We start from the raw sequence: 57671 nt of genomic DNA on the forward strand, positions 1-57671 counted from the left end.
GATCCTCGACCAATACCTACCCTTGAGCGACCTGGAGGACAGGCTCGACAAGGCGGAGGGTATGCTGCTCGAGCTGCTGGATGCCAAAGCCGGCTTGCCCGACGACCCCTCCGGAGCGAAGGTTGATTATCCTTGGGCCTGGGCGCGGCTGGGCGACGTATACCGGCAGCGGGGTAACCTGCCCTCGCTGGCCGTCACCCCGAGCAAGTTGTACGGCGTCCAGGCCGGGGCCAAGAGTCCAGGGGTCTGGCTCACTGCCCTTAACAACCTCGCCGATTACAAGAACGCCGAGAGGTGCTTCGAGATCGCGCTGTATCAGCGCCCCAACTACCCGTGGGGCCATGCTCATTACGCTGCTCTCCTGGTCAATCGCCGTCGTTACGCCAGCGTCGGTCTGGGTCGCGATCGTGACGCAGGCACCAAGTGTGACGAAGACATCGACAAGGCGCGGAAGCAGATCAATAAGGCCCTCGAAGAATACGCTTATTTCTATCCTTGGGCGCTCTTCTACCGGGGATGCGTCCACTTCTACTCCTGCCTCAACACCTTGGCGAAGCATATGTACGGCAACGCGCCCGGTGATGAGAAAACGGAGTTTCTCTTCATGGCGTACTCCATCATCCTCGCGCTGCTCCAGGACCAGCCGGCCATGTACCGGCATCCCATACAGCCGGGCGCGATCGGTCGCGACGAATACCTGTCGATGGCTTACGATCTCTTCGACTTCCTCCCGCAACTGGCCTTGTGCGGTGTCCCCCCAAACGACGCCAACCTAAACGACGCCAACAGCAGGCTAAAGTTCATCGAGTACATCGAGGACGCCGTAAAAGCCGGCAAGCCGGTCCTGGCGGTCGACGACAAGCTCCCTGGCTCGGAGCGCGTCCGTTTCCTGTACGCGGAGCTGTGCCTGGTCTACTACAAGACACGGATCCCCGGGGCCTTCCCCGATCCAATAGAGCGGGAGAAGCTGATATCCGAGACGGTCGAGCGCGCACGCGACGAGCTCGATAGCGCCCGCCTCCAGCTCCGTGGGAAGGCACTCTGGACTGCGCCGGCCAGCGGCTCGCAGCTCATCCTCCTCCGTGCCTTCGACGTCCTGATGATCCTGCTCAAGATCGGCGTCATACTGAAGACGTTCCAGCAGGAAGTCCACGGCGAGGCCAAAAACATCGTCGTAGAGGAGCTGAAGAAAGTCCTCGACGATGCGCGCTCAATCAACGCGCCCCTTGGCGTGCTCAAGGCACTGGGACAGAAGGCACTGGGACAGGATGAGGAGGTGGACGTCAAACTCACGCTGGAGAAGATCGCCAACCTCCTCCTCGCCTCCTCGAAGGACAACGAGTGGTTGTTGGCGCCGCTCTGGCCTCTGACCCCCGACAGGGTGGAGGTCCTCAAGGAGTTCCTCGTGTTCGAAGCTAAGTATGAGCGCGCGGCGGAAGTGCTGCTCTCAGCCCGGCGCCGACCCACTCAACCGTGAGGAGAAAAACCATGTGGACGAATGACGATCCCTCGAAATGGCCATCATCGGACAATCTGTCGCCGGCAGAACTCGCGCGGAGCATCGGCGCTGCCGCGTTTCTTGATCCGGGCGAGGACGAGACGTCGGATCCGGATGATTTTCCCTGGAAGGAACCGGGGAAGGAACCGGAGCGCCCCGGAGACGGCGACGAGCCTCAGCAATGACGGCCCTACTCGAGGTCACCGCCCACCTCGCCGGCTGCGCAAGGCCGCTGCCAGGAGTCACCCATGTTCTTCGCCGCAGGTTATGAGACGCGGAGCCAGCTCCACGAGAGCGAGCAATCGCTAGTATTCCGCGCCGTCCGCGAGGCCGACGGGCTCCTGGTGATCCTCAAGGTGCTCAAGGACGTCCGGCCCACGCCGGAGCGCATTGCGCGGTTCAAGCGCGAGTACCAGATAGTCAAGGGGTTGAATCTCCCCGGCGTCGTCAAGGCGCACGACTTCGTACACTCCGGTCGCCACTGGCTCTTCGTCCAGGAAGACTTCGGCGGCGAGTCGCTCGCGCAGTTGGGGCTCGCCGGCCGCATCGAGGTCGGCGAGTTCCTAGCTGTCGCGGGCTCGATCGCGGGGCATGTGGCCGACGTCCACCAAGAGGCCGTCATCCACAAGGATCTCAACCCTGCCAACATCGTGTTCGATCGCGGCTCGGGCGCGGTCAAGCTCATCGACTTTGGCATCGCCACGCGGCTCTCGCGCGAGACGGTCGCGTTCGACCACCCGAGTCAACTCGAGGGCACGCCAGCGTATCTGTCGCCCGAGCAGACGGGCAGGATCAACCAGCCGCTGGATCACCGCGCCGATCTCTACTCGCTGGGCTGCACCTTCTACGAGCTGCTCACGGGCCGGCCGCCGTACGAGGCCGCGGATCTCGTCGAGCTGCTCCACTATCACCTGGCGCGTGCCCCGGAGCCCCTGCGCGCGCGGCGCCCCGACGTCCCACCCATCCTGTCCGCGATCATCGAGAAGTTGATGGCCAAGAACGCCTCCGGTCGGTACCAGTCGGCCCGCGGGCTGCAATCCGATCTGGACCGGTGCCGGCGCGCGTGGCGCGCGGAGGGCCACGTCCCTTCGATCACGCTGGGGTCGCACGACGTCGCCCAGCGCCTCTCTCCACCGACGCGCCTGTACGGCCGCAGCGCCGAGGTCGACCTGCTGCTCTCGGCGTTCGAGCGGGCCGCGGCAGGGGCGACCGAGCTCGTCATGGTGTCGGGCCATCCGGGCGTTGGCAAGTCGGCGTTGGTCAAGGAGCTGTACCGTCCGGTGACCCAGAGGCGCGGCTTCTTCGTTGCCGGCAAATTCGACCAGATTCAGCGCGACACACCGTATGGTCCGATTGTCTCCGCGCTGGACGGCCTTATCGGCTACGTGCTGATGGAGCCCCCCGCGCCAATGGCCGCGTGGGCCGCTGCCATCCACGCTGCCTCCGCCGGTATATTGCCCGCGCTCACGGGGCTCCTCCCGCGCCTCGAGCTGCTCCATGGCCGGCTGCCCGCCGGCCCTACGCCGGCCGCCGAGGCTGGACGATATTTCATCGAGGCGCTCGCCGGCCTCGTCCGGGTCTTCGCCGGCCCCGAGCATCCGTTGGTGCTGTTCATCGATGATCTGCAATGGGCCGACGGCGCCTCGCTCGACCTCATCAAACGCCTGATGACGGGCACGCCCATCCCTCATTTGCTCATCGTCGGCGCGTACCGGCACAACGAGGCGCCGGCGGCCCACCCCCTGCGCGCCATGCTCGCGGACGTCCGAGCCGCCGGCGTCTCGATGCGCGAACTCCACCTCGAGCCGCTCGACGCCGAGGACAGCGCCGCGCTCCTCGCGGACACGCTGCACCGCGAGATCGAGGACGTTCGCGAGCCGGCCCAGCTGATCCACCAGAAGACCGGGGGCAATCCTCTGTTCGTCCAGACCTTCCTCGACACGCTAGTGGCTCGCGGCGTGGTCACGCTCGATCACGCAGCGGGCGTCTGGCGATGGGACGCGGAGGGCCTCCGGCTGCTCGACCTCAGCGAGAATGTTGTCGAGATCCTGATCGAGAGCTTGCAGGAGCTGCCGTCCCCCACGCGCGACCTGCTCGCACAGGCAGCGTACATCGGCAACCACTTCGAGCTGGGGCTCCTCGCGGCTGTCGCGGGCCGCGCGGCGGAAGAGGTGGCCCAGGCGCTCATGCCGGCGCTCGCCAGGCAATACCTCATTCCCACGACGGGAGACTACCGCCTCTTCGATGCCGGCATCGAGGGCTTGTCCGAGCGTATCGACGTCGCCTACAAGTTCGGGCACGATCGCATCCAGCAGGCCGCGTACGGTCTCCGCGCAGCCGGGGAGCACGCCGCGATCCATCTGCGCATCGGCCGCGCCATGCGCGCATACTACACCGGCAAGTCGGCCGATGCCCACCTGCTCGCGATCGTCAATCAGCTCAACCAAGCCCGCCGCCTCATCGAGGACGAGGACGAGCGGCGCGATGTCGCCACCCTCGACCTCAAGGCCGGGAGGAGGGCGCGGGCAGCCGTCGCCAACGCCGCGGCGCTCGCGTACTTCGAGCACGGCCTTTTGTTGCTCGGCGCCCCTCCGGACGGAGAGTCGGAGCCGTCCGGCGTGTCACCCGCCGTCCATGAACGCGCGTTCCGCGCAGGCTACGCGCTGGCCCTGGCGCTGACCGAAGGCGCCGCGGACGCCGCCTATCTCGTCCCCGATTTCGCAACCATGGAGCGGCACCTCGACGCGCTCTTGCGCCATGCGAGCCAGTTCATGGAGCGTGTGAACGTGCTTCAGATCCGGATCGACGCGCACGTCGCTCGGTATCAGTTTCCCGCGGCCATCGCCACGGCACGCGAGATCCTCGAGCCGCTCGGCGTCGCGCTGCCCGTCGAGCCGGCCGAGGCGGACGTCGAGGCCGCGTTCCTGGAGGTCGAGCGTGAGATGGGTCCACGGAGGCCCCGCGACCTCCTGGACCTCGCCGACATCGATGACGCCGAGCCGAAGGCCGCGCTCCACATCCTGAGCAGCCTCCGCGCGCCCACGTACCTGACGCAGCCGCTCCTGGCGCCGCTCGTCGCTGCAGAGATGGTGCTCCTGTCCCTGCGCCACGGGCTCTCCGACGACTCGATCAACGGTTTCATCTTCTACGGGATGGCGCTGTGCGGCCGCGATCGCCTCGACCTTGGCTATGAGTTCGGCTGCTTGGCCGAGTCGCTGGTGGAGAAGCGCCGGAGCAAGGCCCTGGTGCCCGACGTAGCGGTGCTGGGGAACGCGTACATCTTTCACTGGCAGAGGCCGATGCGCGACGTGGTCCCCAAGATGCGAGACGGGTACCGCGCGGGCCTGGAGACCGGCAACATCGCGGCCGCCGCCAACTGCCTCCAGGGCAGTTCGGCGATGGGGTTCCTCTCCGGGAGCAATCTCGCGCAGCTCGACGAACAGTACGCCGAGAGCGCCGTGGCCCTGGAGAGGCACAAGCAGGGCCCGTTCCTCATGTATCTGCGGCTGTATCACCAAGCGGTCCGCAATCTCCGCGGCCTCAGCCGCGAGCCCACACGCTTGCAGGGAGACACGTACGACGAGGCTACGGAGTTGCCCGTCCACGAGCGGACGGGCGATATGAGCGCGATCTTCAGCCTGCACTTTCTCAGGACGATCCTCTGCTACCATTTTCACGACTACAAAGAGGCGCTCCGGCTCGTCCGCGTGGTCGAGAAGGGCAATCAGCCCGGCTCGTTGTTCATTCCTATCGCGTTCTTGTACCAATGTCTGTCTCTGCTCGCGACGCATGGTGATGCCCCGCTGGAGGAACAACCCGCGATCCTTCGAGAGGCCAGCGCCCTGGTCGAGCGCATGAAATGGTGGGGCGCGGAGTGTCCGGTCAACTATGCCCACAAGTATCACCTGATGGCGGCCGAGCTCGCCCGCGTCGCCGGCCGCATCTCCGAGGCGCGCGATCATTACGACAGAGCGATCGACCTCGCGCACGAGCACGAATACACCCACGAAGAGGGGTTGGCCCTCGAGCGCGCCGCGCTGTTCTTCCTCGATCGCGGCGACACTCGCCTCGCGGGTCATTACATGCGCGACGCTCATTACACCTACGGCGTGTGGGGCGGGGCCGCGAAGCGTGATTTCCTGCGCCGCCGCTACGGCTATCTCCTCCAGCGCGAGGGCACCGGGCGCGTGCGCGCTGCGGGGCAGCCCCGGGCCGAAGCGAAGGCTTCCACGACCACGACCAGCGAGTTCGGGGATCTGGACCTCGGGACGCTGCTCGCGGCCACGCGCGCCGTCGCCCGCGAGACCGATTTGCGCCGGCTCCTCGAGACGGTCATGCAGGTGTCGCTCGTGAACGCCGGCGCGGAGCGCGGCTTCCTCATCCTCGCGCGCGCCGAGCAGCTCATCGTCAAGGCGCGCGGCGAGGTGAGCGACGAGGCGCGGTTCGAATCGCTGTCGCTGGCGCTCCACGATCAGGACGGCATCGCCCGCTCGGTCGTGCAGTACGTCGCGCGCACGGCGCAGCCGGTGCTGCTCGCCGACGCCGCCGCGGAGGGGATGTTCATCAACGACCCCCACGTCCGCGCGAGCGGCTGCCGATCGCTCCTCTGCGTGCCCATCCTGTACCAGGGCCGCCTGGTCGCCGTCTCCTACCTCGAGAACAACCGGGCCGCGTCGGTATTCAACGAGGACCGGCTCGACGTCCTCACGCTCTTGATGGGTCAGGCCGCGGTGTCGATCGAGAACGCGCTGCTCAAGGAGTCCGACGAGCTCCGCGACCTCCACTTCCGTGTCGGAGGCAGCCTCCCCGCCGACTCGCCCGCGTACGTGCGCCGCGAGGCCGACGCGCTGCTCGCCGACAACATCCGCCGGGGAGAGCTCTCGTACGTGTTCAACACCCGGCAGATGGGCAAGTCGAGCCTGCGCGTCCGCGCCGTCGATCGGCTCGGCAAGGCCGGCGTCGCCTGCGTCTCGATCGACCTCACGTCGATCGGCTCGCGCGAGGTCACCGCCGAGCAGTGGTACGCCGGCGTCGCGCGCATGCTGGTGTCCGGCCTCGGCCTGCAGCGGGATCTCGATCTCCGCCGGTGGTGGCGCGACAGGGCCGACTTCTCGCCCGTGCAGCGGCTGGACGCGCTGATCGACGAGGAGATCCTCGCCCGCGTCGACAGGCCGATCGCCGTCTTCGTCGACGAGGTCGACGCGGTCCTCGGGCTCGACTTCTCGCCCGACGACTTCTTCGCGCTGGTGCGGCTGTTCTACAACCGCCGCGCCTCCGATCCGCGGTACGCGCGCCTCACCTTCATCCTCCTCGGCGTGGCCGCGCCGACCGATCTCGTCCGCGACAAGCTCCGCACGCCGTTCAACATTGGACGCGCCGTGCCGCTCGCCGGCTTCCGCTACGACGAGGCGCTGAGCCTCACGCCCGGCCTCTCGCGCGCCGGCGACGGCGAGCAGATCCTCCGCGCGGTGCTCGACTGGTCGGGGGGCCAGCCCTTCCTCACGCAGAAGCTCTGCCGGCTCGTCGTGGAGGACGAGTCCCGCCCGCCCCCCGGCAAGGAGCGCGAGTGGGTGGCCAACCTGGTGCGATCGAGGGTGATCGACAAGTGGCGCCATCGCGACGAGCCCGAGCACCTCAAGACGATCGAGGCCCGCATCCTGCGCGCCCCCGGCGACGTCGCGGCGCTCCTCGCGTTGTACCGGCGGATCCGCGAACAGGGCGAGGTGGACGCCGGCGAGTCGCCCCTCGAAGGGACGCTCCTCCTCTCGGGCCTCGTGACTCAGGCGTTCGATAAGCTGCGCGTCGGCAACCCGATCTACGCCGCGGTCTTCGACGATGACTGGATCGACGCCGGGCTCTCCGCGCGCGGCTAGAACAGCGCGGGCTCGTACCGCAGGCTCGGCGCGAGCACCTTGACCACCGAGAGCCCCGGCGCGGGGCAGCGCAGGTCGACCCGGTACACGCGATCGTGCCCTGCCTCCCGCAGCATCGAGAGCACCGCCCCGAGCGCCGCGTCGAGCCCCCCCTCATACGTGCCCACCTCCGCGCGCGCCTCCGGCGCGAGCGCGTCGAAGAAATGGAACGCGCGGCTCTCGCCGGCGTTCTCCGCGCCCTCCACCTGGGCGACGTACACGGGCTTTCCGACGATGTCGTCGCGCGAGCCGTGGATCATCGTCAGGCGCGACTGCACGGCCTCCGTGAGCGCGCGCGAGAGCGCCACGGCCGCGTCGAGGTGCGCTCCGTAGCCCACGTTCAGCGTCGACACCCCGGCGAACGGCTCCCGGTTGAGGAGCACGGCCCAGTAAGTGGGGATCGGCAGGCCGGAGAGCACCTTGAGGAGCACCACCTTGGTGCTCGAGCGCTCGATCCTCGCGACCACCGCGGCGAGATCGGGGTCGGTCACCGTGGCGGGATCGAGCACGCGGCAGGACCCGCGCACGTCGAGCCGATCGTCGCGGACGAGGCGCGCCACCGCGTCGCGCTCGACGACCTCGTAGAGCCCGTGCAGGGTCGCCTCGACGAGATCGTTGCCCGAGGCGAGCCCGTTGGTGTTGGTGCGGCACGGCGTCGGCTCGCAGAAATAGGCGGCGCCGGCGGGCACCCACACGGAGCCGCCGCGGACCAAGTCCTCGGCCTCGACCCAGTCGACGCGGAAGCGATCGCCGAAGAACCGCCCTGCCCGGGCCACCCATTCGGGAAGCGCGTCGACGCGGCACCCCGCGGCGGTGAGCTCCGCGGAGCTCGCGCGGCGGAGGAGCGCAGGATCGGGGCGCTCCGCGACGTCGAGCTCCACGGACTCCATCAGCGCCGAGACCTTGGCGGCGTCACGCGTCAGGCCCTTGCCCGCCGAGCTCTGGAGCACCCGCCCGCGAGGCCGGATCGCCACATACACTGGCACCCCGAGGTCGGCGTCGAGCCCGGTGACCTCGGCGCAGCGGGTGATGCCGAAGTCGAGGAGGTGCGGCGCGAGCCGCGCCAGCGTCTCCTCCGGCGAGACCAGGCGATGGGTGCCGCGGCGAAACGCAGGAGAGGACGCGCTCACGCCGTGCTCTCCTCCCAGCTCGCGGCGAGCGCGGCGACCGAGCCCGTGATCTGCAGCGCAGCGAGCAGCTCGGCGGAGAGCGACCAGGTCGTGTACCCGAAGTGGACCGGCCCCTTCTCCAAGGCCCAGATGGCCTGGAAGAGAGGTTCGCGCAGCGAGGCGTCGACGGCGCGGAGCGCGTCGCGCCAGCGGTCGGTCAGCGCCTGCGCGGCCTTCGGCCCCGGGGCGGCGCCTGCGAGCCGGCACCACGCGGCGACGTAGGGCAGCGCGCAGAGGAGGCCGGACCGATCGCAGAGGGGCCGCAGGGCCTCGATGTCGGGCTCGGGAGGCCACGGGCCTTCGTCTCCCGGCGCCGGCAGAGACGGGATGCCGAAGCGCTCCGGGGGCTGCGTGAGGAGCCACGTCCAGACGAGGTGCCGCGCCAGGAGGTCGCGTTGCTCGGCCTCGGTGAGCCCGTTAGCGCGAAGCCACGTGGTGCGGGAAGGGATTGCGGCGCGGGCGTGGATGACCGCCTCCAGGGCGGCGATCTCGTCCGCCGGAACCACTACCCCGCGCTCCCGCGCCCACGCGAGGGCGAAGAACCGCGCTCCGAGCGACCACGAGAGCGCCCGGCGACGGCCCGGGGACGAGAGCAGGCGATCGACCAGCGCCCGTCCCTCCAGCCGCTCTCCGCGGGCGCGGGGAAAGGCGCGCTTCATGAGCCGCTGATGATCGTGATACGAGCGCGCGTACAAGGGACCGGCCATAAAGGCCGCGTGTGCTGCGCGCGCGCCCGCCACGGAGTCCGGCGCGCCCAGGTGCAGAGCCGCGCTCTCGAGCGCCTCGATCGCGTCCCGCCGCTTGAGGTCGAGCGCGGGGTCGAGGAGGAGCGCGTCGAGCCGCGCGCGGCGGGGCTCGTCGATCGCCCGGGTGGCCTCGGAGAGCGCCTCCCTCGTCCGCTGCCAGAAGGGCATCGACTTCATCGCCGCGCTCAGCGACGCGGCCTCGCCGGGCTCCAGGATACCCGCGGAAACCGCCTTCTCCAGCCGGAAGCGGACGTTCACGAGCGGCTCGGAGAGCGGGCGGTAGCCGTGCTCGGCGCCGGCGTACAGCAGCGCGACCTCATCGTCGCCGTCGATCGCGCCGGAGGCGTACCACCGGTACGCCGTCCCGACGCCGATCATCCCGTAGGCGCAGAGCTCCGCGGCGCGCAGGGCGCCCATGCTCGCTGCGCCATAGACGCGGATCCCGCTCTCCATCGCGTCGAGGATCTCGCGATGCCACACCGGCGCGCGGCCGTGGAAGACCCCGTCGACGAGCACGACGGTGCGCACGTCGCCGCCGATGAGGCGGTAAACGTCGCCGAACCCGGCCGGAGGCAGGTACTGGGCGTCGAGGATCTCGAGCGCGCGCGACGCCGGCAGGGTCGGCCCCAGGAACACGACCACGTCGCTGCGGCGGGCCGTTTCCACGATCACCGCGGGGCCGCGCGGCGGCAGACGGAGAGGCGCATCCCCATGCTGCACGTGAGCAGGCCGTCCTCGCCGGCGAGGGGCGTCCAGGCGCCGAGGAGCCTCTGCTCGAGCGCGGCCTTCTGCGGCGCAGGCAGCCGGAAGACGTCGTACACCAGCGCGAGTATCGACGCGAACCGCTCAGGCGTCGCCTGCGCTCGGACGACGAAGTCCCGGAGGTGGACGCGCTCGGGGTCGAACGGCCCGGCACGGAGGAGATCGCGCAACCCCTCGGCCGCGTACACCCGGGAGTCGCCCAGCCGGAGGCGGAGCATGCCCGCCTCGGCCGTGACGCGACCGACCTCCCGCCGATGGATCGCGAACACGGGATCGCGGAGAGGCCGGTTGACGACGGAGATGAAGAGCCCTCCCGGCGCGAGGACGCGGCCGACCTCGGCGAGGATCGGCTCGATCGGAGCCATGAGCATGAGGGCCATGTGACAGACGACGATGTCGACCGAGCCCTCGGGCAGCGAGAGCGCGAACGCGTCCTCGCAGCGGAGGTCGGCGCCCGCGCCGAGGCGCGCGCGGGCTGCGGCCAGCTCCTCGGCGCTCCGGTCCACGCCGGCGAGATCGCCGAAGCCCCGCTGCGCGAGCAATGCCAGGAGGTAGCCGTCTCCGCAGGCCAGATCCAGGACACGCGCGTCCCGCGGGAGAGCGTCCGTCTCCTCCGCGAGCACCTCGTAGGAGGAACGCCCCTCGGCGTCCCGAAAGCCCTCAAGCATGGAGTGAGTCTTGCCCGGCTGTGCGTGATAGCGATGGATCAGCGTCTGGTCGTCCATGGGGACCTTTGCTCGCGCGCGCTGCGGTAGTGTACGTGTTCCTGAAGGCATGTGGCGAGCAATCGGCCTGCCCCGAGGCTTCGTGGATCGCTGGGCAGCCTGCGTTCGACGACGGCGCGGGTCGCCGTCAGTAAGGAGGCTCATGGCGTACCGAGGTACGACATGAAAAAAAGAGATGCTCTGCTGTCGCGCGGCGGGGCACGGCGCGCGATGCGTGGCGCGCGAGACGGGCGCGACCGGCGAGCCGCCGCATCCGCCGGCGTTCATGTGCATGGTCACGCTGCGCCAAGGCTACGTCGGCGTATCGGATGCCGAGGCGGTGGAGCTGGCCGTCGTTGACCTGCGCTGGCATATGGGTTCGAGACCAGGACCTGGCGACAGCCGAGGACGGGACCGTTCGCGTCCGGCAAGGCGTTGCGCCTGACCGCGCTGTCGCCATCGAAGACGCCGAGATGCGCCACTGCTGTTCGAAGTGGAAGAAGACGCGCGCCGGTTGATGGCTGTGCTACCGAAGAGATTCGCAGGTACGGGCTGAGCCTGCACCCGGACAAGACGCGCCTGCTGCCGTTCCAGCGGCCGCCGAAGAGACCCCCGCCGAGCGGCGTGGCGTCGCCGACGTGGCCGTCGACGTTCGATCTGCTCGGCTTCACGCATTACTAGGGCAGGTCGCGGCAAGGCAACTGGCGAACAAACGCAGGTCCGCCAAGGACCGCTTCAGCCGCGCGTTGCGGCGCTCGTAGCGAACCTGTGTCCCGAAGAGCCGGAGGCGGGGATTCCGCACGTCCGGATCTGTGGGGGGCCGGGGGGTAGTCGACCCCGGCCTACCCGACTAGCAACAAGAGGGCCGCTTCAGCCCCAGCACCTTCATGCGGTACGACAAGGTCCGAACGGGCATCCCGAGCCGCCGCGCGGCCTCGGCCCGGCTCCAGCCCGCGGCTTCGAGCGTATCGTAGAGGAGCTTGGCCTCGTACTGCTGGACTTTCCCGCGAGCCGGGCTCCCCGCTTCCGCCCGGTTCTCCTCCGGCGCAGGCGGCGCCGCAGAGCGTGCGCCCGAGTCGGGCAAGGCGGAGATGCGGCCCGGGTCCGACGCCCGCCCCGGGTCCGACGCCCGCCCCGGGTCCGACGCCCGCCCCGGGTCCGACGCCCGCCCCGGGTCTGCCGCACGCTCCGCCGCGCGCACCCGCGGCGGCAGGTCCTCCGCCTCGATGATCGCCCCGCGCGCCACCACGACCGCGCGCTCGATCACGTTGCGCAACTCGCGCACGTTGCCAGGCCACGCATACGCTCCGAGCAGCGCGAGCGCCTCCGGGGTGATGTCCTCGACACGTCGACCGTTGGCCGCGCTGGCCACGCGCAAGAACTGCCGTGTCAGCGGCTCGATCTCGTCCCTCCGGTCACGCAGCGGCGGGATCTCGATCACGACGCCGCCCAGCCGATAATACAAATCAGCCCGGAACGCGCCCGACGCGGCCATCGCCTCCAGATCCCGGTGCGTCGCCGCGACCACGCGCACGTCCACCTCGACCTCGCGGCTCGATCCGACGCGGCTGAACGCCCCCACCTCGAGCACGCGGAGCAAGGCAGCCTGCGCCGCGGGCGGCAGCTCGCCGATCTCGTCGAGGAACACCGTGCCGCCGTTGGCCTCCTCGAATACCCCCTTCTGCTGCTGGAGCGCGCCGGTGAACGCCCCGCGCTCGTGGCCGAACAACGTGCTCTCGACCAGGTCCTTCGGGATCGCCCCGCAGTTGACGCGCACCACGCGCCGCCCCTTGCGCGGCCCGCTCTCGTGGAGCATCCGCGCGAGCACCTCTTTGCCCGTCCCCGTCTCGCCGTGCAGGATGACCGGGATGCGCGAGGCAGCGACGCGCCTCACCGTCTCGAGCAGCACGCGCATCTTCTGACCGGCGATGATGCCCCCCTCGGCCGGCTCCTCCCGCGCGAGCACCGTCGCCGCACCCGCGGCCGGACCGCGCGCCACAGGCTGCTCGGGCGAGGCGCGGCGGGCGGCCTCGCGCGCGGCCGCGAACAGCTCGTCCGCGGTGCCGCCGGCGTCCGGGTAGAGCGCGACGCCGACGAGCAGCCGGGCGTCATTGCCGACGAATGCGCCCGCGATGGCCTGGGCGATGCGGGTCGCGTCCTCTGCGCTGGTCTCGGGCAGCAGCACCTGGGCCGCGCCGGCGCCATAGAGCGCCACACGATGCACCGGCTGAAGGCACGCGCGCACGGTCTTGATCCAGCCCTCGGCCGCGACCGCCGCGCCGACGCGCACGTGGAGCAGGGCGAAGAGGCGGCGAAAATGCCGGGCGCGCGTGAGCTCGTCCTCCACGCAGCGCAGGAGCTTCTCCTCTCCGTCGAGCTCGAGGGACTCTCCCCCGGCGCCGAGCGCCTGCACCCGCAGCGCCACGCTGCCGAGCACGACCTCGTCGCCGATCGCGACCCTGGCGCGCGAGACGCGGCGGCCATCGAGGAACGTACCGTTCTTCGATCCGAGGTCATCGACCCACACGTGCCCGCCGGAGAGCAGGAAGCGGGCGTGCTCCCGTGACAGCGTGCGATCGTCGATGCAGAGCGCCGCAGGTGCGGCGCGCCCCACGACAAGCGGCGTGTCCCGCGAGAGCAGGCGCGTCTCCGCCTTCCCGGCATGGCGCCACACGAGGGCGATGGGCAGCGCCGCGCTCTGCTGGATCGCTGAAATCGCCTCCCCTTCCATGGTCCAGGTCTTCCCCGCGTCGTCCTGAACCGAGCTGCTCGATTGCATGCACTACCCCTCGCTGGTCTCTATATCAGGCTCGTTTGAGCGCTCCAAGAGACACCACCGGACCGCGCCAGCGCGCTGTGGGCAGAGGTGGGGGCGGCAGCAGCCGCGGCAGGTGCACGCCGGCGACGGCCTGATGCAGGGCCCTCCAGGACTCCGCCGCCTTGTGCCGAGCTCTGCCGGCAAGCCTTTGCCGGCTCGACGCGAGCAACCTTTTGCCGGCAAGTCCTTGCCGGCTCGGCGCTGGCAACGTCCCGCCAAGACGTTCAACAGCGACATCGGCCGCCTGACGAGCTTCCTCCGCCGACGGAATTCCCTCCTGGCGAGCCGCCGGTAGCCCGGACGCGCGCCCGTATCGTCGATCCCTCCACTCCCCGGGGCGCGCCGTGTCTTCCGGTCGGCTGCGCGGCACGGGTCTTGTAGTCCGAACAAAGAGCCCGCGGCGCAGTTCCCATCGTCGAGTTGACCGTTCCCTGCGAGACCTCATCACGACGGGCGCCGAGGGGACCTCTGCGAGCCTGACATGGGGCCGCGGTCGGCCGGCGGACGCTCGGTCGTTTCGTGCTGGTCGCGGCATGGCGGACGAGCACGAGGGGAGGGCATCAGGAATCCGCGCCCTGCGGCTCACGCTGCTCGAAATCACGCGCCTACCTGGGACGACCACCAACCGCGCATGGCGCGGTCATTCGAAAGGATTCGTGCATATGTCGACGTACACGCCGCCGCTGCCCCCGGTCCGTGCGAGCTCCGCTCTGGAAGAGACCGCAAACGAGCTGAACCCCCTCGCCGATCTGCTCGGCACGTGGATGGGTAAGGGTCTGTCCGTCATCGCGGTACCGAGGGCCGGGGGAAAGGACCGGGAGTTCATCCTGAAGGTCAACCCGTTCATCGAGACGCTCACGTTCTCGCCGATCGGCGCGCAGGTCCCGAATCGCGGCGAGATCGCGGACGAGTTCATCTTCGGCGTCGAGTACCACCAGCGGATCGCCGACGACAAGACGAACGAGGCCCTCCACATCGAGACAGGAATGTTCCTCTTGCTTCCCGCGACCAGCGGCTCCAAGCGGATCGTGAGGCAAGCATCGATCCCCCACGGGAACGTGATCCTGGCGATGGGCTCATTCTTCAATGAACAGTCATCGCCGACCCGGCCGAACGTCGCTCCTCCGGTCATGGACGAAGACATTCGCTTCAGCACCGTGCCGGACGCCGGGAAGGACACTCCGCTCGGCTACGCAAATCCGTTCCTCGAGAGGATCGGCGGCTCCGAGATCGCGCAGCCCAACACGTTCCTCGCGAACGTCCTCAGGGAGCAGACGGTCGTCGACCTGACGACGCTGATCACCGACACCGACGGCGGTGACGGCGACGTCGTGAACATCCCGTTCATCCGCAAGAACGCCAACGTCAGCTTCTTCAAGAGCATTTTCTGGATCGAAACGGTCAAGCTCCAGGACAGCACGTTCCAGCAGCTCCAGTACTCGCAGAAGATCGACCTCGAATTTTTCAAGAAGTTCGGCGAGCCGGGGCTCATCACCTGGCCCCACGTCACCGTCGCCAGCTTGACCAAGCAGTGATCTCGCCGCCGGGGCTGCGAGCAAACCGACGCGCTGGCTCCCGAGCGGGCTGCGATCCGGGGGTGAGCCTCGATGAGGCTCGGAGAGGCTCACCCCTGATGATGTACTGAGGATTCCTGTTCAGAAAGGATGTGGCTCATGCCCGTGAACATGTCATTCAACCCGCCGGAAGAGATAAAGGTGACGGTCGCCGTTGTGGGCGGCGGCATCAGCGGCATCTATTCAGCCTGGCGTCTCGCGAGGAGCGACGACCCGCCGGGGAAGAAAGGCTCGCAGGAGCAGAAAGGCTCGCAGGAGAAGAAAGACACGCAGGAGAAGAAAGACACGCAGGAGCAGAAAGACACGCAGGAGCAGAAAGACCCGCCGTGGCTGGGCAAAGACGTGGCCGTCTTCGAGTACGGCAACCGTGTGGGTGGCCGGCTGGAGTCCATCAAGAAGCTGAATCGGAATCCGGAGGCTTCGGGGCGCGCCCCCGGCGCGGAAGAGAAGCTCGTCGACCGCCCGGCGGAGGTTGGCGGGATGCGGTTCCTGCCGTCGTGGCAGAAGCACGTGACGAGCCTGATCACGCGCCTGGGGCTGGAGAGCGTCGGCTTCCCCATGGGCAACGAGAAGAACTTGTTCTTTCTCCGAGGAAGACTGTTGCGGGGCCAGAGCTTCATGGACGGCAACGTCCCCTACGAGCTGCGGAAGGCCGAGAGAGACCACACCGTCGACGAGCTCTTCGAGTACGTCCTTAATACGCTGCTCGCCTCCGTCAACAAGAAGCTCGATGGCTTGACCCGCAAGGACTGGGATGACATCAAGAAGAACCCAGCGTTCTCATTCGACGGCAAGCCGCTCTATCAGCAGGGGTTCTGGAATGTGCTCGCGAAGATCGTCTCCGCCGAGGCCTACAAAATGCTCACGGAGGCGGGCGGGTACTACACCCTGACGGCGAACTGGAACGCCGCCGAGGCGGCGAGCTTCATCGGCCTCGACTTCATCAATGCAGAGTACAAGACGCTCAAGGATGGCTACGATGCTCAAGTCGCCGCGATGGCGAACGAGTTCACGAAAACCGGCGGAAAGATCTGGGGGTACTCGGAGCTCGTCAAGTTCGACAAAACGCCCGACGGCAAGCTCCGCCTCACCATGCGCAACCGCATGCCCGGGTTCGATGGCGATCGGACGTTCACCGTCATCGCGGAGCACCTCATCCTCGCCATGCCGCGCCATGGCCTCGAGCGCCTCGAGCTCCACGGCACCCGGTTCGATTTCGCTGATCCGGCCAACGCGGAGCAGCGGAAGCTGCGGGACGCCGTCATGAAGATGCCCGCGTTCAAGCTCTTCATGCTCTTCGAAAAACCGTGGTGGGAGCCGAAGGGACTGACGAGCGGCCGCTCCGTTTGTGACCTGCCGATCCGGCAAACGTATTACTTCGGGACCGAGTCGGGCCCAGGGTATGGCCTGCTGATGACTTCGTACAACGACGCCGAGACGGTCAGCTTCTGGAAGGGCCTGCAGTGGACCGCGAGCCAGTCGGACGGAGCCGCGCCGCCTCGGCTCGCGTACATCTCGGAGAACACGGTCGCCGCAGGACGAACCGAGGGCGACACGTACGACGCCACGCCCGAGATGATAAAGCACGCCGTCGCTCAGCTCAGCGAGCTTCACAACATGAGTGTCCCGGACCCCATCGCGAGCTGCTACAAGGACTGGAGCGCAGAGCCGTTCGGCGCCGGCTGGTATCTCTGGAAGCCGGGCGAGGCGCCGTGGAAGGTGATGCCAAGGATCCGCCGCCCCTGGGCCGGGGAAAACGTGTACGTCTGCGGCGACTGCTACTCGACCCTCCAGGGCTGGGTCGAGGGGGCCCTCAACACCGCAGAGAAGGTGCTGCAGGACCACATCGGCTTGGAGGCGCCTGATTGGCTGAGCGACGTTTATCTCGGCTACTGAGCCGGAGACTCGTCGGAGCGCTTCGTCAAGCTCGTGTTTTCACCGGGCCGGGTGCACGGAGAAGATCGAAATCGTGAGCCCCTGGCTCGACGCCTGCGACGAGATCGTGCATGCCGCCGACGGCACCGTGCTGTGATTCGCTGCTATCGCTGCTGAGGCTCGCCTGGGCCGGCCTCACCCCCGTCGCCGTGTGCCGGGGGCGCGGCGGTCGGATACGCCTGCGCCGGGGGCGCGGCGGTCGGATACGCCTGCGCCGGGGGCGCGGCGGTCGGATAAGGCTGCACCGGCGGCGCCGCGCCCGGATAAGGCTGCACCGGCGGCGCGGCGCCCGGATACGCCTGCGCCGCGGCCGCCTGGAAGGGCGGCCGCACGCCCGCCGCGCCCCGCCGCCGGCGGACGACGCCGCGGAGCACGTAGTACAGCACCCCGCCCATCACCGCGAGCAGCAGCAGCGTTGGGCCGGCCGCGGCGAGCACGACAACCAGGTTCACGAGGAACGCCCACGCGTTCTCGATTCCGTCGCGGGCCGCGCGGACGATCTTGTCGCCGGCGGTCACGGGCGCGGGATCGTACCGCGTCGTGACCGAGAGCTTCACCGTGGCATAGGCGATCTGCCCCTCCAGCAGCCGCTCCTGGGCCTCGATCCGCTCGACCGTCTCGCGCACCTGGGCGAGCTCCCGCTCGACAGCGACCACGTCCGCGAGGCTCCCCGTCCTGTCCGAGAGCAGGTCGAGCAGCCGCTTCTCCTGGGCCCGGGCGTTGCGGAGCCGCGCGCCGATGTCCGCGCGCTGCTCGGTTACGTCCTCGGCCTTCTCCGCGTCGGCGACCACCTCGCCGACCGAGGCCACCACCGCGCGGAACGCGCCCACCCTCGCCGAGGGGACCCGCGCCTCGAGCGACGCGCTCCGGGGCGCGCCGCTGCCGTGCACCCGGGCCTCGCTGACGTAGCCGCCGTGCTCCTCGATCGCGGCGCGGAGCCGCTGCATCGCCTCGTCGAAGCCGCCGACCACGATCGTGGTCTCGACGGTGATCCTCATGGCCCGCTGGCCGAGCGCCGGCGTGGAGGTCCCCGGTCCGGAAAGCCCCGGCTCGCCCGCCGCAGGTGCCAGTGCCGGCGCCGGCGCGGCCGGGGCGGCGGCGGTCTCCGCCTTCATCACGGCCGACGGCTCGGACCGGCTGCACCCGCCGGCCAGGCACACCGCGACGAGCAAAGCCAGGGGCAGGATCACACGCCGGGGCATGCGGACAGGATAGCTGATGAAGAGCATGTCCGGCGAACGGCGTGCAGCCGGCGCGGCTTACAGCTCGCGGACGAGCTCGCAGGGAACCGACGCGCGCGTCCGGCGCGGTCGTTGCCAGGGCGCCACCCACCATGCCCCCCAGCAGAGTGGATCTCCTTCGATACGACGTGATCATCGTCGGCGCAGGGACCGCCGGCCTCAGCGCCGCGCTCATCCTCGGCCGGTGCAGGCGGCGCGTGCTCGTGTGCAATTCCGGCCGGTACCGCAACGACGCTGCGCAGATTATGCACGGTTTCCTGTCGCGCGACGGCATCCCGCCCGCCGAGCTCAGGCGCATCGGGCGCGAGCAGCTCGCGCCGTACGACGTCGAGATCCGCGACGTGACCGTCGTCGATGTCCGCGCCGCAGCGAGGCATTTCGAGGTGACGCTCGAGGGGGGCGAGCGCCTCGCGTGCCGCAAGCTGCTGCTCGCCACCGGGCTCGTCGACCGGTTGCCCGAGATCTCAGGGCTGCCCGAGATGTACGGCAAGAGCGTGCACCACTGTCCCTACTGCGACGGCTGGGAGGCGCGCGACCGGCCGATCGGCGTCTACGGACAGGGCTGCACCGGGGTCGCGCTGGCCCTGACCATGAAGACGTGGAGCAAGGATGTGGTCCTGTTCTCCGACGGCCCGGCTTCCCTGCCGGAGGCCGACGCGGCGCGGCTCGCGCGCCACGAGATCGCGGTGCGCGAGGAGCGGATCGCCCGGCTCGAGGGCAAGGACGGGATGCTGGAACGGGTGGTGTTCACGGACGGCAGCGCGGTGGAGCGCAGCGTGCTCTTCGTCAAGACGAAGCAGGAGCAGGGGTCGGACCTCGCGAGGAAGCTCCGCTGCAAGGTGACGGACGAGCGCGGCGTGGAGCCGGCGTACAAGCACGAGGAGACGACCGTCGACGGCGTCTTCGTCGCCGGGGACGCGTCGAAGGACGTGCTGCTCGCGATCATGGCGGCGGCCGAGGGCGCCGACGCGGCCTTCGGGATCAACTGCGCGCTGCAGGAAGAGGACCTGGCCTAGGTTCGCGTCAGAAACCGTGCCACAAAAACCGGCCGAGGATGAGCGGTCAAGGGCTCGCGGCATCACCGGTCCCACCGTACGGCCACGCTGCGCGCGCTGGTTCCCATAGAGAACCTTACGCGCTCCGCATTCCTACGGGAAATCCTGGCCCCTCGCGCCCATCGAGCAGCACGAGCTCGCTTCAAGGCGGGGTACGGAGGCGGGGGCGCGCGGCGGAGGGCTACTGGAGGCCGGCCTTCTTCATCGCGGCGGCATCCGCTGGAACACGCCGGATCCATGATCTCCGGAACGAGCTTCGCCGACTCCTTCCGAGCGGAGTCCCGTAGAACTTGATGAGCTCCTTCAGCTCATCGGCGGTGAGCCTCGACGCGTAGACCTCGACGTTCCACTGCACCACCTCGTCGTACGGGAGACGCCTTTGCGGCGCGGCACGCGATCATGGATACTGCGCAACCGTGAAGCCGGGGGACGTGATCGCGGATCGGTACGAGCTCGAGCGACGCGCAGGCGCTGGAGGCATGGGGGAGGTTTTTCGAGCACGCGATCGTCAGACTGGCGCGCCGCTCGCCGTGAAGACCCTGCGGACCGAGCGCGACCACGGCACGGCGCGCTTTGCGCGGGAAGCTCGCGCGCTCGCCGAGCTCTCCCATCCGGCGATCGTTCGCTACGTGGCGCACGGGGTTGCTCCGTCGGGCGAGCCTTTCCTCGTCATGGAGTGGCTCGAAGGTGAGGACCTCGCGAGCCGCCTCGAGCGGGGCCGGCTCACCGTGGACGAGAGCCTGCGGCTCGGCAAACAGGTGGCCGATGCGCTCGCCTTCGCGCATGCGCGCAGGATCGTCCACCGCGATCTCAAGCCCTCCAATATCTTCCTCGTGGGGGGCGACATCGCCCACGTCAAGCTGCTCGACTTCGGCATCGTCCAGATGGGCGAGCTCACGCGCCTGACGCGCACCGGCCTGCTCCTCGGCACGCCCGGATATATGGCGCCAGAGCAGGCTGGAGGGGAGAGGGCCATCGACGCGCGGGCGGACGTGTTCTCGCTTGGATGCGTGCTCTACGAGTGCCTGACCGGAACGGCCGCCTTCGAGGGCAACCACGCGATGGCGATCCTGGCGAAGATCCTGCTCGACGAGCCGCCACGCGCTCGTGAGCGCTGCCCAGAGCTGCCCCCCGACTTTGATGCGCTCGTCGCGCGCTTGCTCGCCAAGGACCCCGAGGAACGCCCCCGGGACGGGGCAGAGGTGGTCGAGGCGCTCCGGGCAGTCGGCACGCGCGAGGCGCCCGCAGAGAGCCGGTCCGAAGCGGCCAGCGCCTCCGCCGTCACGCTCGGGCGCTCGGAGCGGAGGGCGATCTCCCTCGTGCTCCTCGGGCCCGAGAGGCGCGGCGAGGCCAGGGCCACAGAGACGCTGCCCGAGGAGAGCGCAGCGGAGACGTTGCCCGAGGAGCGCGCAGCGCCCGAAGGCGAGGGGCTGCGCCGCGCGGCGGAGGCGTTTGGAGGTCGCTTCGAGGTCCTCTGCGATGGCTCGGCCGTGGCGTTGTTCGCGGGCATGGGCATGGCGACGGACCTCGCGGGCCAGGCTGCACGCGCGGCGCTCGCGCTGCGTACGCGCGTACCCGGACGAGTGATGGCGGTGGCGAGCGGGCGCGACGAGACGGCGGGTCAGGTGCTCGCGAGCGACACGCTCGACCGCGCGGCGTCTCTCCTCACCACGAGCGCGCTCCCACCGCAGGGCGAGGCGTCTTCGCCCATCCGGCTCGATGAGATGACGGCCGGCCTGCTCGACGCCCGCTTCGAGGTGCGGCAGACCGAGGCGGGCCTCGTCCTCCGCGGCGAGCTCGACGTTTACCCCGAGGCGCGGACGCTGCTCGGTAAGCCAACACCGTGCGTCGGGCGTGAGCCGGAGCTGCGCGCGCTCGAGGCTGCGCTTCTCGCGTGCATCGAGGAGCCCGGTGCGCGCGCCCTCATGATCACGGCCGAAGCAGGAGCAGGAAAAACGCGCCTGCAAAGCGAGTTCGTGGCGTGGGCGCAGGCTCGCGACGAGGGGGTGGAAATCTGGACCGCGCGAGGCGATCCCATGCGTTCCGGCGTGCCGCTCGGCCTGCTCGGGCAGCTCGTGCGCCGCGCCGCGATGATCGCTGGTAGCGAGCCGATCTCGGCGCGGCGGGACAAGCTCCGCGCCCGCGTGGCGCGGCACGTCGAGGCGCCGCTCCGACAGCGCGTGACGGGCTTTCTCGGAGAGGTCGCCGGCGTGCGGTTCACCGACGACGACGACGTCCAGCTCCGCGCGGCGCGGCAGGACCCGAAGCTCCTCGGGGACCAGGTCCGGCAGGCCTTCGTCGACTTCCTGAGAGCCGAGTGCCGCGCGCATTCCGTGCTGATCGTCCTCGAGGATTTGCAATGGGGCGATGCACCGACAATCGCCCATCTCGACGCCGCGCTCCGCTACTCGCGCAACCTGCCGCTCATGGTGCTCGGGCTCGCGCGGCCGGAGGTGCATGAGCGATTTCCTGCCTTGTGGGCCGAGCGGGAGGTCTCGGAGATCCGCCTCGGGAGGCTCTCGCGCAGGGCGTGCGAGCGCCTGGTCCGCGAGGCACTCGGCGCCCACGTGCCAGCCGACACGGTCGCGGCGCTCGTTCAACGGAGCATGGGCAACGCGTTCTTCCTCGAGGAGCTCGTGCGCGCCGCGGCCGAGGGGCGCGAGGAGGCGCCCGGGTCCGTGGTCGCGATGATGCAGTCGCGAATCGAGGCGCTGCCGCCCCAGGCGCGGCGCATCCTGCGCGCCGGCAGCATCTTTGGCGAGGTATTTTGGCGCGGGGCGGTCGGTGCGCTGGCCGGCGGAGGGGAGCAGCTCGACGACTGGCTCGAAAGGCTCGAAGCGCAAGAGCTGGTCGCGCGCCGGACGGAGACGGTGTTTCGAGGCGAGCCGGAGTATGCCTTCCGGCACGGGCTCGTGCGCGAAGCGGCCTACGAGATCCTCACGGACGCGGATCGGGCGCTCGGGCATCGCCTTGCGGGCGCGTGGCTCCTGGAGGCCGGCGAGCCGTCCGCGCAGGTGATCGCCGAGCACTTCGATAGCGGGGGAGAGCCATTGCGCGCGGCCGATCTCTATCGGCGGGCGGCGGAGCAGGCGCTGGAAGGCAACGACCTCACGGCGGTCATTGCGCGCGCGTCACGTGCGGCGGCGTGCGGGGCGGCGGGAGAGGCGCTGGGGGAGCTCTTGCTCCTGCGGGCCGAGGCTCACTTCTGGCGTGGCGATACGGCGGAGGCCGAGCGGCTCGCGCGCGAGGCGATGGATACCTTGCCGCGGCGAAGCGACCGATGGTACGCGGCGATGCGCCGGGCCGTGGATGCGGCCGAGCGACTCGGCCACCACGAGCTGTTGCTGGAGCTCGCGGACGTGCTGGAGAGAAACCGCGGGGAGACGGCGAGCGCCGCCGAGGTCGTCGCGCTGTCGTTCACCATGGGGCAATGCAGCTCCATCGGTGCGCTGGATAGGGCACGCAGGCTCGCGGAGCTCGTGGAGGCCGCCATGTTCCGCGCCGCGGATGATCCGAGGGTGCTGGCGGCGGTGGCCACCGGACGGGCGATGCTCGCCTTCATGGTCGGGGACGTTCAGGCGCACCGCACGGAGCGGGAGATCGCGCTCGCGGCCTTCCAGCAGGCGGGCAACACGCGGGCGGCGGTGCACGAGCAGTGCTGGCTCTCGCTCGCGCACATCGATCTCGGGGCGTACGAGGAGGCGCGGGGCTTGCTGGGCGTCGCCCTGGCGGAGGCGGGGCGGCTCGAGCTCAGGCTCGTCGCCGCCACCGCGAAGTATTGTCTGGGCACGGCCCTGGCGCGCCTCGGCGCATTCCGGGAGGCAGAGCGCGTCGCCGTCGAGGCGATCGAGGGGTTCGTCGCCCAGGGGGACGAGCGCCGCGCCGCGGGCTCGCGCGCGGTTCTCGCCGACATTCTCCGGGCGGCCGGTGACTGCGAGCGGGCCGAGCTCGAGGCGCGCCGCGCGGTCGACGCCGGGCCGCCCGCGTGGAAGCCCGTCTTCCTCGCCACGCTCGCGGACGTGCTGCTCGCGCGCGGGCAGGCGAGCGAGGCGCTCGTCGTGGCACGCGCGGCCGAGCATGCTGCCGCCTCCCGCAGCGACTCCGTGGGCGAGGCGAAGGTGCGACTCGCGGTTGCCGAGGCGCTCGCATCGACAGGCGACGTCGACGGGGCGCGGATTGCCATTGCCGCGGCCCGCGAGCGGCTCCTCGGCCGAGCTGCGAGGATCGCGGCCGCCGATCTGCGCCGGAGCTTCCTCCAGCGCGTGCCGGAGAACGCACGCACCCTGGAGCGTGCGCGGGCGTGGCTCGACGGGTGAATCCGAAGCCTCTAGATTGACCTTACCCGCCGTTCATCATGAGAGCCACCTGGCCGCGAGGGCGAGCATCCGCGCGTGCTCGGGGACGGCTTCGAGGAACGAGCGCGCGAGATCGGGATCGGGGATGCGCGCCGCGCGCACGTGGAGGTCGTCTCTGGCCTTCGCTATGACCCCTCGCGCACGCTCTTCCTGGCCCGTCGAGGCGAGCGCTTCGGCGAGCACGAGCGGGGCCAGCGCGTGACGAGGGTGGATGATGCCCGTGGTCTCTACCAGGTGGTAGGCCTGCCTGGCGGGCTCGACGGCCTCGGCGCCACGCCCCTCGGCGAGGAGCACGGCGGCTTGCAAGGCAAGGGTGTGCTGGGCGTTGACGGGGCTCGACGCGAGCATTGGCTGGGCGAGCAGGAGCTCGCGCTCCGCCAGGGCGACGTTGCCGGCGGCGAGGTGGGCTTCGGCACGAAATGCGTGGAGCGCTGCCGTGAGCATCCGAACCTCGAGTGTCGCCTGGCTGCCCAGGAGCGCGGCCGTCTCGGCAAGCGCCTCCGCGCCGCGCCCCCTTGCGACGAGCGCGTGCTCTCTGCTGAACAGGCCCATTCCACCGACGGCGAAGTGCGCGTGCGCGTTCGATGCGTCGGCGGCGGCGACCATCGCGAGCACCTCGTCATGCGCGCCGAGGCCCAGGAGATTCAAGGCCACGTAACCTCGCGCGATTGCCGCATGGTGCTGCGCGCCTACCTCTTCGAACATGGAGAGCGCTCGGCGGTGCCGGCAGAGCGCGGCCCACGGATCCCGGTCCATGAAGAGAGCGCGCTCGCCCAGCGCGTTCTCATACCAGGCCGCGGCAATCGAATCCGCAGGCGAAACCCGCATCGCCGCCGCAGCTTTGGTCTCCGCTGCGGCGCACAGGTCGGGGCGGCCCGTATAGAGGAGCATCCCGTGCACCATCGCGAGGCTGGTCGCAAGGGTGCTCGACGCATCTTTCGTGGGCTCAATGTTGAGCAGGGCCGGGATCGCCGAGGCGAGGGGGGTAGGGTCGCCGCTCATGAGCGCCATCCATATGGTCACGGCGAGCAGCATGCCTTGCATGCCCGTGCCCGGTGTCACGCGCTCGAGCCCGGCGAGCGCGTCGTGCTGGGCCCCCACGAGATCGCCGAGATTGAACCGGGCCTCCCCCCGCCCCCGGTAGAGCGCCGCGCCCAGATCCCCGTCCGCACCGCATGCCAGGCCGCGCGTGCTTTGCGCGATGGCCGTCTCGAAATCGCACGCCATGATGGCTCGCCCCGCAGCGCGTGCGTACAGCTCAGCCGCGCGGCGGGCCTCCCCGCCCCGCTCCCGGTGCGCTGCCAGCACCGCCGGATCCTCCTCCCCCGCCGCCTCGAGCCAGGTCGCGGCGAGCCGGTGCCCGAGCGCGCCGTCGGCCTCCGTCAGCATGGCGTACGCGCCGTCGCGCAGCAGCATATGCGAGAAGGCGAACTCCTCCTCGCCTGCGAAACGGCTCCGGCTTCGCCGCACGATCACCTCGCGCGCGACGAGCTCATGGAGCGACTGCGCGAGCAAAGGTGCGGGCACCGCGCCCCCGAGCAGCCCGGCCACGCCGGAGGCCCAGAAGGTCTCGCCGAAGACGCTCGCCGCGCGCAGGATGCGCCGCGCATCGGGATCGAGCGCCGAGAGGCGCGCCTCTACCATCCCAAGCACCGTCTCGGGCAGACCCTCGCGCTGACCTGCCGCCGCCGCGCGGATGAGCTCCTCGAGGTAGAACGCATTGCCATCCGCCCGCTCCACAATCGCGCTCACGAGGGCATCCCCGACCGATGAGCCGAGGGTGTGACGCACGAGCCGCTCGGCCGCGCCCCGCGCGAGCCCACGCAGGCGCATCTCGTATACCGGACGATCGACCCATGCTCGCGGGTGCACCTCGTGCACGCCGGGCCGCGCGAAAGCGATGACCGCGAGGGGGCGGTCCGCGAACGTCGAGAGCGCCACGTCGACGAGCTTGACGCTCGGCGCGTCGCCCCAGTGCAGATCCTCGAGCGCGAGCACGAGCGGGCGCGCCGCGCAGAAGGCCCCGAGGAACTCGGTGAAGGCGCGCTGGACCTGCGCCGCCATGATCGACCCGTCGAGCCGCGCGCCGCGCAGGACGGGCAGCTCGTCGTCGGGGAACGGCGCACCCGCGAGCTCGCCGAGGAACGCCGCCACCCTCGGCCGATCAACCGCGGGCACCGGGGCGGCGAGCGACAGGACTTTTTCGCGACGCACCTCGAGCGGCTCGCCCCCCGCGACGCCCGCAGCACCCCGGAGCGCCGAGCCGATCAGCGCGAACGCCGAGCTTGCGCGCGTCGCGTCCCCCCTGCCTACCCAGATCGCGAGATCGGGCCACCGCTCGCGCATCCTGCGCGAGGCCTCGTGCCACAGGCGAGATTTTCCGATGCCCGGCGCCCCTACCGCGAGGATCACGCGCGCGCCCTCGTCGCCGATGCAACCCTCCACGACGGCGTCGATGGACGTGAGCTCCTGCTCCCGGCCGACGCAAGGGCTCGGCCGGCCAAGCAGGCGCCGCGCCTCCGCGCCAATCTCCCGCTCGCCGAGGAGCAGCGCGCCCTCCTTGCTCTCCGTGACCTCGAAGCGCACATCAAGCAGCGCGCGGGTGATGTCGTCGATCCACACGGCCGCGGGAGCAGGCGGGGAGCGGCTCTCGCCGGCGCCGCACATGCGGATTGCGCGCTCCACCACGGCGCCCACGGGAAGCCGTCCGCGCGTCTCGCCGCGCCCTGAAACCAGCGCGACTGCGCCTCGCGGCCAGAACGACCGCACGACGAGCGCGCACCGGGCCGCGCGCGCTGCCTGATCGGTCGCGCTGCCGGCGCCGCCCATGAGCGTGACGAGCAGCGCGCCGCCCGCCGCCTCGTCGATCCGCGCCCCGAGCGACCCGAGCGCGGCGCGGAGATCCTCGGCCAGGGAAGGCATCTCGGCTCCAGGCTCCGGCGCTGCGACGACGGCGCAGAAGAGCCGCTGCTCCGAGCCTGTCAACGCCGGCGCAGGCGGCCGCACCGCGGAGGGGGCCCCGCGCTCCACGTCGAGCCTCGCGAGCACCTCCACGACCTCGGCTCCGCTCGCGGGGCGCAGGGACGGGTCCTTGGCCAGCATGCGCGCGACGAGATCCGCGAGCGCGAGAGGCACGTCGGCCCGGATCTCGTCTACGCGCGGAGGCTCTTCGAGCAGGAGCCTCGCCAGCACTGCCAGCGCATGCGCCCCGGCGAAGGCAGGCCTGCCGCTCAAACACTCGTACAGCAAGCAGCCGAGCGAGAACACGTCCGCCCTCGCGGAGGCCGGCCTGTCGCCGCTCACCAGCTCCGGAGCCATGTACCCCGGCGTGCCCAGGCGCGTGCCCGTGCGGGTGAGCGCCACCGTCTCGCGCCCTGGGCGTGCGATGCCGAAATCGAGCAGCTTGGCCTCCGCGACGTCCTCTCCGGGCAAGAACACGTTGCTTGGCTTGACGTCGCGGTGGACGATCCCCTGCGCGTGCGCCGCGGCGAGCGCCTGCGCGACGCGCAGGGCCACGCAGATGCAGTCCGCGAGCCCGAGCGCTTGGCGGCCGAGGCGCACGGCGAGATCCTCGCCGGAAAGCCACTCCATCGCGAGCCACGGCCAGCCCTCGGCGTCGACCCCGTGCCCGATGTGGCGCACGATCGCCGGGTGATCGAGGCCCGCGAGCAGCTTGGCCTCCCGCGTGAATCGATCTGCGGCGGCGCGGTCGTCCACGCGCATGACCTTGACGGCGACCGCCTCGCCGGTGCGCAGATCGCGCGCCCGGTAGACCATGCCCATGCCACCCGCGCCCGCGAGTCGTTCGATGGCAAATCGCTCATCCAGGACAGACCCAGCGTCGAGGGTGGGGAGGCTGGTGCGTTCGCCTGGGCCGGTCTGCTCGATGGTCTCCGTGGCCATTACGGCGAAATATAGACGGCCGCGTGCTGGGCATCAACGGCGACAACGACGTGGGAATCGACGTGAAGGGCGTTGCGACCCTGGTCATCGACGGTGTGGCCTCCGAGGGCAGCGCCGTGCCGCTGCGCGTGCGCGGCGTGGTTCAGTGCAGCGTGACGAACTGCTCTTTCGAGGCCTGGAACGCGCAGCCGGCGTTCGACATCGAGATCTCGACAGGCGAGCCGCGCTCCTGGGCCCTGTCGCGGAGGAAGAGAACGACTTCGTGACGTCCGGCCGATCGATGCGCATCCAGGGTGGGAGCGGGGCGAGCGGCGATGTCCAGGTCACGGCCTACGGTTCCGGCGCCGAACGTTGCAAGGTCGATCACTGGGACAACGGCGGCGGCGACGTCCATGCCTATGTCAACTGCTTCACTGCCGGCGGCACAGCGGTCAACACCCTCTTCAGCATCGCATACGTCCGCAAATCGGGCACCGGCCCCTCGCACGAAGCGTATGTTTGGGCCAACGATCCGACGGCGCCGGCGTACACACCGGAGGTGACGTGCCAATGGCGGGTATTCCTTCCTCTACGCCTTGGCGCACGACCCCTTTTCAGCGGCGTACGTGCCCACGCTCTCCTATCAACATGGCCACATCGCGGGCTGCTGCGATGTCGCGACAAAAATCACCGCCGGGCGCACGACCGTAGGCCGCTATTTCCTGGACCTGCCGGCAGTGTCGGCGACGGGCTCCAACGTACAGGTAACGGCCCACGGACCCGGATCGGCGTACTGCAAGGTCGTACGCTGGGACGGTGACGAGTCCCATGCGCGTGCTGAGGTCGCCTGTTTTGGCCCCAGCGGCCTGCCAGCGGACACGCGCTTCGTCATCGTGTACACGGACGACAAGATCATGGTCGTATGAGCTGCATGGCGGGGACGTGGCTCAAGGCCGCGCGGGCAGCGGCGCTTGTGTTGCGCGCCGCTCGTGCTGCTCGCCGCGCTCGTGCAGCGCGGCGAGCAGCAGGGGAGCCTGGCGTGGCAGGGCCGCGCTGCCCAAGGCAGCGTCACACGCCATGACACGTTTCCGCGCGTGTCACCGCGCAGGGCGCAGCTATACTCCGACCCGTGGGCCAGCGTGAGACCGTGGAAGACGAACCGTGGGACGCCTACGAGGACGGGGAGGTGGGGGAGCCGCTCCCGGGGCTCGTGCTCATCTTCTCGGGCGATCGGGCGACCTTCGCGCCGATCCCGCTCGAGCGGGGCGCCATCGAGCTAGGTCGCCGCGAGGTGTCCGGCGTGCGCGTCGACGACGACCGTATGTCACGCGCGCATGCACGCGTCGCGTTCGACGGGCGGCGCTGGTCGGTGCGCGACCTCGGCAGCCGTAACGGCACGGCCGTCGACGGGGAGAAGCTCTCGGACGAGCGAGCCGGCGAGGCGCTGCGCTTCGTCCGCACGGGATCATCGTTGTTTCTGTTTGCGACGGACCTCCGGCCGCTTCGGACCGGGGTAGCAAGCGGCGGCACCATGGTGATGGGGCCCGCGCTCGAGCGGACCTTCAAGGCCGTCACGCGCGCCGCCCGCACGAGGCGCATCGTGCACGTGACGGGCGAGAGCGGCGCGGGCAAGGAGCTTCTGGCGCGCGCTTTCCACGAGGCTGGCCCCGCGCGCCGTGGGCCGTTCGTCCCGGTGAACTGCGCGACGCTGCAGGAGGAGCTCGCCGAGCGATTGCTCTTTGGTGCGCGCAGGGGCGCCTTCACAGGCGCGGTCGACGCGAAGGGGTTCGTGCAGAGCGCGCACGGGGGCACGCTCTTCCTCGACGAGGTGGCCGAGCTGGATCTCGCGGTGCAGGCGAAGCTCCTGCGGGTGATCGAGACCAGCGAGGTGTTGCCGGTCGGGGCGAACGCGCCCGAGCGGGTGGACGTCCGGATCTGCTCGGCGACCCACGCGGACCTGCGAGCTCGGGTGGCCGAGGGCAAGATGCGCGCGGACCTGTTCTTCCGCCTTGGGACGCCCACGGTGACGCTTCCACCCCTGCGCGAGCGGCTGGAAGAGATCCCCTGGCTCGTCGAGCGCGCCGTGCGCGAGGGCGGCGCGTCGGCGAGGGGCAGCGCGCCCGAGGCCTCGCTCCTCGCGCCCCACATCTCGCTGGTCGAGGCGTGCCTGTTGCGACACTGGCCGGGCAACGTGCGCGAGTTGCTCTCCGAGGTGCAGCAGGCGGCGCAGATCGCGGCAGAGGAGGGGAACATCGTGTTCGGGCGGCACCTCGCGCCGCGCGCCGGCATGGCCATCGAGGCTCCGCAGGCCGAGAAGGCTCCCTCGGCGCCGCCCCCCGCGCCGGCGAAGCCCTCCGACGCGGCCATCCGAGAGGCGCTGCGCGCCTCCGGCGGGAAAGTCGCGCCCGCAGCGCGCGCCCTGGGAATGCACCGGACGCAGCTCTATCGCTGGATGGAGCGGCAGGAGAGGCTTGATGTGGTGGACGAGGAGGGCTGATCTGGCATCCGCCAGCGCGGCCTCTGGCCGAGGAGATCGCGCCGCGACCGGCCCGTAGGGGGGACGGCGCCGGCTGCTCGGCGACGCGGTGCGGGTCCGCGAAGGACACCTGCCAGCGACGGTGAGTCCTGCTGCCGACGCGACTACCGGCGAGCGTGCTCGTCCCCCTACCACGGCCGCCCGAAGCGACGGCTCGGTCACGGCGAGCTCCTCGGGCTGGACCATCCGCCCGCGGGAGCCTCCGGGGTCTCTCTGTCGGTGGCGCGCACCCCGCTGTCAGCCTGACGACGAGCAAGCGGTGCCGATACACGCGCGAGAGCCGCTCGTGTCATGCCATACCTTCATCCGTGTTGGGTTCGTGCGCAGCCGTGACCGCCGCCTCTGGAAGGAGCGGCAGCGTCGCCTGCACCCTGAATTAGGATCGGCGAGCAGACGCGATAGGCACGCACGGGAGAGGTGCGCGGCGAAAGCGACACGTGACACCGTGACGTCACGTGTCACCCGTCATTTCCTCGCCAAACGGCTGGATCGGGGCACCCAAGACGCGTGTTGGTCCCGGCGGCGGGCGCGATTCTCGTCGGCATCCTCCTTGCGATGAGTGGCTTCGTCGACGCCGCGCGGGTGACCGCGGGGTGGATCGAAGCAACTTTGCCTGAAGGAGAGAGTCATGCCGAGCAACAACCCCATGCAACCCAGCGCCAGCACGCTCACGAGCAAGACGGCGACGCACACCCCGCTCGCGCCCGTCTTTGCGGGAAATGACGGCGGCGCCTACTACGTGACGGAGGTCGGCGAGAAGGTATACTGGTTCGCCGAGCACCCCGGGCGCGATTACGCCCACGTGTTTCATGGCACGCGGGAGGGTGATGTCATCAACGGGCGCTTCTATAGCGTCCCCAAGGACAGGGCGACGACGCTCGGCCAGGTGACCCTGAAGGTCCGGCCCAATGGTTCGCTCGAGCGCGTCAGCGAGACGGGCGGCTTTCCCAGCAAGGCGCTCGGCCCGGTCTCCATGGACGCGATCGTCGACAAGCTGCCAGGCAGGGCGAAGTACGCCGGTTTCACGGGCAATACCCTCGCCGACCTCGACGGCGTCTTCGACGACGATGGCCACCGGTGCTACCTCCGGCAGATCGGCGAGCTCGTGGTTTTTTTCGCGGAGGAGGACTTCAAGAAGGGCGAGCGCCCCGAGAAGGCCGTCGTCTTCGTGGGCGAGCGGAGCGGGAACACGTTGAAGGGCGAGTGGATCGCGGTCCCCAAGGGCAAGAAGACGGGAAATGGCACGCTCGGCATGTCGCTCCAGCCGAACCGCTCGCTGGTGAAGGCGGCCGGCTCCCCGCTGGGGACGGGCATTTTCGCGCCGTTCTTGCCGGAAATCGCCATTCCTATCGCGACGGCTATGGAGCTCGCCAATACGCAGCTCAACAAGGTCGAGATCCGGCTCGACGGTCACGCGAGCGGCGACCAGCCGCTGAAGGACGGGAGCTACATCAAGCTCGGCAGCGTGATCAAGAAGTTCACGATGCCGCACCATGATCGGCTCACGTACCGCTATTTCATCAACGATATGACGTCCGACGTCATTCACGCGAAGCCGATCGGCGAGAACGAGACGCGGCTGTCCATCGTGTTCGAGGACAAGGGGAGGGAGATCAAGCGCGTCGACAGGAACGTGGGCGACGGCGTGGCGCGGGACTGGAACATCGAGAATCCCCGCTGCGACCTGTACGTCAAGCTGATCAACCACGAGACGTCCGACGGGCGGCCCTCGATCAGCTACGAGGTCACGAACGTCGACTTCCTGGGCGAACTCGACGCCCCGGCGCTCATCGAGAGTATCGATGACTGGATCACGAGCAAGGTGCGGCCGCGGATCGAGAACAGCGTGATGCAGCTCCTCAACCAGGAGGGCTTCCAGGTGATCGTCGCGAACGAGGTGCAGCGGGGCCTCGACGCGCTGGTCAAGGCCGCGTCGGAGTACTCGCTGTTCGGTTACAGCCCGTCGGCGTTGGTCCCGAAGCACGTGGCGATCAGCGGGAACAAGGTGGTGTTCCGCTTCATCTGATGTTTTTCTGGGCCCCCGGGTTGCTCGAGAAGGCCTGTCCGCTCCCTTCGGGGGGCGGGCAGGCCGCCGACGGAGCGGGGCGCCGGGACCATTTGCTTGACAAGGAGAGAGAAACGAATGCCGAGGTAATGTTTACGAATGGCGGGCTGTGTGTGCGGGACGCGAAGGGGGGGACGCTCGGCTTCGTCTGGGTCGAGCCGTGCCACGCCTGAAACGCCTGGGATTGCCGCGACGTAGCACCAAGCGGAAGGCATCCTACCGTATAGCTGTACAAGGTGCCGGACCGAGATCGGACGCTCGTCGAGCAGGCCAGCACTCGCGGCGCTGTGCGAAGGGCTAGTGGACCGTTCGACAAGTCGTTCAACATAGTCCGCGGTGACCTGTCGAACCTGCATACGGGCGGCGAGCCGCGATCACGCGGCTCTGCTTTACGGCTATGTTGAAAGGCTCATCGAACGGTCCACTAGGTGCTGTATTTGGGCGTGAGCGACCTGCTCAAACAGCTGCGCGCCGGCCGCGCCGACGGCAGCTACGATCGCCGGCTGGCCAGGTTCGTGGGGGTCGACCTGCTCGTCATCGACGACTTCGACCTGTTGTTCTGCTTGCTACTCACCACGCCGCGTCCGTCCTTTTCGAACCCGATGGTGGAGGTCAACATGTCGCGCACGAGTTCATTTCATGATCTATTCCGTTTTATTCAGCTGCGTCCACCGGTGCCGCCTCGATCCAGGAACCCGGCGCCGCTCGTCGGTGCAACACAGCTCGCCGCCCGGCTGCGCACGGCGCGAGGGGCAGAAGCGCGGCAGAAGGAAGCAACCCTCGCGCTGCAGCGCGGCGTCGAGACGGTGCGCGAAGCGACGCAGCTCCCCGGCGCCGCGACGGTTCTCGTTGCGATCGAAGCGCTGAGAGAGCAGCCCGGCGCGACAACCACGGACCTCATCACGCAGATTGGGGATATTGGCTCGTTGCAGATCGAGAATACCATCAAACGCTTGTCCGACACGCTGCTGGCGAGCGTCTTCGCCACGCACGATCTTCCTGAGGACCTGCGAGCGATGCAGGATCTCTATCGCGTTTACCACTTTCTGCAGTCGAACGGGAGCTCGATCGCGTTGTCAGACCTGCTGCGTCGCCCGCTGCTGACGCCATTCAGCGCGGCTTACGACCTCGACGAGCCTTACGGTGCCAGCGAGAGCCCGTTGGCCAGCGCGCCCGGGGCCGGCGGGGGAAAGAAGCGTGCTCCCCTGCGTATCCGCCCCGTCGGCGTCGCCGATCTCCTGGTCGTCAGGAAGCAGGTGAAGCGGTACGAAGCGGGTGAAATCGCACACATCGAGAACGTGCTGAGCGGCGAGAAGAAGCTGCGCTCGCACAGGTTGCTCGAGCGGAGCGAGGAGACGCTCACGACCGAGACGGAGAAGATACGCGAGCAGACGCACGAGCTCGAGACGGCGGACCGCTTCGAGCTCAATCGCGAGACTTCGGAGACGCTCCGACAGGAGCAACATTACGGAGTCGACCTCAGCCTCTCCATCAAATATGGAAAAATGATCGAGTTCTCCAGCGACTTCGAGATGGATGTCCAGAAATCCCAGGAGCAATCGTCGAAGAACGCCGCGCAGTTCGCTCACGACGTGGTCGAGCGCTCGATAGATCGGATCACGCAAAAGGTATCGGAGCAACGGACACGGAAGATGATCCTCGAGACCGAGGAGACGAACCAGCACGAAGCCGACAACAAGACGGGCGCGCACGTCCGCGGCGTCTACCAGTTCATAGACAAGATCTACGAAGCCCAGGTCTTCAACTACGGCGTCCGGGCGATGTTCGACTTCATGGTCCCGGAGCCGGCGTCGTTTCTCCTGCATACGGCGGCGGGTGACGAGGCCGGGCCGCGCATTCCTTCCGCTCCCAAGCCCTACAAGCCCACGTTCGTCGACTTGGAAAATACCGATACCTGGCAAAAGCTGGTGTCGGATTACGGCGCGCTCGATGTCGTGCCACCGCCGGAGGAGAAATTGCTTCTCACCACCGGGTTCATGCACCCGCTCGACGGAGAAGCAGAGACAGGAAATCCGCGAAGCGTGGCCCGGCTCGAGGTGGTGATTCCCCCTGGCTATCGCGCAGTGAGGGCAAAGGTTTTGCCGATCATGCTTTCTGACCACATGCCTGGCATCGGCGTCACGATCGGCGAGGTCACGAAGACGTGGACGGCGGGTGATGACGAGTTCGAGGTCGTGGGCGGCGAGGACAACGAAGACAACGTCGCGAAACCGACCGAAGGCATCGTCTTCGACCTCCCGAAGTCCGACCTGGCCCCGGAGGGCAAGCTCGACATTGGGATCGTGGCGTGGCAGAGCCACAAGTATTCTATTCAGGTGACGATCGAATGCGAGCGCAATACCGAGGGGTTGAACGCCTGGAAATCCGAGACGGTCAAAAAGATTCATGCCGCCTATCTCGCTCGGGTTGACGAATGGGAGCAGAAGGTCAACAAGGTCCGAGCGGAGGCGCGCGCTCGCGAGAACGCGGCGCGGCAGCCGTTCGGCACGCCGCCGCAGCAGAACCGGCGCACGATCCTGCAGGAGCTGAAGAAGCACTGCATTTCGATCATCACCGAGCAGCGCTTCGAAGGCTTTGACGCCACGAAGCCCGGGAACCCTCCCTTCTTCGACTTCACCGAAGCGCGCATCGAGGGGAGCTTCATCCGGTTCTTCGAGCAGGCGTTCGAGTGGGATCAGATGCAATACGTCTTCTATCCCTACTTCTGGGCGCGGCGTAGCACGTGGGATTCGCGTGTCGAAAGCGAGGAGCCAGATCCGGAGTTTCGCGATTTCTTGCAGGCGGGCGCCGCCCGTGTCGTCGTGCCCGTCCGGCGCGACTTCGAGACTGCGGTCACACACTATCTCGAGACCGGGAAGCTGTGGAGCGGCAGCGGCGAGCCGCCGCAGATTCAGAGCCCGCTGTACCTGTCGATCATCGACGAGATCCGCGAGAGGAGCGGCGCGGCTGAAGAGGAAACGCCAGTGAACGAACCCTGGGAGATCCGGGTGCCAACACCGCTCGTGTACCTGCGCGGAGGCGATGGCCTGCCGAAGTGGCAACGCGTGGCCGAAGACAAGTGGGAATGGATCCCCGTGGAGGAGGAGCCGTGACGACGTGACGCTCTTTGCGCGGCGGCCATACTCACGAGTGGCCGCCGCGAGCGTTGCTGCCCGACGATAAAGAGGAGGAACGCGTGACCTGGTTTGTCGACTATTTGCCCGTCACCACAGGCAACGACGTGCGGATCTACGTGGACGGCAGGGAATACTGCTCAGACCTCCACGTCGCCATCAACGAGGCCAAGAGCTCCATCTTCCTGACTGGCCTACATTTCATGTGGGATTTCAGACTCGAAAGGATCGGTTCGAGGCTCACGGGGGCGAGAACGGAGCTCGCTTGGGTTCTGGCCAACGCTGGTATGCGAGGCGTGAGCGTGTACCTTCTTGTCAATCAATTCTGGACCACCGAGCATGACATCATAAGGCCAATCGATAACCGTCCGGACCGGCTGAAAGAGGGGACCTGGTCCGCACACTCTGGAGACGGCCAAGGTCTTCATAGGCGTCTTTTGGTCGAACAGGGCGGCCTCTACAACTACCTACCGGAGACGTACAGGCTCTTCTCTGCACTTGCGCAAGTCCCCAACGTCAACTGCTACACCGATATACACCCGCAGACGTGGGGATTCGGCACGCATCATCAAAAGACCGTCGTCGTCGATAACGAAACGGCGTTTCTGGGCGGGATCGATTTGACTTACATCGATGGAGACCGATGGGACACCAATCTCCACCAGACATACAATCGAAACACCTCCAGGACGGAGAGGTACTGGCACGACATTCACTGCAGAATCCGGGGCGATGCCGTTGATTTCGTGCGCGACAACTTCGTCCAGCGATGGAACCACGGAAACCTCCATCGATTGACGAAGTATTCAAATGGAAGAATCCTGGCGACGCCGGTGCCGAGCGGCCCCAGGCGGCCGAACCTGGAAGAGGTCAAGGGTGCCAAGTCATACCCGAAGCCCACCGGAAAAGAGAACGAGCAGGATAGACTCATCCAAATCGTCAGGTCCATGCCTGCGGACTATGCGCGGGAGGGCGCCCCATCGTGGAACGAGAGCAAGGAGGCATGGGAGCGCTCCTGCAAGGACGCGTATCTCATCGGCATCGAGGCCGCGCAGCGCTACATCTATCTCGAGAACCAGTGGATCGCGGACGAACACATCTGGGCAGCGCTGCTCAATTCGGCTAGAAAAAATCAGAACAACCCGAATTTTCGAATTTTATTAATGCTACCCCATCACCCGCTCAGGTCAGCTGGCGCAGGGAGAAATCAGGAATTGTTCATCGGCAGGGAGATAGAGGCCTTGGTTGCCAGCCTCGGTGACCGCTTCGGGATGTATTCTCTCGTCCAGGGGCCTCACTCCAATGCCGTCCCAACCGTAGCGCAAATCTATGTTCACTCCAAGATCCTGATCGTCGACGATTGCTGGGCTCTGATAGGTTCGGCGAACGCCGGTGGCATCTCGCTGGAAGGTCACTATCCTCACGGCGACCGACCCGACACCGAGCTGAGCGCCATCATCCTCGACAAGAGTGTCGTATCCGATTTTCGCCGCAGGTTATGGAGCGAGCATCTGGGCAATCCCGTGAGCACCGAGTACCTCCCGAGTGACGCCGATCGGTTCCAGACGCTTGCGCACCAGAGAGCGCATGATGGGCAGAAGCTTCGCTTCTTCCCTGCCTATGGCCAAATACGCGGCGCGTCCTCTCCATCCAGCCTGCCATCCAACTGGCATCGCATGGCGGAGTTATACTCCGTGATCGTTCCTTCCTTCCCCGGGAGTATCGCGTCGGCCCTGCCCGTTGGATGGATCCGACCGAGCTTCCGAGTGAGCGTGAAGCCGTCCCCCCCTTCCTTCGGCGACCGCTGCCTGTACCAATGGAGATGCCACCTATTCGACAAGTTCCCCGACAGCACGCCGACTCGAATCGAGATGTTGAGCCTTAACGGGGAGGCGGTCGATGACTTCACCGTTTACTCCTCCGCGTATATCAGCGACGCTGGGGCCCGGCAGATTGAACGCCTCATGCAGGATGAAGCCTGGGGCGTCATCGAGTGTCGAGTCGGGCTCGTTTCGTGGGACAAGCCGGCTTCACCTAAACGAGCAATCTCCGTGAAATACCCTTGCCGATTCATCCGCCGGAGCCGGATATCCGAGCTATCACAGGAGCTGCGACGGTTACTTCCGCTCTGGAACCCTAAATAGTTCGTTTCGACCCTTGCTGGCAGAATGTCGAGACGTGCGTCACGGTGCGAGCGAAAGGCGCCGCGGCCGGCGCCAAGCGGCAAATGCCTGAGCGAGGGTGCGGGTCGATCAGTGGGTCATGCGCAGGCCGAGCCCCGCAGGATCGCGGCAGGCAAGCGTTCTCAACGCCGACGCGCTGCATCCGGGGACAGATCAATTACGCGCGGGCGGGGCCTTCATTCGCGAGGTCCAGCACGCCCGCCGCGACTATGTTGAAAGACTTCTCGAACAGTCCACTGGTGTCGGCGCAAGCTGGCTCGCCCCTTCGCAGCTGACGTCAGGTCGAGCAGTCGGCCGACCGCCTCGTGAACGACCCGGGCTGCCTCCACATCCCCGAGGGCGACGGCTCGGCTCAGAGTGCCGGCGAGCGAGGCGATGACGGCCGCCCGAGGCGACGGATCGACCATCGCGAGCTCCCCGGACCCGAGGTCCGGCGGTTGGGCCCGGGTTGGGTCCATGCCCTTCGAACCGGTGCGATACGGTTCACGTCTCCGGGAGACACCGTCGAATGTAACCGATCGCGACCGTTCGCCCCCGCGGAACAGTCCCGCCAGAGAAGACGGTCGATGACGAGCGGTAGAACAAGGCGTAAAGCCGGAACCGAAGCCGGGCCATCAGGCGCTCGTCGTAGGCGGCGCCCGGGGCGCACGCGCGGAGCAACGCCACGGTCGCGTTGACGTTCTGGAGGCTGGAGGGCCCCATCCGGCCGCCGAAGCGCCGGGGGCCACGCCACCTACAGGATGGCCTGGGGCAACTCCGGCAGGACCTGGCCGCCGTCGACGATGAGGCTCTGGCCCGTGACCCACCCGGCCTCGCGCGAGGCGAAGAAGAGCGCCGCGTGGCCGATGTCCTCCACGTCGCCGAACTTCCTCAGCGGGATCGCGGCCTCCACCCCGTGTAGATGATCGCGGCAACCCGCGTGAATTCGGTGAAGTTCACCGGTGAAACCCGCAGCCGGTGCCGGTGAAGAACACGCCGGACGCCGGTGAAGTTCACCGGTGAAGTCCGCGTTCGCTGCCGGTGAACTTCACCGGTGAAGCGGCAGCTCAGTGCTTCTTGCTGCGGCGCTGCTTGGTGCGGATGGCGCTCAGCTCCTTGGCTTCCTTGAGCCGGTAGCTCTCGGCCTCGATCTCGATCACCTCGGCGCGGTGCACGAGCCGGTCGACGAGCGTGACGACGCACGCGGCGTGCGGGAAGACCTGGCTCCAGTCGGCGAAGGCCTTGTTCGTGCTGAGCAGGATCGGCTTCTGCGCCTCGCAGCGACGGGTGACGACCTCGAAGAGCAGGTCGGCGTAGCGGCTATCGTAGGAGAGGTAGCCGACTTCATCGATGCACAGAAGCGCAGGGATCGTGTAGCGGTGGAGCCTTCGCGCGAGCGCGGCCGAGGACTCTTGCGCGGCGAGGTCGGCGAGCATGTCGCTCGCGGTCGAGAAGCGGACCGTGTGGCCTCGGACGACGGCCTGGTGGGCGACGTTCTTGAGGATCATAGTCTTGCCGACGCCGTTGGGGCCGACCAGGACGGCGTTGTGGCCGGTGGCGATGAAGCCGGGGGCGAACAGGTCGTCGACAGCCTCGCGGTCGATCTTCTTGGGCCAGGACCAGTCGAAGTCGGTCATGGGCTTGAAGGCGGCGACGCGGGAGTTTTTGAGGCGGCGTTCGAGGCTGCGCTTGTGGCGCTCGCGCTCCTCGATGGCGAGCACCTCGCGAAGCCAGGGCTTGTCGGCGAGCTCCTCCCAGCAGGCGAGGAGGCCGTAGAGGCCGAGGCTCTTGAGGCGAGCCTTGGTCTCGGTGGGCGTCAGGTCGGTCATGCTGTCGAGTCCTTCTTCAGTGCGTCGTAGGTGGCGAGCGAGTGCGGCGTGACGACGACGTTGGCGTGCTGGCCGCGCGTGACGGGGATCGAGACCGGAGGCGGCAGGCGGCGCTCGGAGCGGCGGCGGTCGGTCACCTGGCGGACGGCACCGACGTGGATGGTGTCGCGCTCGAGCACCTCGACGAGGGCCTCTTCGAGCTCGGCGGCGCCGACGGCGTCGAGCAGCTGCAGAAGCCGGGCGATCGCGCTGCCGACGTTGCCGCCGCGCTCAGCGACGATGCGCAAAAAGGCCTGGCTGCTGCGAGCGGCGCGGGCGAGCCGATCGAGGCCGCGGTGCTCGCGGGCGCGGCGCTTCTCGTCGACCAGGCGCTGGAGGTGTTCGGGCTGCTCGAACTGCTGGCCACGGTCCCACGAGCGGGCGTGGGTCGCGACGATCTCGTTACCGTCGGCGATGCGCACCTGATCGAGGTCGGCGAGGACAACCAGCGTGCGGCGCGTCCGGTCGTGGGGGACGGAGTAGTCGTTGAGATCGAAGCGCGCGTAGGGGGTCTTTCCGACCTCGACCTCGACGCGCTCGTGGGCCGGAAACGGCGTGTCGGGGTGTTGCAAGAGCACGCTGCGCTCGTCGTCGAAGGCCTGGCGCACGGTGCGGGCGCGGTCCTCGACCCAGGTGCGGTCGAGCGCCGCGGAGCTGGTCCACTCGGTCGCTTGTCGGTTGAGATCGTCGAGGCCGGCGTAGGTCCGGGCCTCGAAGAAGGCCTCGCGGACGTAGCGGATGGCGCGCTCGACGCGACCCTTCTCGTTGCCGCGTGCGACAGCGACGGGGCGCGGCTCGAAGCGGTAATGCGCCGAGAGATCCAGCAGCATGGAGTGGAACCGGATCGCGTCGCCGTGGCGCTCGACGACGGCGCTCTTGAGGTTGTCGTAGAGCAGCACGCGCGGGACGCCGCCGAAGTCGGCGAACGCCTCGACGTGCCCACGCACGAAGAAGGGCATGGCCGCGCCGGGGAAGAAGCGCAGGAAGATCCGCCGCGAGTAGCTGAGCACCATGACGAAGGCCCAGAGCGGGCGTAGCGCTCGGCCGACAGCCAGCTTGCCGAAGTGCGCCCAGTCGACCTGCGCTTGCTCGCCGGGTAACGTGCGGAGCCGCTGGAATGCCTCGGCCGGCTTCTTGGGGCGCAGACGGCCGATCACGCGGCGCAGATGATCGGGACCGCCCGGATAGCCGCGCTCCTTGAGCATGACGAAGAGGCGGCTCGAGCGCAGCGAGGGATACTTGCCGAGCTGCTCGACGATGAAGGGCACGAACGGGTCGACCATGGACGGGCGCGGCGCGACGACCTTCGGGTCGACGCCCGCTTGCCCGAGCACGCGCTGCACGGTGGTGTGGTGCAGCCCGAGCTGGCCGGCGATGGTGCCAACGGGCCACTTCTCGCCGTGGTAGAGGCGCAGGATCTCGGCCTCCGTCTCCTTGGCGATCACCGCCGCCTCCTGTCACCGCGGAGGCCCTTGAGGGACGCGGGGAGCGCGTCGGTGAAGAGTTGGCCGAGCGCGCCGCTCGCGCGTGGCCCAGGGCGGAAGCCGCGCTCCGCACAGCGAGCAGCGGCCGACATCTCGCGTTCGATCGTCATCGTTGTCCTTTCGGCCGGAGGTGATCTCCGGCGCGACCTGGGACGTCGACGCGGCCGCGGCTTGCGTCACCCCGTGATGCGTCACTTTCTGCGCGGACAACTTGGCCCGCTGCCGCTCGCGGTAGCGGGCCTGGCGAGCGGCATGGAGGCGGCGAGCGCGAGGCCGGGTGCGGTAGGCGGCGCCGGCGCGGCGGAGCGACTCACGACGCCGGAGCGGGCGGCAATCGGGGCAGAGCCGCTGGCCGCGGTCGCAGCGACGGCAGAGGCGAAGCTGGACGCGGCAGCGGGCGCAGAGGGCGAGGCGATAGGCGGACGACAGCAACGGGCTCCATGCCGCCGTTTTCTGGACCTGGAGCCCGGCTTGTGATGAAGGAGGGGGACTCCGGTAGGCGGAGCTCCAGAAGGCTCGAGGGTGGCAGCCCTCGGGCCTTCGACTTTTCGGCGGGCGCTACGTCTACGCCGTGGAGGCGAGCGGGGCCCAGATCGGCGCAGGGGGCGGCGGTGAACGGTGAACGCCGGCGATCATGCGGCCGCGGTCTTCACCGATCGGACGCGGGACCTGGTGATCACCGACACCCCGCGCATGTAGTCGGCGCCCAGAGCTTCGAGCCCCTCGGTGCGGACGTTGCCGGGCAGGACGGCGTTGACCGTGATCCCGTACGGCGCGACCTCCAGCGCCGCCGTGCGCATGAAGCCGAGCATCCCCGCCTTGCTACAGCCGTAATGCGACCAGCCAGGGAAGCCCGTGAACGGGCCCGTGATGGACGAGGTGAGGACGACGCGGCCATACCGCTGCTCCTGCATGGCGGGCAGGCACGCTTTAACCGCGTGGAACATCCCTTTCAGGTTGACCGCCTGCACCTCGTCCCACTGCTCGCTCGTCATGTCCGCGATCGAGACCTGCGGGAAGATCCCCGCGTTGGCGCACAGGACGTCAATCCGGCCGTACCGGTCGATGGCCGCGCGGGCCATCGACGTCATCGCGTCGAGCGAGGTCACGTCCGCCAGGAAGTGGCTCGCTGTGCCCCCGGCGTCCGCGATCGCCCGCGCCGTGTCCGTGCACCCCGCCTCGCTACGCCCCACCACGAGGACCTTCGCGCCGCTCGCGGCGAGCACGCGCGCGATCCCCTTCCAGCAACTGGGAGTTCCGCGCCGGCTCCGCCGGTTGGGGCAACTACGACGACATGATCGCGACGATGGAATCGGCCATCTCTGGCCGTGACTTCGTCCTCGGCAAGGAGTTCTCGATGGCCGACGTCATCTTCGGCGGCACCATCGCGTACATGCTCGACTTCAAAATGCTCGAGCCGCGCCCGAGCTTCACCGGATATGCCGAGCGGGTCAAAGCCCGCCCGGCGTACGCGAAGAGCGAGGCGCGCAACAAAGCCGTGATGAACGAGCGCGGCCTCAAGATGCCTGGGGCTTAGAGCGCCCTGAAGGATTGACGCGGAGCGCCTCGGCGAGCGCCGCAGGAGCGCCGCGTCCTCTTCCTGCGCTGTGCGCTACGGTGACGTGGTAAGAGAGCCTATGCGCTACGGCGTCGACCTCCGCCGCCGCCGGGCGCTGGTGCGCGGGCAAATCCTCGCCATGCAGCCCCTGTGGAGCGACGAGGTCGCCTCCTTCGAGGGCGCGCTCGTCCACCTCCCGCCCTCGTGGGCCTGGCCCAAGCCGGTGCAGCGCCCGCGTCCCCCCATCCCTACCGGCGGCGCCCCTTCGCCGCGCCTCTTCGAGCACATCGATCATGTCAAGGTTTCAATCATGAGCACAACGTAAAGAACGTGTTTCCGGCCAACGTGCGAAATCTCGCGAATCTGGGCCCTGGACTTCCAGTCCCTGCGGCTCTCCACCCGAACAAGCCTGTTGAACTTGGATCCCGGACGGCGACCCGCGACCAAGCCACATCGATAGCATTCTGTATAAACTTTCGAAAATCCGACTGCGCTCGATCGTTGTCGTTGTTTGCGATATTGACCATCTGCTGCAGCCGACGACGAACCCCCTGATCGTAGTTCGTATAATCGGGAAATCCATCAAACTGATTGGCGGCGCGAATGATGTCGATCAAATTTCTCGCCCCGCGTGCCCCGAATCGCGAAGGATCGTTCGCCAATCGATTCTCCAGAACCCGTTGCATCCACCCCATGCTCTCCAATGTGTCTGCTGCCAGGTAGTCTGCGTGGGAAGGACCGCGGGCCTCCGACATCAACAGTCTGGCGACAGCTCCAGCTTCAGTAGCAGGGTCCGGCAACTCTATCGCAACGTCGACCACAACCCTTAGTGTCGCCTGGATTCCGGACCGTGTCGCCGCAGTCACCGTTACGGCGCCACTGCCTGATGTTGTAGCAAGCGCGTTGAGGTAAAACGAAAAATTGCCGACGGCGCGTGTCCGAGGTATGTCATCGACGCTAACCACATCAGGATCACTGCTCGTTATGCTGGGACGACCATCCGAGCGTGGGACATCGGCGATCCCGATGCTGGCCGGAGAGTTCCCCTCGGTGCTCGATATGTGAATAGTCACATCCGTAACATCTGTTCCATGCCGCCGAAAACGCATAGTTCACCTTCATGCAGCGCAAGGCCCAAATCGACGCTTTGCTCCTGCATCACTCTCCAGACCTGTGCAAGGCCAGGGTCTCTCCGATCGCGCCTCTCCAGGGAGACGTCGCCGGCTCCGCAGCCTCGTGTTCCCGACGGAGTTCGACGCCTCCCCAGTACTCCCCGCCGCCATCCGACGCCCCCTGTCGCGAACGGATACGCGAGCCTATCGTAGGACAGCGGCAGGGGGAAGGCAGGAGCTCCGACGGTCGCGATGCTGGCGGATAATCGGAAACATGACCGTCCGTAGCGCAAGCGCCCGACCAACGCCAGCGTGATCGTCGGCGCAGCGCCGGTTACCTGTCCCCCTTCGCGACGAAGGAGGAAGCGATGGCAACGAGGGTGGAGGGGGTCGAGCGATGGCGCTAGAAGTTTCCGCCCCGCTTTTTCAGCGCGAACCGCGGCGCGCTCGGGTTCCCTGCTCAGCCGTCACCGTCGGCCGTCGACGAGGACGATTTTTGCGTACAACGTGTCGTGATACTCCTTCACGGCGACAATCTTCCCGTCTTTGAACGTGATCGCGGAATGATAAAGGTTCTCGTAGTTGCGGCCATCCGCCGTCACCGCGTGACCAGCCAATTCCACAGCGACGCGGTCGTCTTCCGCGATCAGGCCGGTGGGAACGAGTCTCAGCCCTTCTGGAAAAATCGCGTGGACGGCGTTCATCGCCTCGATGAATTCGGGCTTATTCTTGACGCCGGAAAATGGAAGATGTTCGCCCCCGGCGCTCCACCAGGCAACGTCGTCATGGATCATCGCGAATGCGCCAGCCAGATCGTTCTTGTTGACCTTTGCAAAAAACTCTTCGACAAGACGCTTGTTCGTTTGTGTCGTCATGTCCTTTTCCCTTTTGAGTGACCGACGCCAAAACAGGCGCCGCCATTGTTCTTGCAAGTGAGGTTCGAGCAGCGGGGCGATCGCGCTCGGACGGTCCTGTTCGAGCGCGGCGATGAACGCTTGGGCCTGGTCGAGGGTCGTCATGGCGTTGCCTCCCAGTGACGTCATCATGCGGCTCCGTGGCCGGACTTGCCATAACGAGGACGCCGCGATACTTTACGGATCGTACATGAAGCACCCGGGCGACCCCATCGAAGGCGTGCTGGCGCTGCTGCGTACCGAGACCGTCCTCTCGGCTCGCATCGATGCCCGCGGACCGTGGGCGCTTCGTTTCGACGCCTCCCCGCACGTGAAGTTCGGGACGATCGCACGCGGCCGCGTGATCGTGAGCTTCGAGCGCAAGCGGCCGCAGGTGCTCGAGGCCGGCGACGTCTATGTGCTGTGCAATGCTCCGTCCTACCTGGTGGCCAGCGATCTCGACGCGCCGGTGCGCCCGGCCGAGGCCCTCTTCCGGCGGGCGCCGGGAGAGGCGCTGCGCATCGGTCCGAAGCGGGGTGTGGCCGAGGTGCAAATGATCGGCGGCTACTTCAACTTCGATCCCCAGCACGCCCATTGGGTGACGAGCGTGCTGCCGCCGCTGCTGCGCATCCCGGCGACCGCGGCGGGGGCAGCGCACGAGCTGGCACGGCTGCTCGTGCGCGAGGTGAGCGAGAATCAAGCGGCGCGTGGATTCGTGCTCGACCGGATCGCGCAGCTCATCCTGGTGAGCATCTTGCGGTCGCTGGACCGCACGAAGCTGCGCAAGCGAGTGGGGTGGATCGCCGCCCTCGCCGATCCGCACATCGGCGTCGCGCTGCGGTGCATTCACCGCGACCCGGCGTCCTCGATCGTCGTGGGCGAGCTCGCGCGCGCGGCCGGGATGTCGCGCACCGCGTTCGCGGCGCGCTTCAAGGCGCTGGTGGGGAGACCGGCGTACGACTACGCGATCGCGTGGCGCATGAGCCTGGCGCGGGACGCTTTGGTCCATGATCCGGCGCGCTCCATCGGCCAGATCGCGTTCGACCTCGGGTACAAGTCCGAGAGCGCGTTCAGCACCGCCTTTCGTCGCGAGGTGGGGATGGCGCCGCGCGCCTATCGGGCGGCCGCGTCGATGCGCGCCTGACGCGCGGAACGAGGCCAGATCAGCATCGATCGTGCGTGGCCGAACCCGTCGGGCTCGCGGGGTCGAAGAAGCGGAGGTCGATCACCTGGCCCTGCTCGGGGAAGCGACGGATCGCGACCGTTCGCCCCCGCGGGACAGTCCCCGCCAGGAATTCCCAGACGGAGAGGAGCCATACCTCGGAGCTCGGGGATCGCCTCATCCAGGGGGGGCGAAGTCGCCCAAGCCGAGCTCAGCGATCTTGCGCGCGGCACGCTTGTCGTGGTGGATCTGACGGCTCGACTTGTGCCCGGTCCGATCGGAGATCCACGTCTCGGTGCGCCCGTTCGCTAGCTTGATGGTGATGAAGGTCGCGCAGGGGTCGTGCAAGCGGATATTCAGCCCGGAATACGCATCACGTGCGCCCTGCGCGACAGCGACGACCCCGAAGCCTGCTGGGGCGTCATCGTGCGTTGACGGCAGCGTTGCCCTAGCTCCGCTCGCGGAGCAGCGCGTCCAGCTGTTGATAACAGCTTTCCATGCCCTGATCCATGCCGGAAGCGAGCGCGCCGTCGCGGTCTTCCTTCGAGGCGTAGGTTTGCGTGATGCTCATCGCAGTGGCGGCGCCCTGATCGGCGAACTGGTGCTTTTCCACGAGCGAGCCAACCGTCTGGCCCGACCCCAATGCCATCGTTTCCGTGTGAACGGCGTGCTCGTGCAGGGCCACCTCCGTGAATTCGCCCCGGAGTGTCATGACCGGATTGGCTTCATCGCTCTTCCACGCCACCGAGAGCTTGCCGCCCACGCGCGCATCACACTCGCAGGTGGTCATGGTCCAGCCCGGCGGCGGCAGCATCCAGCGACGCATCCTGTCCGGAGTGAACGTGGCCTCCCACACCAGCCGACGAGGCGCGTTGAACGTGCGGGTGAGGACGATGGTGGTGTCCGTGGGGGTTGAGATTTGCAGGCCTTGGGGTGAAGTGGTGTTCATGGTGTTGTGACTCGTGACAGACGACCGAGAGGGGTCGGAATGGGTTGAGTGGCGGTGAGACGCTCAGGTCCGGCGGGCACGCGCTCGCTCCTCGGACTTCATCTCGTCGAGCAGCGAGTCCAGCGCTTCGAAGCGAGCCTCCCAGTGCTGGCGGAACGACTCGGTCCAGATCGTCGCTTCCTTGAGCGGCGCGGCCTCCAGGCGGCAGAAATGCTGCCGGCCTTCGACGCGGCGCCGGATGAGCTTGGCGTGCTCCAGCACGCGCACGTGCTTGGTGGCCGCCGGGAAAGTCATTTTCAGGGGCGCGGCCAGCTCGCTGAGGTTGCGCTCCCCGCCCGAGAGTTGCCGGATGATCGCCCGCCGGGCCGGGTGGGCCAGGGCGTGAAACACGAGGTCCAGCCGGGGCGAGTGATCTGAAACCATGCGGTTTACTATGCCAAATGGTTTCACGAGATCAACCACGAAGATCGTCCCGCGCGCACGGTCGGCGTCACTCGCCGAGAATTTCCCGCAGGTGCGAGTTGAGCAGTTTGCCCTGCGGCGCGTAGGTGAAAGAAGCCGGATTGCAGCGCGAGGAAGTGTAGCGCAGCAAACCGAAAGGGTGGGGCCGCGAGCGTCGTGATGGCTCGGTCCTGGGTCGAAACAGCGGAGCGTGGTCCGGGCGGCGCCGAGCGCGCTACGGGGCGCATCGGTGTGCCGTGGGCACACGTGTCCGTCCGGGCGTTGGTCTGGCCCGGGAGGCGCGTCGCGAGACGTTATGCGGCGTCACCGAGCGCCTTGCGGCGCACAAAACGGATCGCGACGGTTCGCCCCCGCGGAAGTGTCCCGCCAGCAATTCCTGAGGCGCGAAACCAGCCGAAGCGGCTCGGGGCTGGGACAAGCCATGTCACCTCGTCCCCGGTGACACCCGGCCACCAGCGCGCGAGGGGCCCTTCAGCGCCGCCCGGAGCCCCTCACTCGAGCGGCTCCCGCGGCCCGCGCCCGCGAGGCCCCGGCCCGTGCGGCGGCGGGCGGGGGTTTCGCCTTCGTTCCGCCTCGAGCTCCTCGTACCGGGCGCGCTGGTCCGGCGTGAGAACCGCCTTCACGCGGGCGTCGGTGCGGTCGCGGAGGGCGTCGAGCGCGGGGCGGCACTCGGAGAGGAGCTTCTCCCGCTCCGCCTCGGCCTCGGCGAGGGCGGCCCTGAGCTCGCGCACCTGGTCGTCCGTGAGGTCGAGCTGGCGGCGCATCGCCCGGAGGCGGAACTGGGCGCGCGCCTCGGTCGGAGGGCTCCGGAAGGTGTCCTCAATGTCGCGGAGGGCCGTGCCGCGGCCGATGGCCGCGCCCGCGACGCCGCCGAAGAGGAAGACGGCGGCGAGCACCGCCAGCGGCTTCCAGTGGCCGGAGGACGCCGGGGGCGCGGGGGGCGCCGGGGGCGCAGGAGGTGCAGGGGGCGCGGGGGACGCCGGCGGCGGGGTCATTCGCTGGCCTCGAGGGTGTCCACCGAGGCCATGATCGCGGTGTCGAACTGGCGCTGGCTCTGGAAAGAGAACGCGACGCTCGCGGCCGCCGCCAGCGCGGTGAGCACGACGGCGGCGCGGCCGGCGCGGACGATGCCGTCCGCCACCGCGGGGCGCGCGGGCGCGGGCAGCGGAGCGGCCCGGACGGCGCGCAGCACGGCGTCGGTGAAGCCGGCGTCCGGCGCGAGGCCCTTGGTCGCGCGGGCGAGGCGGGCGACCTCGGCGAACGGATCGCCTGCCGGCGCGGCGGCGCGCTCGCCTGCCGGCGCGGCGGCGCGCATCACGGCGTCGGTGAAGCGGTCGTCGGCGTCGAGGCGAGCCGTCGCGGCCGCGAGGCGCGCGAGGTCCCGATCGAGCGCGGTCCGGTCGTCGTCGCGGTCAGGCACTGGGCGCCTCCTTCTCGAGCTGCCGCGCGCGGAGCGCTGCGCGGGCGCGCACCAAACGTTGCTCGACCGCGCCCTCGGAGCAACCGAGGGCGAGGGCCGCCTCCTTCGCGGGCAGCCCCTCGACGGCGACGAGGACGAGCGCGGCGCGCTCCTGCGGCGGCAGCGCGGCGAGCAGGGCGTCGAGCTCGCGCAGCGCGACGCGCGCCTCCGCGGAGACGAGGCCGTCGAAGCGCGGCTCGGCCGGCGCCTCGCGCGGGGTGTCGCGGCGGCGGCGCAGGGCGTCGAGGCAGGCGTTCGTCACGATGCGGTACAGCCAGGTCTCCACCTTCGATCTCCCGTCGTAGCGCCCCTCCCGCAGGGCGCGGTAGGCGTCGACGAACGCCTCCTGCAGGGCGTCCTCGGCCTCCGCGAGGTCGCCGACGAGGCGCGCGGCGAGCCGGTACATCGGCGCGCGCGTGTGCTCGACGATCTGGCGGAAGGCCGCGTCATCGCCCCCGGCGACGCGCGCTGCGACGAGCCTCAGGTCGACGGTCACGAGCCACCGCGATTCTGCGCCCATCGCATCGCGCGCGCCACCGGGCCCTTCGCTCAGCGGCGCTCGGGGCCGCGCTCGCCGCGGCCGGGGCCGTGGTCGCCGCGCTCGCCGCGGCCGGGGCCGCGCTCGAACCTGCCGGCCGCCGGGCCCTTCTCGAGCCGGTCGGCGAGCGCGTTGCGCTGCGCCTGGTCGAGGACCGGGACGATCGCAGCCAGCGCGTCGACCATGCGGCCCTGGTGGGCCCGAGGCCCGTGCTTGCCGTCCGCCGCGGGCAGAAAGGCGTTCGCGTCGAAGCGGTCCTCCGCGAACTTCTCGAGGCGCGCGCGCATCTCGGCGCGCTTCGCCGCGAAGTCCGCCTTCCAGGCCTCCCGGTCGGCCTCGCTCGGCCGCGTTCCCTCCAGCGCCTTCTCGATCTGCGCGCGCTGGTCGTCGCGCAGGTCGATCCCGCGGAGGAGGTGGCCGAGCGGCCCGCCCTTCATGCCGGGGCCGCCCATGGCGGCGCGGTCGCCGCGGGGCCCGCGCTCGCCCTTGCCGTCCCAGGGCCCCCGCTCGCCCTTCTCGCCGCGCGGGCCGCGCTCGCCCTTGCCGCCCCAGGGCCCCCGCTCACCCTCCTCGCCCCGCGCGTCCATCTTCGCCGCGACGGCGTCGACGAGGGCCCGGCGCTGCTCCTTGGTCAACGTGGCGTGCAGCGTGCTCAGCGCCCCGGCGACGCGCGCGCGGTGCTCCTCGCCCCCGCGGCCCCCCTCGGCGAGCTTCGCCTCGATCGCGGCCCGATCGATCTTGCCCGCCCGCACGCCGTCGGCGAGCGCCGCGAACGGCGCCGGATCCATCGGGTGGTCCTTCGCGCCGTCGCGCAGACCGTCGAGCGCGCCCTCGATCGTCGCCTTCTGCGCGTCCGAGAGCTCGATCTCGTGGAGCGCCGCGCGCAGCAGGCGCTCGGGGCCGTGCGCGCCGCCCGGGCGGCCGTGGAAGCCGTTCCGGTGGCCGCGAGGCCCGGCGGCCCGGTCGTCCGTCGACGGTCCCTGCGCGAGCGCCGCCTCGGCGGCCTCATCGCTCGGCGACGTGTCGCCCTGACCCGTCTCCGCGGTGCAACCGACCGCGCCGACGAGCGCGCCGACGAGCGGCAAAATCCCACCAAGCCTCCACCAACGAGACTGCATCATGGACTCTTCTCCCTGGGTCGCCCGCGTCGAGCCGAGCGGGTCGTTCATCCCTGGGACGTGGCGAGAGAGGAGCTCCCTACGAACGAACGATCTTTTTTCGGTCGTGTGGTGGTCCGGCCGGAGGAGGCGCGGCCGGCGCCCGGACTCACTGCACGCCGGTGATGAGGTAGCTGCGTGTGCCCTGCGGCGTCGTGACCTCGGCCTCGTCGCCCTCGGACAGGCCCAGCAGGGCCGCCCCGAGCGGGCTCGTCGTGGCGATGGTTTGCAGCGAGACCCCCTGGAACTGCAGGCGCTCCCCGCCGGCGGCCGGCAGCAGGAAGTAGAGCGCGCGCCGATCCCCGCTCTCCAGCTCCACCAGCGCCGAGCTCGCGATGGTGTCGTCCGGGCCGAAGTCGCGCACGCTCAGGGCGCCGAGCTTGGCGAGCGCCTGCTCGAGCTGGTGCACACGCTCGGTGTGACCCCGCGCCACGTACGACGCCTCGGTGGCGCGCATGTCCTTGTCGCCCTCGGCGCGGTTCTCCTCGTGCGTCGCCGCGTCGGCGGCGTCGCGCGCCCGCTCCGTCGAGCGCTCCAGCTCGCGGGCGAGCTGATCCTTGATGGTCGCGAGCAACGCGCGCTTGTCGATGGCCGGCGGCATGGACACGCACACCCTACCAGACCGGATCGCGACGGTCACCCGGCCCTCAGCCGCCGGCGTTGCTCGAAACGACCGGTTTTTCCCTGGAGCGGTGACCGTCGCCCCGCTGCGGTCGAGCCTGCTGCTTGGGCGGACCGCCGACCGCGCGCACCCACGCCGAGCCCCCGCAGCGGTCGCACGCGGGCGGCTCCTCCCCGCGCCTCACGACGAGCCCGCAGCCCTCGCACGCCCGGACGCCCGTCGCCTCCGGCTGCGCGCGGTGGGCGTCCCCGTCCCACGCGGGCAGGAGCGAGAGCCCGGGCCGATCCTCCTGCGCCTTGAGGGTCGTGAAGGACCCGTTCGCCTCCAGGTGCAGGCGATCCACCTGGCCGAGGTGCTCGAGGCCCTGGGAGCGCAGCTGGGCAAAGACGCGATCGCGCGTGAGCAGCGACGACGCGATCGCGCGGTGGTCCAGGCAGCCGTCGGCGATGAGCGTCGCGACGTTGCCCTGCGTGATCTGCTCGAACCGGCGGTAACGCGCCGCGAGGCTCGCCAGCCCGCGCTGCATGCCCACCACGAGCAGCGCCACGAGCGCCGCCGGGAGCAGCCCGCGATCCGGCGCCTGCATCGCCGGGCCGATCGCCGCGGCCAGCGAGACGAGCGCGGCGAGCTCGTTGCGGCTCATCTGCTTGGCCATCCGCCGGCCCATCAGCCGCATCGAGACGACCAGGATGAGGTAGATGAAGACGACGCGGACGAGGACCTCGATCGCGAAGGACCACGGCGTCTCCCCGCGCAGCATCCGCTCGAGATCGAAGAGGCGGAGCTCTTCAGGTTTCATCCCTTCTTCTCCTTCTCGCCCGCGGCGGAAGCGCCCTTGCGGCCGATCACCGCCGTGGTCCACTCGCGGCGGCCGCAGCGCGGGCACGCGGCGCCCCTCGACGCCTGCTCGCTCGTGTTGCCGCAGGTCACACACGCCATCCGCGACCGGTCGTGCTCCAGGAGATCGCGGTCGATCGGGCGGAGGACCGAGAGCCCGGGCCGCGGCTTCGGCGCGCGCAGGACGCTGAAGAGGCCGCACGCCTCCAGGTAGACCCGCGTCACCTGCCCGAGCTGCTCCACCCCCTTGCCGCGCAGCACGGCGAACAGCTGCTCGCGCGAGAGCGCGGCCCCGGCGAGCTCGTCGAGCAGCATCACCCCGTCGCGCGCGAGCACCGTGGCGCGCCCCTGCGAGAGCAGCTCCACCCTCGGCGACCGCATGCTCCACCAGCTGAGGCCGTGATGGAGCGCCATGATGGCGACGAGGAGCAGCACGCCGGCCACGAGGCCGCGGTCGTGGGCCAGGAAGGGCACCGACACGATCGCGCCGAGCGAGAGCATGACGCCCATCTCGAGGATCGTGATCTGCCCGGACATCCGCTTGCCGAGCAGCCGCACGATCACGAGCAGGCACAGGTAGACCACCACGGTCCGGACCAGGATCTCCAGCAGGAACGCGGCCGGCGTCTGCCCGAGGAGGATGCGCTTCACGTCCCAGGGGACGATCTCTTCTTCTTTCATTTCATCCAGCAGGCCTTCCGCGGTGAGCGCGCCGTCGGGCGCTCACGAAAATGCGCAAGCATCTTCGCAGGTTGGATCTCGGCGGGAGCATTCCCGAACCAGCACGCGTCGTGCCTCTGCCGGCGCGACGCCTGCGACCCCAGGAGCCTCGCGGAAGTGTGTCGCCGCGCCGCACACCTCCAGCGCAGTGAGGCGCAACGCCTCGCCTCGGGCTCACGGCCAGCGGCCGGCGTCGCGCCGGCCGAGCGAGCGCGCCTGCGGCCTCGGATCCACCGGCCCGCTCCGGCGCCGCCGTGGGCACCTGAGCTGCTCTCGTATCCGACAGCGGCCATCCACAAGCCGCCGACCGCTCCACTGTAAACGATCACCCCGATGCGAGGCCGACGTGAGAGCAAGGTGACTCGACTGTTTCAAAACGGTGAACGAAATCGCTGAGATGGCTCTTGCTCGCGCCGGGACGAAATCTTCGCGAACCAGCTTTACGAAAGCGACCTTTGTGGTGTAGATTCGTAATCTGCCACATGCAGTTGTTTCGAGTTGACATGCTTCGATCCACCGCGCGGAGCGGCCACAGCGCGCCGCTCGGGCCCAGTGAGCGAACCGGACGCGCGGACAGGACATGAAACGAGCGGCCCTGTCGTCGCCCTCGAGGGTAACCCCTCGAGCCGCGCCCGTGCCCGCGCGAGGCGCGCCGTGAGCCCGCACGCCCAGGAGAGGTTGCGTGTGCTCGTCGTCGACGACGAGCAGCGGATGCTGGACAGCCTCGCGGCCATCCTCGAGGACGACGTCGAGGTCGTCACCAGCAGATCCGCCGAGCGGGCGCTCCAGATGCTCGAGACAGACCTCTTCCACGTGGTCTGCTCCGACTTCAAGATGCCGGGGATGAACGGCGAGGAGCTCCTCCGGCGGGTCAACGCGCTGCCGTCCTATACGAGCTGCCTGCTGATCACCGGAGCAGACGAGTACATCCGCTCGAGCGAGGGCGGGCGGCATTACGTCATCCTCAAGCCGTTCGAGCCCGCCCGGATAACGAGGCTCGTCCTGGAGCTCGCCCGCCTCGCCCACATGAAGCGGGCTGTCCACTCCCTCGCGAGCTCTCCCGCGGCGCGCGACACCCTCGCGCCCGCCTCGCCGAGGAGCGCGCCGTCCTACCGGCCGCCGGATCCCAGGGAGGCGCCGGAGCCGTCGCGGCGCAGCGCGACGAGCTCGTATCCGCCGCCGTCCTCTCGCACGGCCAGCCTCGTGCGGCCGGGGAGGCTCGGCGATCTCGGGCTCCCCGGCCGAACCGGGAAGTGACGGCCAGGCGAGGCCGGAAGCGCGCCGCGCCGCGGAGGACTTACGATGATGAGCCGGGACCCGCTCGGCGCGGCAGAGCAGGCCGCGACGGCCGAGGAGATCGTGGCGACGCTGCGCCACGACCTGCGCAACTGCTTCGGGACGATCCGCAATGCGGCGTTCTTTCTCAAGCGCAAGATCGCCCGGGAGCAAGCCTTTCGGGACGACCCCCGGGTGGAGCAGTTCATCCACGTCATCGACGACGAGGCGGTGGCGGCGAGCGCGCTCGTCGACGACGTCGCCCAGTCCCGGATACCCGCCCTGCGCCGGCCGGTGAGCGCGAGCGCCCGCGCGTGTGTCCACACGGCGGCGGCGTGCGCGCGCATCGCCGAGCCCGGGATCCGCGTGGACGTCGACGCGGCGGACGGCACGGTCGAGCTCGACCCAGCCGAGCTCGCCCTGGCCGTGCGGTGCCTCGTCGAGAACGCGGCGGAGTCGATGGCCGGCGGCGGCGTGGTCACCTTGCGCGGCAGCGTGGTCGACGCGCGGTACCGCATCGAGGTTGGCGACACCGGGGCGGGCGTCCCGGAGGCGGACCGGGAGGTGATCACCCGGCCGTTCTACACGACCAAGCCCGGCCGCCTCGGCCTCGGGCTGAACATCGCCGCGCGGGTGGCCCGCCGGTACTTCGGGACGCTCTCCATCGAGCGCGGCGCGCCCTGCGGCACGCGGGCCTGCATCGAGCTGCCCCTCGGACCACAACGCGACCCGGGCGGGCCCGGCGACCCCGGCGCGGGCGGCTCCGGCGATCCCGGCGCGGACGGGCCCGGCGATCCCGGCGCGGACGGGCCCGGCGATCCCGGCGCAGGCGGGCCCGCCGGGCTGGAGCCGCCGCCTTGACCGCGGGCGCGCAGGCGGCGGCTCTATGAGCATCCGGACCGCGCTCGGGCTGATCTTCGCCGTGGCCGCGGCCGCGGTCCTGCTCGCCACCGGGGCGCTCTACGTGACGTCCGCGAGGATGACGCTGCTCCAGCGGCGCTCCGAGCTGGCCTACGAGGCGCTCACCCGGCACATCACGCTCGCCGACCACGCCAGCCGCTACATGCGGGAAGCGGCCGAGATCTCCCTCGGCGGCGGCGACACCGAGGAGCTGCGCCACTGGGCCGGCCTCGTGGGGCGTGACCTTTCCGCGGTGGAGGCGCTCCAGCGCGCCTGGATCGAGGACGAGCGCCTCCGCGAGGACGCGCGCGAGCAGCAGGAGGAGGACGAGCGCCTGCGCCGCATGCGCGCGACCTTCGCGCGGGTCGCCGGGGACGTCGACGAGGTGACGCGCATGGCGGGCGCCGCGGAGCCGGGCGCCAGCCGGACGTTCCGGGAGCGCCCCGAGGCAGAGTACGAGCGGGGGTTCGTCCCCGAGATCGACGCGGCCATCGCCGACGCGCGGCGGGACGTTGCGCGGAGCGTGAGCGAGGCGGGCCGCGCCGGCGAGCAGATCAGGACGGCGGGCGTCGCCCTGATGACCGCGGCGCTCGCGATCCTCCTCGTGCTGCTCGGCGGCCTCTTGCGCTCGATGGCGCGCGGGTTCCGCGCCCTCACCGAGGGCGCGCGGCGCATCGCCGGGGGCGACCTCGCGTGGCGCGTGCCCGACCTGGGCGCGCACGAGCTCGGGCGCATGGGCGCCGCGCTCGGCCACATGGCCGAGAGCCTGCGCGAGGCCCAGGAGTCCAGGGTGCGGGTCGAGAAGCTCGCCGCGATCGGGCAGCTCGCGGCGAGCATCGGCCACGAGCTCCGCAACCCGCTCGGCGCGATCCGGAACGCGACCCACTACCTGAAGCGGCGCCTCGGCGGCACCGAGCTCGGCGCGGACCCGCGCGTCGCGCAGTTCCTCGCGCTCATGGAGAAGGAGATCCAGGCGTGCACGCGGATCATCGGCGATCTGCTCGACTTCGCGCGCGAGCGGAAGCCGCGCCGCGCCGCGTGCCCGCTCGGGCCGCTCGTGGACGACGCCTTCTCCGTCGTCCAGGCGCCGGCGCACGTCCGCCTCGTGAACCAGGTGCCCGCCGACCTGCCCGTGCCGAGCCTCGACAAGGACCAGTTCCGGCAGGTGCTCGTGAACCTGATCCAGAACGCGGCCGACGCGATCCCGGCCGATCGCGAGGGGCGGGTGGGTGTGGCTGCGCGGGCGTGGGAGGACGAGGTGGTCCTGTCCGTGGCCGACAACGGCGCCGGGATCCCGAAGGAGAACCTGGCGAGGATCTTCGAGCCGCTCTTCAGCACGAAGCTGAAGGGGACCGGGCTCGGGCTCGCGATCAGCGCCGGCATCGTCCGGATGCACGGCGGGACGCTCGAGGTGGAGAGCGAGCCCGGGGAGGGCACGACCTTCCTCATCCGGCTGCCGCGCGGCGCGGGACCGGACGTAGACTCGAGCGGGCGAGGGTGACGAGGGAGAGGGAGCATGGAGACGACCAGACGGGTGCTCGTGGTGGACGACGAGGAGGGGATGCGCGCCACGCTCGCCGCGAACCTCGAGCTGGAAGGGTACGAGGTCGCCGAGGCGCGGGACGGCGCGCACGCGCTCGAGCTCGTGCGGCAGCAGCGCTTCGCGCTCGTGATCAGCGACGTGAGGATGCCCGGCCTCAACGGGGTCGAGACGTTCCGGGAGATGAAGCGGATCCAGCCGGAGCTCACCGTCGTGCTGATGACGGCGTTCGCGCTCGAGCAGCTCGTCGAGGAAGGGATCAGCGAGGGCGTGTACGCGGTCATTCACAAGCCGTTCTCGATGGAGCACCTCGTGCGGATGGTCGGGCGGGCCCTCGGGCCGCGCGCCGTGCTGGTGGTGGACGATCTGCCCGACGTGGCGGAGGCGATCGTGGCGGGGCTGCGCGAGGCCGGGCTGCGCGCCGAGGCCGTCTACGACGGGCACACGGCGATCCGGCGCGCGCGCGAGGAGGCGGTCGACGTGTGCGTGCTCGACCTCGTGATGCCGTCGCTCGACGGCGTGAAGACGTACGAGCAGCTCCGGCGGCTCAGCAGCGAGATCCGGGTGATCGGGATGACCGGCCACGCGGGGTCGGAGATGATCCACGCGTTCACGCGGCGGGGCGGGTACACCTGCCTGCGCAAGCCGTTCGAGGTGCGCGACCTGGTGCTCGCGATCGCGCGCGCCCGGAGCGATCCCGGGGCGTGTTGAGGGCCGCGGCGGGCGCGGCGCCCTGACGCGGCGAGACCAGGGCTCGGAGGCAGGCGGAGGACCGGATGGGGAACGCGGTGTTGCTCGTGGACGACGACGAATCGTCGCGGTTCGTGCTCGCGGCGCTGCTCGAGGACGAGGGGTTTCAGGTCGACGTCGCCGGCTCGTTCGCCGCGGCCGGCGAGGCCCTCGCGGCCGGGGGAGCGCGGTACGACCTCGTGCTGCTCGACCAGAACCTCGGCGACGGCCGCGGCACCGATCTGCTGCCGGCGGTGCGGGCGCGCCTGCCCGGGGCGCGGGTGGCGCTGCTCAGCGGCAGCGGCGGCGAGGACCTCGACGGCGCGCCGCCGCCGGACGTGGTGCTCGCCAAGGGGATCGACTTCCCCGCGCTGCTCGACGCGCTCCGGGGGCTGCTCCGCTGAGCCGGGCGCGCGCTACGGCACGTCGCGCCGGTCGATGGGGCGCGCGGGCGAGCCGGGCTCCACGCAGTCGCAGACCTCACAGCCGTTCCTGTCCGTCACGCAGCGCTCGTCGTTGCCGAGGCACATGAGCGGCTTGTACTGGGTCGGACAGTCGCCGCTGGGGGCCATGGCGCCCGGCCGACCAGCGGGGCCGCAGCCGAGCGAGCAGGCCGCGGCGAGCGCGCCGAGCAGGACGAGCAGCATGTCGGAGCGGGCGGCGCGCGCGGTCACGCTGCGCTGCGCGGGAGAAGGGCTGAGGCGGGCTTCTCCGGCCGCGGCGGCGCCGCGCGGGGCAGCGGGGCCGGCGGGCCGCTCCCGCTCGTGGCGTGAGGAGGAGAGCGCTTCGAAGCGCGCCAGCGCGGGGCCTTCCAGCGCGCTTGTCTGTGCCTGCTTCGTCCTGCGCATAAGCTACCGA

General features: G+C 69.3%; 43 protein-coding genes and 1 pseudogene (1 of these 44 only partly in view). 21 read left to right on the forward strand and 23 right to left on the reverse strand.

What is annotated here, in order from left to right; translation table 11 throughout:
• The 3 genes from WMF43_RS48280 to WMF43_RS48290 all read left to right on the forward strand — a co-directional run.
• Window positions 1-1477: the 3' portion of a tetratricopeptide repeat protein gene (locus tag WMF43_RS48280; RefSeq protein ID WP_437675650.1), read on the forward strand. It extends 194 nt beyond the left edge of the window; 1477 of the gene's 1671 nt are visible here — the last part of the coding sequence; its start codon lies off the left edge, out of view; the stop codon is at window positions 1475-1477.
• Between the two features lie 11 nt (window positions 1478-1488).
• Window positions 1489-1683 carry a hypothetical protein gene (locus WMF43_RS48285; RefSeq protein ID WP_437323602.1) on the forward strand — a complete coding sequence of 65 codons (195 nt, stop codon included), beginning with the start codon at window positions 1489-1491 and terminating at the stop codon, window positions 1681-1683.
• Window positions 1684-1746: 63 nt separating this feature from the next.
• The gene (locus WMF43_RS48290; protein WP_437675651.1) at window positions 1747-7371 is read left to right on the forward strand and encodes an AAA family ATPase; all 5625 of its coding nucleotides are present in this window, start codon (window positions 1747-1749) and stop codon (window positions 7369-7371) included.
• Here the strand turns inward: WMF43_RS48290 and WMF43_RS48295 are convergent.
• From WMF43_RS48295 to WMF43_RS48310, 4 genes are all read right to left on the reverse strand, one after another.
• On the reverse strand, window positions 7368-8540 hold the full coding sequence (locus WMF43_RS48295) for a YcaO-like family protein (protein WP_437675652.1): 1173 nt from the start codon (window positions 8538-8540) through the stop codon (window positions 7368-7370). The two genes, WMF43_RS48290 and WMF43_RS48295, sit on opposite strands and share 4 nt — an antisense overlap.
• Window positions 8537-9991, reverse strand: a complete 1455-nt coding sequence (locus tag WMF43_RS48300) for a TfuA-like protein (RefSeq protein WP_437675653.1) — start codon at window positions 9989-9991, stop codon at window positions 8537-8539. The genes WMF43_RS48295 and WMF43_RS48300 overlap by 4 nt, the downstream gene beginning before the upstream one ends.
• Window positions 9992-9993: 2 nt before the next feature.
• The gene (locus tag WMF43_RS48305; protein ID WP_437675654.1) at window positions 9994-10755 is read right to left on the reverse strand and encodes a class I SAM-dependent methyltransferase; all 762 of its coding nucleotides are present in this window, start codon (window positions 10753-10755) and stop codon (window positions 9994-9996) included.
• Window positions 10756-11641: 886 nt separating this feature from the next.
• Entirely contained in the window at window positions 11642-13570 is a 1929-nt protein-coding gene (locus WMF43_RS48310) for a sigma 54-interacting transcriptional regulator (protein ID WP_437675655.1), read from the reverse strand.
• Window positions 13571-14271: 701 nt separating this feature from the next.
• Between WMF43_RS48310 and WMF43_RS48315 the strand changes: the two genes are divergently transcribed.
• Window positions 14272-15144: a heme-binding protein gene (locus WMF43_RS48315; RefSeq protein WP_437675656.1), complete on the forward strand. Its 873-nt coding sequence runs from the start codon at window positions 14272-14274 to the stop codon at window positions 15142-15144.
• A gap of 138 nt (window positions 15145-15282) precedes the next feature.
• Complete coding sequence (locus WMF43_RS48320) at window positions 15283-17079, forward strand: flavin monoamine oxidase family protein (RefSeq protein ID WP_437675657.1); 1797 nt, start codon at window positions 15283-15285, stop codon at window positions 17077-17079.
• Window positions 17080-17222: 143 nt separating this feature from the next.
• On the opposite strand, the gene WMF43_RS48325 is transcribed toward WMF43_RS48320, so the two are convergent.
• On the reverse strand, window positions 17223-18320 hold the full coding sequence (locus tag WMF43_RS48325; RefSeq protein ID WP_437675658.1) for a DUF4349 domain-containing protein: 1098 nt from the start codon (window positions 18318-18320) through the stop codon (window positions 17223-17225).
• Window positions 18321-18451: 131 nt separating this feature from the next.
• Between WMF43_RS48325 and WMF43_RS48330 the strand changes: the two genes are divergently transcribed.
• A complete protein-coding gene (locus WMF43_RS48330; protein WP_437675659.1) occupies window positions 18452-19375 on the forward strand; it encodes an NAD(P)/FAD-dependent oxidoreductase in 924 nt (307 codons plus the stop codon).
• A 220-nt stretch (window positions 19376-19595) separates the two neighbouring features.
• Here the strand turns inward: WMF43_RS48330 and WMF43_RS48335 are convergent, their stop codons facing one another.
• Window positions 19596-19769, reverse strand: coding sequence for a DUF2059 domain-containing protein (locus WMF43_RS48335; RefSeq protein WP_437675660.1), 174 nt, complete (start codon window positions 19767-19769; stop codon window positions 19596-19598).
• A gap of 76 nt (window positions 19770-19845) precedes the next feature.
• Here WMF43_RS48335 and WMF43_RS48340 point away from each other — a divergent pair, with 76 nt between their 5' ends.
• Window positions 19846-23730 (forward strand): protein kinase domain-containing protein, encoded by a 3885-nt coding sequence (locus WMF43_RS48340; RefSeq protein ID WP_437684232.1) that lies wholly within the window; start codon window positions 19846-19848, stop codon window positions 23728-23730.
• Between the two features lie 36 nt (window positions 23731-23766).
• Here the strand turns inward: WMF43_RS48340 and WMF43_RS48345 are convergent, their stop codons facing one another.
• Window positions 23767-27672 carry a serine/threonine-protein kinase gene (locus tag WMF43_RS48345; protein WP_437675661.1) on the reverse strand — a complete coding sequence of 1302 codons (3906 nt, stop codon included), beginning with the start codon at window positions 27670-27672 and terminating at the stop codon, window positions 23767-23769.
• A 23-nt stretch (window positions 27673-27695) separates the two neighbouring features.
• Between WMF43_RS48345 and WMF43_RS48350 the strand changes: the two genes are divergently transcribed.
• The 6 genes from WMF43_RS48350 (at window position 27696) to WMF43_RS48375 (ending at window position 37530) form a co-directional block, all read left to right on the forward strand.
• Window positions 27696-27938, forward strand: a complete 243-nt coding sequence (locus WMF43_RS48350) for a hypothetical protein (RefSeq protein WP_437675662.1) — start codon at window positions 27696-27698, stop codon at window positions 27936-27938.
• Window positions 27939-28277: 339 nt separating this feature from the next.
• The gene (locus WMF43_RS48355; RefSeq protein WP_437675663.1) at window positions 28278-28577 is read left to right on the forward strand and encodes a hypothetical protein; all 300 of its coding nucleotides are present in this window, start codon (window positions 28278-28280) and stop codon (window positions 28575-28577) included.
• A 221-nt stretch (window positions 28578-28798) separates the two neighbouring features.
• Window positions 28799-30148, forward strand: coding sequence for a sigma 54-interacting transcriptional regulator (locus WMF43_RS48360; RefSeq protein WP_437675664.1), 1350 nt, complete (start codon window positions 28799-28801; stop codon window positions 30146-30148).
• A gap of 667 nt (window positions 30149-30815) precedes the next feature.
• Window positions 30816-32213, forward strand: a complete 1398-nt coding sequence (locus tag WMF43_RS48365; protein WP_437675665.1) for a hypothetical protein — start codon at window positions 30816-30818, stop codon at window positions 32211-32213.
• Window positions 32214-32695: 482 nt separating this feature from the next.
• Window positions 32696-35365 carry a hypothetical protein gene (locus WMF43_RS48370; protein WP_437675666.1) on the forward strand — a complete coding sequence of 890 codons (2670 nt, stop codon included), beginning with the start codon at window positions 32696-32698 and terminating at the stop codon, window positions 35363-35365.
• Between the two features lie 83 nt (window positions 35366-35448).
• On the forward strand, window positions 35449-37530 hold the full coding sequence (locus WMF43_RS48375) for a phospholipase D-like domain-containing protein (protein ID WP_437675667.1): 2082 nt from the start codon (window positions 35449-35451) through the stop codon (window positions 37528-37530).
• A gap of 772 nt (window positions 37531-38302) precedes the next feature.
• Here WMF43_RS48375 and WMF43_RS48380 read toward each other — a convergent pair.
• The 4 genes and pseudogenes from WMF43_RS48380 to WMF43_RS48395 all read right to left on the reverse strand — a co-directional run.
• Window positions 38303-38476, reverse strand: a pseudogene (locus WMF43_RS48380) (SDR family oxidoreductase); the annotation flags it as partial.
• A 139-nt stretch (window positions 38477-38615) separates the two neighbouring features.
• Window positions 38616-39377, reverse strand: a complete 762-nt coding sequence (locus WMF43_RS48385; RefSeq protein WP_437675668.1) for an ATP-binding protein — start codon at window positions 39375-39377, stop codon at window positions 38616-38618.
• The gene (gene istA, locus WMF43_RS48390) at window positions 39374-40861 is read right to left on the reverse strand and encodes an IS21 family transposase (protein ID WP_437675669.1); all 1488 of its coding nucleotides are present in this window, start codon (window positions 40859-40861) and stop codon (window positions 39374-39376) included. The genes WMF43_RS48385 and istA overlap by 4 nt, the downstream gene beginning before the upstream one ends.
• Window positions 40862-41532: 671 nt before the next feature.
• A complete protein-coding gene (locus tag WMF43_RS48395) occupies window positions 41533-42126 on the reverse strand; it encodes an SDR family NAD(P)-dependent oxidoreductase (RefSeq protein ID WP_437675670.1) in 594 nt (197 codons plus the stop codon).
• A 68-nt stretch (window positions 42127-42194) separates the two neighbouring features.
• Between WMF43_RS48395 and WMF43_RS48400 the strand changes: the two genes are divergently transcribed.
• Both WMF43_RS48400 and WMF43_RS48405 read left to right on the forward strand, forming a co-directional pair.
• Window positions 42195-42437, forward strand: a complete 243-nt coding sequence (locus WMF43_RS48400; protein WP_437675671.1) for a hypothetical protein — start codon at window positions 42195-42197, stop codon at window positions 42435-42437.
• Window positions 42438-42537: 100 nt separating this feature from the next.
• Window positions 42538-42783: a hypothetical protein gene (locus tag WMF43_RS48405; RefSeq protein WP_437675672.1), complete on the forward strand. Its 246-nt coding sequence runs from the start codon at window positions 42538-42540 to the stop codon at window positions 42781-42783.
• Window positions 42784-44037: 1254 nt separating this feature from the next.
• Here the strand turns inward: WMF43_RS48405 and WMF43_RS48410 are convergent.
• Window positions 44038-44589 (reverse strand): nuclear transport factor 2 family protein, encoded by a 552-nt coding sequence (locus WMF43_RS48410; protein ID WP_437675673.1) that lies wholly within the window; start codon window positions 44587-44589, stop codon window positions 44038-44040.
• Between WMF43_RS48410 and WMF43_RS48415 the strand changes: the two genes are divergently transcribed.
• Complete coding sequence (locus WMF43_RS48415) at window positions 44588-45607, forward strand: AraC family transcriptional regulator (RefSeq protein WP_437675674.1); 1020 nt, start codon at window positions 44588-44590, stop codon at window positions 45605-45607. The two genes, WMF43_RS48410 and WMF43_RS48415, sit on opposite strands and share 2 nt — an antisense overlap.
• Before the next feature lie 195 nt (window positions 45608-45802).
• Here WMF43_RS48415 and WMF43_RS48420 read toward each other — a convergent pair whose 3' ends face one another.
• The 10 genes from WMF43_RS48420 to WMF43_RS48465 form a co-directional block, all read right to left on the reverse strand.
• Entirely contained in the window at window positions 45803-45973 is a 171-nt protein-coding gene (locus tag WMF43_RS48420) for a hypothetical protein (RefSeq protein WP_437675675.1), read from the reverse strand.
• 100 nt (window positions 45974-46073) lie between these two features.
• Window positions 46074-46574, reverse strand: a complete 501-nt coding sequence (locus tag WMF43_RS48425; RefSeq protein WP_437675676.1) for an SRPBCC domain-containing protein — start codon at window positions 46572-46574, stop codon at window positions 46074-46076.
• A 63-nt stretch (window positions 46575-46637) separates the two neighbouring features.
• On the reverse strand, window positions 46638-47036 hold the full coding sequence (locus WMF43_RS48430; RefSeq protein ID WP_437675677.1) for an ArsR/SmtB family transcription factor: 399 nt from the start codon (window positions 47034-47036) through the stop codon (window positions 46638-46640).
• Between the two features lie 491 nt (window positions 47037-47527).
• Window positions 47528-48031, reverse strand: a complete 504-nt coding sequence (locus WMF43_RS48435; protein ID WP_437675678.1) for a hypothetical protein — start codon at window positions 48029-48031, stop codon at window positions 47528-47530.
• Window positions 48028-48456 (reverse strand): hypothetical protein, encoded by a 429-nt coding sequence (locus WMF43_RS48440; RefSeq protein WP_437675679.1) that lies wholly within the window; start codon window positions 48454-48456, stop codon window positions 48028-48030. The genes WMF43_RS48435 and WMF43_RS48440 overlap by 4 nt, the downstream gene beginning before the upstream one ends.
• The gene (locus WMF43_RS48445) at window positions 48449-49015 is read right to left on the reverse strand and encodes an RNA polymerase sigma factor (RefSeq protein ID WP_437675680.1); all 567 of its coding nucleotides are present in this window, start codon (window positions 49013-49015) and stop codon (window positions 48449-48451) included. The genes WMF43_RS48440 and WMF43_RS48445 overlap by 8 nt, the downstream gene beginning before the upstream one ends.
• A 29-nt stretch (window positions 49016-49044) precedes the next feature.
• Window positions 49045-50154, reverse strand: a complete 1110-nt coding sequence (locus tag WMF43_RS48450; protein ID WP_437675681.1) for a Spy/CpxP family protein refolding chaperone — start codon at window positions 50152-50154, stop codon at window positions 49045-49047.
• A 145-nt stretch (window positions 50155-50299) separates the two neighbouring features.
• A complete protein-coding gene (locus WMF43_RS48455) occupies window positions 50300-50791 on the reverse strand; it encodes a GreA/GreB family elongation factor (RefSeq protein WP_437675682.1) in 492 nt (163 codons plus the stop codon).
• A gap of 46 nt (window positions 50792-50837) precedes the next feature.
• Window positions 50838-51611, reverse strand: a complete 774-nt coding sequence (locus WMF43_RS48460) for a DUF421 domain-containing protein (protein ID WP_437675683.1) — start codon at window positions 51609-51611, stop codon at window positions 50838-50840.
• Window positions 51608-52330, reverse strand: a complete 723-nt coding sequence (locus WMF43_RS48465; protein WP_437675684.1) for a DUF421 domain-containing protein — start codon at window positions 52328-52330, stop codon at window positions 51608-51610. The genes WMF43_RS48460 and WMF43_RS48465 overlap by 4 nt, the downstream gene beginning before the upstream one ends.
• Window positions 52331-53023: 693 nt before the next feature.
• On the opposite strand from WMF43_RS48465, the gene WMF43_RS48470 reads away from it, so the two are divergent.
• The 5 genes from WMF43_RS48470 to WMF43_RS48490 all read left to right on the forward strand — a co-directional run bounded on the left by WMF43_RS48470 (window position 53024) and on the right by WMF43_RS48490 (window position 57217).
• Entirely contained in the window at window positions 53024-53626 is a 603-nt protein-coding gene (locus WMF43_RS48470) for a response regulator (RefSeq protein ID WP_437675685.1), read from the forward strand.
• Between the two features lie 45 nt (window positions 53627-53671).
• Window positions 53672-54505: a sensor histidine kinase gene (locus tag WMF43_RS48475; protein WP_437675686.1), complete on the forward strand. Its 834-nt coding sequence runs from the start codon at window positions 53672-53674 to the stop codon at window positions 54503-54505.
• A 25-nt stretch (window positions 54506-54530) separates the two neighbouring features.
• On the forward strand, window positions 54531-56045 hold the full coding sequence (locus tag WMF43_RS48480; RefSeq protein WP_437675687.1) for a sensor histidine kinase: 1515 nt from the start codon (window positions 54531-54533) through the stop codon (window positions 56043-56045).
• A gap of 15 nt (window positions 56046-56060) precedes the next feature.
• Window positions 56061-56795, forward strand: a complete 735-nt coding sequence (locus WMF43_RS48485; RefSeq protein ID WP_437675688.1) for a response regulator — start codon at window positions 56061-56063, stop codon at window positions 56793-56795.
• A gap of 65 nt (window positions 56796-56860) precedes the next feature.
• On the forward strand, window positions 56861-57217 hold the full coding sequence (locus tag WMF43_RS48490) for a response regulator (RefSeq protein ID WP_437675689.1): 357 nt from the start codon (window positions 56861-56863) through the stop codon (window positions 57215-57217).
• A 12-nt stretch (window positions 57218-57229) separates the two neighbouring features.
• Here the strand turns inward: WMF43_RS48490 and WMF43_RS48495 are convergent, their stop codons facing one another.
• Window positions 57230-57661, reverse strand: coding sequence for a hypothetical protein (locus WMF43_RS48495; RefSeq protein WP_437675690.1), 432 nt, complete (start codon window positions 57659-57661; stop codon window positions 57230-57232).
• Window positions 57662-57671 lie beyond the last annotated feature (10 nt).

The organism is Sorangium sp. So ce131 (genome assembly GCF_051519095.1).
Classification (GTDB): Bacteria; Myxococcota_A; Polyangia; order Polyangiales; family Polyangiaceae; genus Sorangium.

Bases quoted from the DNA above. Each gene is read 5' to 3' on its own strand.
- WMF43_RS48285 (WP_437323602.1), top strand. From the start codon at position 1,489: ATGTGGACGAATGACGATCCCTCGAAATGGCCATCATCGGACAATCTG.
- WMF43_RS48290 (WP_437675651.1), top strand. From the start codon at position 1,747: ATGTTCTTCGCCGCAGGTTATGAGACGCGGAGCCAGCTCCACGAGAGC.
- WMF43_RS48305 (WP_437675654.1), bottom strand. From the start codon at position 10,755: ATGCTTGAGGGCTTTCGGGACGCCGAGGGGCGTTCCTCCTACGAGGTG.
- WMF43_RS48310 (WP_437675655.1), bottom strand. From the start codon at position 13,570: ATGCAATCGAGCAGCTCGGTTCAGGACGACGCGGGGAAGACCTGGACC.
- WMF43_RS48315 (WP_437675656.1), top strand. From the start codon at position 14,272: ATGTCGACGTACACGCCGCCGCTGCCCCCGGTCCGTGCGAGCTCCGCT.
- WMF43_RS48320 (WP_437675657.1), top strand. From the start codon at position 15,283: ATGCCCGTGAACATGTCATTCAACCCGCCGGAAGAGATAAAGGTGACG.
- WMF43_RS48325 (WP_437675658.1), bottom strand. From the start codon at position 18,320: ATGCCCCGGCGTGTGATCCTGCCCCTGGCTTTGCTCGTCGCGGTGTGC.
- WMF43_RS48330 (WP_437675659.1), top strand. From the start codon at position 18,452: ATGCCCCCCAGCAGAGTGGATCTCCTTCGATACGACGTGATCATCGTC.
- WMF43_RS48345 (WP_437675661.1), bottom strand. From the start codon at position 27,672: ATGGCCACGGAGACCATCGAGCAGACCGGCCCAGGCGAACGCACCAGC.
- WMF43_RS48365 (WP_437675665.1), top strand. From the start codon at position 30,816: ATGCCGAGCAACAACCCCATGCAACCCAGCGCCAGCACGCTCACGAGC.
- WMF43_RS48385 (WP_437675668.1), bottom strand. From the start codon at position 39,377: ATGACCGACCTGACGCCCACCGAGACCAAGGCTCGCCTCAAGAGCCTC.
- WMF43_RS48400 (WP_437675671.1), top strand. From the start codon at position 42,195: ATGATCGCGACGATGGAATCGGCCATCTCTGGCCGTGACTTCGTCCTC.
- WMF43_RS48405 (WP_437675672.1), top strand. From the start codon at position 42,538: ATGCGCTACGGCGTCGACCTCCGCCGCCGCCGGGCGCTGGTGCGCGGG.
- WMF43_RS48415 (WP_437675674.1), top strand. From the start codon at position 44,588: ATGGCGTTGCCTCCCAGTGACGTCATCATGCGGCTCCGTGGCCGGACT.
- WMF43_RS48410 (WP_437675673.1), bottom strand. From the start codon at position 44,589: ATGACGACCCTCGACCAGGCCCAAGCGTTCATCGCCGCGCTCGAACAG.
- WMF43_RS48425 (WP_437675676.1), bottom strand. From the start codon at position 46,574: ATGAACACCACTTCACCCCAAGGCCTGCAAATCTCAACCCCCACGGAC.
- WMF43_RS48435 (WP_437675678.1), bottom strand. From the start codon at position 48,031: ATGACCCCGCCGCCGGCGTCCCCCGCGCCCCCTGCACCTCCTGCGCCC.
- WMF43_RS48445 (WP_437675680.1), bottom strand. From the start codon at position 49,015: ATGGGCGCAGAATCGCGGTGGCTCGTGACCGTCGACCTGAGGCTCGTC.
- WMF43_RS48450 (WP_437675681.1), bottom strand. From the start codon at position 50,154: ATGATGCAGTCTCGTTGGTGGAGGCTTGGTGGGATTTTGCCGCTCGTC.
- WMF43_RS48455 (WP_437675682.1), bottom strand. From the start codon at position 50,791: ATGCCGCCGGCCATCGACAAGCGCGCGTTGCTCGCGACCATCAAGGAT.
- WMF43_RS48460 (WP_437675683.1), bottom strand. From the start codon at position 51,611: ATGAAACCTGAAGAGCTCCGCCTCTTCGATCTCGAGCGGATGCTGCGC.
- WMF43_RS48465 (WP_437675684.1), bottom strand. From the start codon at position 52,330: ATGAAAGAAGAAGAGATCGTCCCCTGGGACGTGAAGCGCATCCTCCTC.
- WMF43_RS48475 (WP_437675686.1), top strand. From the start codon at position 53,672: ATGATGAGCCGGGACCCGCTCGGCGCGGCAGAGCAGGCCGCGACGGCC.
- WMF43_RS48480 (WP_437675687.1), top strand. From the start codon at position 54,531: ATGAGCATCCGGACCGCGCTCGGGCTGATCTTCGCCGTGGCCGCGGCC.
- WMF43_RS48485 (WP_437675688.1), top strand. From the start codon at position 56,061: ATGGAGACGACCAGACGGGTGCTCGTGGTGGACGACGAGGAGGGGATG.
- WMF43_RS48490 (WP_437675689.1), top strand. From the start codon at position 56,861: ATGGGGAACGCGGTGTTGCTCGTGGACGACGACGAATCGTCGCGGTTC.
- WMF43_RS48495 (WP_437675690.1), bottom strand. From the start codon at position 57,661: ATGCGCAGGACGAAGCAGGCACAGACAAGCGCGCTGGAAGGCCCCGCG.